The organism is Kitasatospora sp. NPDC053308, from assembly GCF_055585785.1.
In genome coordinates this window covers 512,099-569,416 of the sequence record NZ_JBVJJY010000003.1, presented here as the reverse complement: position 1 = coordinate 569,416, position 57,318 = coordinate 512,099, and the positions used below count along the sequence as shown (strand labels likewise).

The window sequence follows — 57,318 nt, the reverse complement described above, 5'->3', positions numbered from 1 at the left end:
CAGCGGCTGCTGGCCGTCCCCGCCGACCGGAGCCTGCGGCTGGCCGGGCGCGACCCGGTCTGGGAGGCCTCCGCCCGTCAGCTCGCGCCGGTCTTCGGACGGCTGCACACCGTCCTGCGCCCGGTCCTGCTGGACCCGCTCACCCGCACCCTGCTGGCATCCCGCCGCCCCTGCGTGACCGACGGCCTCACCGCACGCCACCGGTGGACGGCCGACGGCGACGGCGGCTGGCGCAAGACCGCCTACGCCGACGGCGCCTTCGGCCACCTCAACCTCGCCAGCTACGACGCCGCCTACGACCTCGCCGGCGCGGCCGTCCCGGGCGACGGACCGGCCCGCCCCGCACCCGACGACGAGACCGAGCTGCTCGCCGCGTACCGCCGGCTCACCGGGGAGGAGGTCTCCGCCGCCCGCTGGTGCCTGCTGCGGCTGGTGCAGGCCCGGCACGCCGCCGTCCGGGACGGCCTGCCGCCCTCCGAGCGGACCCGGGCCGACGCCCGGCGCGCCCAGGCCCGCGCGGTGCAGCGGTTCCTGGCCGGCCTCTACCTCACGGACCTGGACGACCTCGCGGACCCGGACCCCGAGCCGCGCGGCCCGTACTGCGTCCTCGACCTGGACGGCGTCCTGGAGTCGGACGTCCTCGGCTTCCCCGTCTCCTCCCCCGCGGGCATGCTGGCCCTGCGCGCGCTGCGCGTCCACGGCTACCGCACGGTGCTCGCCTCCGGCCGCTCCGCCCCCGAGGTCGCCGACCGCTGCGCCGCCTACCGGCTGCCCGGCGGGGTGGCCGAGTACGGCGCGGTCCTGGTCGACGCGGTGGCCGGCAGCACCGAGGTCCTGCTCGACGACGCGCGCCGCCGGGCCGGTGACGGCGGGCTGCGCGAACGGCTGGGCACCCTGGACCCGCCCGCCGTCACCGACCCGCTCGCCCGCTGGTGCGTGCGCGCCTCCGTCCGGGCGCCCGGGGACGGCCGACGGCGCGCCCTGCCGCCGGACGCCGTCGCCGCCCTCCTCGCCGAGGCGCCGTTCGGCGAGCTCTTCGCGACCGTACCGGGCCGGGCCCAGACCGACTTCGTCCCGCGCGGCGCCGGGAAGCGGGCCGGCACCCGCGCCCTGCTGGCCCGGCTCGGAGCGGACGGCCCGCCCGCGCTGGCGGTCGGGGACGGCGTCGCCGACATCGCCGTGCTCCGCTGGGCCGAGCACGGCGTCGCTCCCGCGAACGCGGAGCCGGCCGTCCGGGCAGCGGGCGTTCCGGTGGCCCGGCGCGCCTACCAGGCCGGACTGGCCGAGGCGGTGGGCGGCCTGATCGGGCACCGGCCCGGTGGCTGCCCGCGCTGCCGGGCACCCCGCCCGCCCGCCGACGCCCACGCACTGCTGGCCCTGCTGGCCGTACCGGAGGCCGGTCGGGCCGGCGCGCCACTGCGCCTCGCCCGCCTCGCGGTCCGGGCCGCGCAGGCCGGCCGCGCCGCAGGGGCCGCGGCGGACACCCGCGCCGCGGCGGCGGCCCGGCCGGGGGGCGCACGGGCCGCCCGGACCACCCCGGCCGCACAGGCCGCGCACGCCACACACGCCGCGGAGTTCAGCCAGGCCGCAAAGGCCACACAGGGCACACCGGGCACACAGGACACGCAGGACGCACAAGCCTCCGACGCCGCAGGGGCCGCGGACGCCGGGGCCGCACCGACCGGCGGGGACCCGCCGAGATGAGCCCCGCGGTGCGGCGGCCGGCCCGCTCCCCCGAGTCGCGCGGCTCGCGACTCCGGTCCCTGCTGGCCACCGCCCGCCGGTACGGCCCGCTGCCGGCCTCCCCCTGGGCCCTGCTGCCGCTGCGCCGTCCCCGGCTGTTCCACCGGCCCGTGGACCTGCTCACGGCCCACCGGATCGCCCGTCGGCTGGGGCTGGACGACAGCCGCGCGCTGCGGCCCGGGGCTCCCGGTCTGGCCGACGTCCTGGTGCTCTCCCTGGACGGCGCCGCAGTGGACCGGTCTGGGATCGGGGCGGGCGGCGTCCGCCCGGGCGGCCCCGGCGCAGCGGACCCCGGCGGCTCACCGGTCCGGGCCCGGCTGGCGGTCAAGCTCGCCCGCAGCGGCCACGCCGTCGCCTCCCTCGACCACGAGTGGCGGGTGCTGGAGACGCTGGCCGCCGACGACCGGCTCGGCGGCTGGCGCACGCTCGTCCCCGTCCCGGTCCGGCGGGAGCTGACCGGACGACTGCCGCTGATCACCGAGAGCTGGCTGCCCGGGACCACCGCCGAGCGGCTGCTGCGGCAGGAGCCGGATGCCGCCGGCCGGGTCACCGAGCGCGCGCTCACCGCCATCGCCGGCCTGCACCGGGCCACCGGACGCACCGAGACCGCCACCGAACGGCTGGCGGCCTGGGTGGACGAGCCGCTGGCCGTGCTGGGCACCGGCATCCCCTGGTGCCGGTCCGGCACCGGGGCCGCCGGACTGGCCGGCCTCCGCACCCGGCTGCGCGCCGGCCTGGCCGGCGCCGAGACCACCGTCGCCTGGACCCACGCCGACTTCCACCCGGGCAACGTCCTGCTGGACGGGCGGGACGGCCGGGTCACCGGGGTGATCGACTGGGGCGGGGCCCGGCCGGACGGGCCCTGCGCCATCGACGCGTACACCTTCGTGATCGCGCTGATCTGCCACCGCGAGGGCCGCCAGCTCGGGAGTGCCGTCCGCGAGGTGGTGCGCCGCGGCGCGCTGCCCGGCCCGGACCTCGCGCTGATCCGCGGCACCCGCGCCGGCCTCGTGGACCTGCGCCGCAATGGCCCCGCCGGGCCGCCGGACGGCGCCGTGCTGCCGCTGCTGACCTGGCTCTGGCACGTCGTGTCGAACCTCACCAAGTCCCCCCGCTACGCGCGCAGCCACTGGTGGGTGACCCGCAACGTGACCCCGCTCCTGGAGGAGGCCGCCCGATGGCCGGCGACCCGGCCGTGACGCCGCTGCCGGCACCGAGGCCGGACCGGCCCACCGGGACGGCACAGGCCCCGCCCGGGTGGTCCGCCCGCCTGCCCACCCTGGCGGCCCGGGCGCTGCTGCCGGTCTCCCTGGTGATCTGGCTGGTGTCGCTGCGCCGCGTCCGCCTGGACCGGATGGGCGACCTCGGCCTGCTGCAGGTGCTGCCCGTCCTCTACTGGGTCGCGGCCGGCCTGCTGACCGCGGGTTTCCTGCTCGCCCTGCGCCACCGCCGCCTCGGCTCCTGGTGGCTCGCCGGGTACACCCTGGCCCTGATCGCGGTCATCCACGCCACGCCCACGCTGCTCTACGCCGACCTGCGCTACCCGTGGGCCTGGAAGCACGTCGCGGTGATCGACGCGATGCTCCGTCACGGCGGCCCCGTCCCGCACGCCGGCCTGCTGGACCCGTACAACCAGTGGCCGGGCTTCTTCGTCCTCAACGGCCTGGTGCTGCGGGCCACCGGCCTGCATTCGGCGCTCGGGTACGCCGGCTGGGGCCCGCCGCTGTTCAACGCGCTGCTGCTGGCCCCGCTGCTGCTGCTGTACCGGGCGATCAGCTCCGACCGGACGCTGGTGTGGGGAGCGGTCTGGGTCTACTACTCCTGCTCCTGGGTCGGCCAGGACTACTTCTCCCCGCAGGCCTTCGCGCTGGTGCTGTACCTCGCGGTGATCGCCTCGGTGGTTCACCGGCTGCCCGACCGGCCCGCACCGCACGCGCCCGACCGGCCCGCCCCGCGCCCGTCCGACGAACCCGTCCCGCCGGGCGGGGCGCACCGGTCCCCCGCGCCCGCGCCGCCCGCGGCGGCGGGAGCCGGTGTCCGGGCCGGCGGCTGGGGGCCGGTCCGGCTGCCGATGGTCCTGGTGCTGGAGGCCGCGATCGTCTGCTCGCACCAGCTCACCCCGCTGATGCTGATCAGCTCGCTGGTCGCGCTGGCGGTGCCGCGCCGCAACCGGCGGGTGGTGCTGCCGCCGCTGCTGGCCGCGGTGGCGATGACGGCGGTGTGGGACGCCACGGTGGCGCGCCCGTACCTGGCGGCCAACCTCGGCCAGTTCACCCGGGCGCTGGTCAGACCGGACTCCAACGTCGGCTCCGGGTTCGCCAACCTCGGGATCGTCTCCCCGGACCAGGTGATGGTCGGCTGGATCGACCGGGGCCTGTCGGCGGCGGTGGTCCTGCTGGCGGTGATCGGCTTCGTCCGCCGCCCCTGGATCCGGCGCACCCCGGTGCCGTACCTCGCGCTGGCCCCGCTGCCGCTGCTGGCGGCCAACAGCTACGGCGGCGAGATGCTCTTCCGCGCCTACCTGTTCGCGCTGCCCGCCACCGCGTTCCTGCTCGCCGCCCTCGTGCTGCGGCCCACGCCGAGGCCGCGACTGCGATCGGCCTGCTCGCTGGTTCTGCTGCTGGCGCTGCTGGGCGGCCTGTTCTTCGGTTACGACAGCAAGGAGCGGATGAACTGGTTCACCGGCCGTGAGGTCGCCGCGACGAAGCAGCTGTTCGCGGCCGCGCCGCCGTACTCGGTGGTGGTCTCGGTGACCGGCGCCGTGCCGGGGATCTACGACCACTACGAGGACCACCCGGAGGTGCGGCTGGTCGAGACGACCGGGCAGACCAGACAGCTGCTGACGGAGGACCCGCTGGGCGGGCTGGAGGCCGCGGTCGGCTTCACCCACCCGGGCGTGCCCGCCTACCTGATCCTGAGCCGGGCCCAGGCCGCCGAGTGCTCGCTGACCGGCCTGCTGCCCGCCGACACGGTGGACCGGCTGGCGGAGGTGCTCTCCCGGACCCCGGGCTTCGACCTCCTCTACCGCAACGCCGACGCCGAGGTCTACCGGTTCGTCCCCAACCCGCTGCAGGACCGGGCACCGGCCGGCCCGGTACTGGGCCAGCCACCCGCCCAGCCGCCCGCCCGGCCGCCGGGGCAGTCCACCGTCCAGCCAGGAGGCGGCCCATGAACGGCAGCCCGTCCGTCCACGACACCCGGATCGGCTGGGCGCTGGCCCTCTCCGGCTGGGTGGCCGTGGCCGTCCACACGCTCGCCGACGCCGACCCGGTACGGGTGGCCGTGAGCACCGCGTTCCTGCTCCTGTGCCCGGGGCTGGCGGCGGTGCGGTCGGCCCGGCCCCGGCTGGCCGCGAGCGGCGTTCCGATGGGCCGACTGGAGGCCTGGGTGCTGACGGTCGCGCTGAGCCTGGCCATCGACACGGTGATCACCATGGCCTTCTACCTGACTGGCGGGTTCATCAGCGGCTGGGCGCTGGCCGCCGCGGCCGCCGTCACCACGCTGCTGGCGCTGCCGCTCTGCCTGCCGCGCCGCGCCCGGCCGCCGGAGGACGGCCCGCCCGCCCGGGACCGCCTCCCGGAGCGCCCCGCCCCGAAGCCCCCCGCGCCGAAGCACCCCGCCCCGAAGCACCGGCGACCGCGACGGCGGTGGTGGGGCACCGGCGGGGCCGGGGTGGCGGCCCTGCTGCTGGTCGCCGCCTGCACCGGGGGCGGCGCCGGGGGCGGCGGCACCGGCGCGGCGGGGCCGAGCCCGGGCAGCGGCGGCGGGTCGAGCGGTCCCGGCGGAGACCCGACCGCCCCGGCGGCGCCCGGCTCCTGGCACCTGGTCTTCGGCGACGCCTTCGACGGCAACCGGCTGAACCCGGCCGACTGGACCACCTGCTACGACTGGAACGACCACGGCTGCACCAACGCCGGCAACCACGAGCAGGAGTGGTACCTGCCGCAGCAGGTGACGGTGGGCGGCGGCAGCCTGGCGCTGACCGCGAACCGGGAGAACACCCAGGGCAGCGACGGCAGGACCTACCCGTGGGCCTCGGGCATGATCTCCACCGGCCGGGACTCCTGGGACGCCCAGCCCCGGCACACCTTCACGTACGGGTACTTCGCGGCCGCGGTGCGCATCCCGCCCGAGGCCGGCATGTTCCCGGCCTTCTGGCTCCTCCCGGCCTCCCGCACCACCCCGCCGGAGCTCGACGTCGCGGAGTTCATCTCCACCACCCGGTACGTCCAGATGACGGTGCACCACACCGGCCCGAACGGCGAGGACGTCGACCAGTGGGAGCGCTACGGCCCGCAGGACTTCCCGGCGGGCTACCACGTGTTCGCGCTCGCCTGGGAGCGCGACTCGCTCACCTGGTACGTCGACGGCGTGGAGCGCTACCGGGTGACGGATCCCGCGAAGGTCCCGGGCGTCCCGATGGAGGTGCTGATCAACCTGGCCGTCGGCTACCCCAGTTCACCGCCGCAGAACGTCGACTCGGCGCGGATGGCGGTGGACTGGGTGCGGGTCTGGCAGCACTGAGCCCCGCCCCCGCGGCGCTCGGCCCGGCAGGCCCCCGCAGCCCTCGCACGCCACGCCCGCCACGCCCGGCACGCCCGCTCAGGCCGGCGGCGGCCCGCCCACCGGCCGGCCGAGCGCGGCCCGGCCCCGGCGGTACGCCCGCCACCCCCGGGTCCGCAGCCGCTCCGGGTACGGCGCCACCGGGGCGCCCACGCCGTCCAGCCAGCCCTGGAAGACCTCGGCCGGGGTGTCCGCGCGGACCGTCAGCCGGGAGATCCGCAGCGGCTCGTCCCCCTCCGAGCTGAAGGCGTCGCCGACCGCGCAGGCGGCGGTCCAGCCGGCTTCCCGGACCGTGCGGCGCACCGCGACGCTCGAATAGCCGTGGGGGTAGGCGAACGCGGTGACCCGGTGGCCCACCGCGTCCTCCAGCTCCCGCTTGCAGCCGCTCACCTCCTCCCGCACCCGCCGGCCGCGCACCGCGTCCAGCTGGGGGTGGGTGCGGGTGTGGCCGCCGATCTCGACACCGAGGGCGTCGAGGGTGGCGACCTGGCGCCAGGTCAGCATCGGGGCCGGCGGCAGCAGGCTGCCGCCCTCGGGCGGGTGTCCGGGGACGTGCACGGACCCGGTGGTGACGAACAGGGTGGCCGGCAGGTCCCGTGCGCCCAGCACCGGGGCGACCGTCCAGTAGAAGTCGGCGAAGCCGTCGTCGAAGGTGAGCACCGCGCAGCGCTCCGGGAGCGGGGACCCGCCGCGCAGGGCCGAGACCAGCCGGCGCAGCGGGACGACGCGGCGTCCCGAGGCCAGCAGCCGGTCGAGCTGCTCGGTGAAGACCCGCGGGGTCACCGTGTGGCGGGCGATCCAGTCGGGCGGGTCGTCCGCGACCGAGTGGTAGAGCAGGACCGGTACGGCGGTCACGGCGCGCCCCCGGCGACCGCCGGGCCCACCGCCGCCTCCGGGCGGGAGGGGGAGCGGCCGGGCCGGCCGGCGGTGATCCGGCCGACGCCGTAGCCGAGCACGGTGAACGCCACTCCCCCGGCCAGGGCGGTCAGTTCGCGCGGCGCGGGGGCGGTCGGCCGCAGGCAGCGGACGAGTGCCGCGGGGACGGTCGAGGTGAGGTAGCGGCGTTCGCTGGAGAGCGCGGCCCGGGCCCCGCCGTGCCGGGCCACCACGGCCTTGGAGAGTCCCTCGGCGTAGCAGCGGGAGCGGAAGTAGGCCCAGCTGGACCGGCCCGCCGGGACGTGGTGGTGGACGACGGCGGCGGGCTCGTGGAGCAGCCGGGCCCGGGGGCACCGTTCGGCCAGCCGCAGGCACAGTTCGGTCTCCTCACAGCCGAGCGGCCGGGTGCCGACGCGGCCGAGGTCGGTGCGGAAGCCGCCGGCGGCGAGCAGCGCGGTGCGCCGGAAGGACATGTTGGCGCCGATGAAGTTCCGTACGGCTGCCCGGTGTTCGGGCAGGCCGCGGTAGGAGCAGCCGACCACCCAGTCGAACTCGGCCGGGAACCACGGCGGGCGGCCGCCGTCCCAGCGCGGCACCACGAGGCCGCCGACCCCGGCCACGTCCGGGTCCCGGTAGGGGGCGAGGAGGTGGGTGGTCCAGTCGGGCTCCGCGGCGGCGTCGTCGTCGAGGAAGGCGACGACGGCGCAGCGGGCCGCGGTGACACCGGTGTTGCGGGCGCCGGAGAGGCCGCGCCGGTGGCGGTTGGGCAGCACGCGGACGCCGGGGAACGCCGCCCCCGCCCGCCGGGCGAGCTCCGGGCAGTGGTCGCAGACCAGCAGGACCTCGTCGGGGGGCCGGTGTTGGGCGTGCAGCGAGCCGATCGCGGCGCGCAGGTCGTCCCAGCGCTCCAGGGTGTAGGCGCAGACCACGACGGACAGTCCCGGGGTGTTCACGGCCGTCTCCGTTCGGGGGTGGGGAGCCGGCGCGGCGGGGTGCGCGGCGGCGGTACGGCGGCGGTGGCCGCGCTCCGCCGGGCCGGGTCGTGCAGCAGCGGCTCTCCGGCGGTGGCGGCCCGCGACCGGGCCCGCAGCGGGGCGGCGTGGCAGCAGGCGCAGGGCGGCGACAGCAGGCGGCCGCAGGGGCGGTCCTGAGCGGGCGCCCAGGCCGTGGATCCGGCCGGCTCGGTGGGGGCGGTGGGAGCGGTAGGAGCGGCGGGGGCGGTGGGAGCGGTAGGAGCGGCGGGGGCGGCGGGCGCGGCGGGGGCGGTGGGGGCGGCGGGCGCGGCGGGCTCGGCGGGCGCGGTAGGAGCGGCGGGCGCGGCGGGTGCGGACACGGGGGTGGGCGCGGCGGGCGCGGACACGGGGGTGGGCGCGGACACGGCGGGCTCACCCCGCCGCCCGCGCGCCGGCCCGGGCGCGGCGGACGCTGCGCGCGTACCCGACCGGGCCGTACAGCAGCCCCTGGAGTTCCCGTCGGGCCAGGTGCCAGGTCGGGGCCTGTCCGGGCGCGCCCGGCGGGTCCGGCCGGGTGCGGGCGCGGTGGACCGCGTAGCGCAGCCCGCCGGGCAGGCGGCGCAACAGGGCGGGCAGCATGGCGGGTTCGTGGTGCAGCGCGGCCGTGAGGTAGGCGCCGAAGCCGACGCCGTAGCCGAAGGCCTGGTCGGCCAGCGCGTCCATGGTGCGCCGGTGGCGGTGCCAGACGATGGCGTCGGGGGCGTAGGCGAGGGCCTGGCCGGCCACCAGGATGCGGAAGAAGGCGAGCAGGTCGTCGCCGCCGCGGGCCGGGGTGCCGGTGCCGGTGGCGGGGTCGAAGCCGCCGAGGGCGCGCAGCCGGGCGGTGCGGAAGGCCATGTTGGCCCCGGAGCCGAACCGGCCGGCGGCGAACGGGAAGAGCGGGTCGGCCTGGCGGTCGTCGAGGGTCCAGGTGCGGGCCGCGAACCCCTTGGCGAAGCCGCCGTGGTGCTCCAGGGCGACCTGGGCGGGGGTGTCCAGCTCCGCGGGCAGGATCAGGCCGGTGACGCAGCCGATCAGCTCGTCCTCGGCGAAGGTCCGGGCCAGGGCCTCGATCCAGCCGGGGTCGGCGAGGGTGTCGTCGTCGGTGAAGGCGGTGATCCCGCCGGTGGCCGCGGCGAGGCCGGTGTTGTGGGCGCGGGCCAGGCCCGCCACCGGCTCGCGCAGGTAGCGGACCCGGCCCCGGTACCGGTCGCGGACCAGTCGTTCGGCGGAGTCGTCGGCGGGGGCGTTGTCCACGACGATGACCTCGACGCGCGGATAGCCGTTCCGCAGCAGGGAGTCGAGGCAGGACCGCAGCAGATCCGCCCGGTCGTGGGTGGCGACGACCACGCTGACCGTGACCGGGTCCGCGGGCACCCGGGCGCGGCCGACCCGACCGGGCCGCGCCGCGGGTGTCGCGGTGGACAGGGCGGGAACGCGCAGTTCCCGGTGGGCGGCGTCGACCAGCGCCCGGCGCAGTGCGGCGCTCTCGCCCGCGGCGCCGGTGGCCGTGACCAAGCCGAGCGGGTGTCCGTGCAGCCGCACCAACGCCAACACGCGGCCGACCGGGTCGACGGCACCGAGACCGCCGGGCGAGCGCAGCCCGCTCGATTCGTCCAGGTCCAGTTCGATGACGCGGGCGGGGGTGTGGAGCGAGTCGCGGGCGGCGGGGCGCGGGCAGGCTGCTGCGGTGCGCCGGTCGGTGCCACTCATCAGCGCTCCCCCGCGGGTGCGGCCGCCGAGGGCCGGGCGCCGGGACGCTCGGCGATCAGGGTCCTCAGCACCCGGCGGCCGTCCGAGACGGCGTGCAGGTGGGACCGACCGCTGCGGCGGGGGAGTTCCAGGCTCGGCACTTCGGCGATCCGCAGCCCGGAGCGCAGCGCGTGCGCGATCATCTCGGCCTCGATCTCGAAGCCGGTGGACCGCAGGTCGAGCGCGTCCAGGAAGGAGCGGCGGAAGGCGCAGTAGCCGTAGCACAGGTCGGTGAGGCGGGCGTCGTAGAGCCGGTTGACGACGGCGAGCAGGGCGCGGTTGCCGAACGCGCGGATCGGGGTGAGGTCCAGCGAACCCCCGCCGGCGATGCAGCGCGAGCCCTTCACGAAGTCGAAGCCGTGGTCGAGGAAGTGCAGGTAGTGGGGGATCTCGCCGGGCCACATGGAGCCGTCGGCGTCCATCATGACGACGTACTCGCCGGTGGCCGCGGCGAACCCGGTGCGCAGGGCGTTGCCCTTGCCGGGGCCGCGCTGCTGGACGCTGCGGACGGTCGGCAGGCACTGCCGGGCCATCGGGACGGTCGCGTCGCTGGACGCGCCGTCGACCAGGATGACCTCGTCGACGCAGCGCGGGATCTGCTCGAAGACCCAGGCGATGTTGCGGGCCTCGTTCTGCGCGGGGACGACCAGGCTGACGGTGTGGGTGGTGGTGACGCCGTCGCCGGCGCGGCGCATCGGACGGCGCTCGGCGACGCGGTCGCCGGCCCGGCGGTGCGGGTGGCGGTCCCCGGCGCGCTCCGGGAGTTCGGGGCGCTCGGCGTGCTCGGGGAGTTCGGGGCGCTCGGCATGTTCGGGGGGCCGTCCGGCGTACGGGTACCGGACGACGTCGGAGGGCAGGGTGCTGCTCATCGGGAAGCGGCCTCTCGGGCGGAGGCGGCGGGCGGGCGCCGGGCACGGCGCGGCCCCTGGGGGTGTGTCGAACGGGCGGCGGGCGCGGACGGATACGCGCGGGCCGAACCCGGGGAAGCCCGTCGAAGGGCTGCCGGAAACGCTGAGAGCGCTGTGGCGGCCGGGTGGGGGTGCGCACCGCCTGGCTCTCCCGGCGCCGCGGGCGCCGGTCGTGCGAACTGGCTTACGGTCTGCCGCACCTGGGGGTGCGAACTCTGCCAGGGCCTCATCGTCCGTCGGTACGGACAGTCACGTCAAGGGGGATTTGTCCGATTTTTACCGTAACTTCGCATGACTCGCGACAACGCGCTGTCACCGCCCTTCGGCACCACCGGTGATCACGACCGAGGCCGGCCCGCCCTTCGCCACGACCGGTGCCGGGCCGCCGTTCGCCGCGACCGGCACCGGCCCGCCCTCCGCCGCGACCGGCACCGGCTCACCCGTCGACGGGACGGCCCCGCGGCTCCTCCGCGATCCGCCGGGCGATCTCGCCCGGCCGCACCGGGCGGCCGAAGTGCCAGCCCTGCGCCCAGTCACAGCCGATGGCCCGCAACCGCTCGGCATCCCTGGCGGTCTCCACACCCTCGGCGGTGACGGTCAGTCCGAGCGCATGCGCCATCGACACCAGGCCGCTGACGATCCGCCACCCGGTGGACTCGTCCTTCCCCGGTTCGTGCAGGTCGCCCACGAAGGACCCGGCGATCTTCAGTCCGGAGACCGGCAGGTCGCGCAGGTAGGCGAGGTTGGACCAGCCGGTGCCGAAGTCGTCCACGGCCAGCGACACCCCGAGGTCGACCAGGCCGTGCAGGGTGCGCAGCGCCTCGTCCTCGGGCCCCACCACCGTCGACTCGGTGATCTCCAGCTGCAGCCGGGCCGGGTCCAGGCCGGTGCCGTCGAGGATCCGGGACAGGTCGGAGACCAGCGCGGCACTGCGGGCCTGACGGACCGCCAGGTTGACGTTCAGCTGCGGCGCGGCGTCGCCGAACCGCTTGATCCAGTCCGCGGCCTGGCCGCAGGCCTGCTCCAGCACCCAGCGGCCGAGCGGCATGATCAGCCCGGTCTCCTCGGCGGTGGTGACGAACTCGTCCGGACCGAGCACCCCGAGCTGCGGGTGGCGCCAGCGCACCAGCGCCTCCACCGCGGCCAGCCGGCCGTCCGCGAGCCGGTACAGCGGCTGGTAGTCGATGAAGAACTCGCCGCGGTCGAGGGCCGCCGGCATCCGCACCGACACCGCGTAGCGGCTGACCGCGCGGGCGTTCTCCTTCGGGTCGAACAGCGTCCAGCGGCCGCGGCCGGCCTCCTTGGCGCGGTACAGCGTGAGGTCGGCGGCCCGGACGGCGGCGCCCGGCGTGGTGGTGGACACCCGGCGCTCCAGCACGCCGACGCTGGCGCCGACGGCGAGCTTGTGGTCGCCGATCAGCACCGGCCCGGCCAGCGCCTTGAGCACCGTCTTGGCGGCGGCCACCGCCTCCTGCTCGCCGCGGCACTTCTCCAGCAGGACGACGAACTCGTCGCCGCCGAGCCGGGCCACCAGGTGCCCGAGCGGGGTGAGCGCGGCCTTCAGCCGGGCCGCGACGGCGCACAGCAGCTGGTCGCCCATGTCGTGGCCGAGGCTGTCGTTGACCACCTTGAAGCCGTCGAGGTCGACGTAGCAGAGGCCGAAGCGCGCGCCCGGCTCCGGGTCCTCGAACAGCTCCTCCAGCCGCTCGAAGAACGCGGCACGGTTGGGCAGGCCGGTCAGCGGGTCGTGGGTGGCCTGGTGACGCAGCCGCTCCTGGAGCCGGTAACGGTCGGTGACGTCCTCCAGCATCGCGACCTGGTACTGCGGGGTGCCGTCGTCGTCCCGGATCAGCGAGACGGTCAGGTGGGTCCAGACCACTTCGCCGTCCTGGCGGTAGTACGGCTTGTCGAACTGGAAGTACTCGCGCTTGCCGCTGATCAGCTCCTCGTACGCCTCCCACACGCCCTGGGTGTCCTCGGGGTGCACCAGGTCGCCGACCCGGCGGCCGATCATGTCCGCGGGGCCCGCGCCGAACAGCTCCTGCAGGGCCTTGTTGACGGCCAGGATGTTGCCGTCGGTGTCACCGATCCCGATGCCGATAGCCGCGCTCTCGAACAGCGCGCGGAACCGGGCCTCGGAGGCGCGCAGCGCCCGCTCGGCCTCCTTGCGGGCCGCGTCGGCGGCGGTGCGGATCGCCTCCTGCTCGCGCAGGGTGCGCTCGCGCAGCGCGGCCGCCCAGCCGGCCGCGAAGGAGCCGGTCAGGGCCGGGCCGCGGCCGTCCGCGAGCGGCTGCGCCTGCAGCAGCTCGACCGCCCGGGCCAGCAGCACCGGGTCGGTGAAGTGCGCGTCGACCAGCTCGGCGCCGGCCTGCGCGGCCAGCCGCGCCTCGAACGGCTCGCCCTCCTGGGCGCGGTGCAGCAGCGCGGCGGTGCGCGAGACCAGCCGGTTGAGCAGGCCGGGGTGGACGACGATGCCGTGGTCGGACGAGAGCAGCCGGGCCCATTCCTCGTGGAACCGCTCGGCGCTGCCGCCGGGTGCCGGGGAGACGGTCATGGGCGCGCCCCGGGTCTGCCGACGCGGGCGGGCGCGGCAGCGGTGGGCGCGGCGGTGCGGCCGGCGCGGGCGGGCGCGGCAGCGGTGGGCGCGGCGGTGCGGCCGGCGCGGGCGGGCGCGGCAGCGGTGGGCGCGGCGGTACGGCCGGTGGGGACTCGCGCGGGGTCGGCGTTGAGGACTCGCGCGGGTTCGGCGGTGGGGACGAGGGCCGTGCGGCCGGTGGCCGTAGCGCGGGCCGGGCTTCCGGCGGCCGTCGCGCGGGCCGGGCGGCCGTCGGTGCCTCGTCCGTCCCGTCCGCTCAAGGGCGGAACCCCACGCCCGCCACCCCGGTCATCCGTTCGGGGTGCTCACCGACCGTCTCCGGCTGGTCCGGGCGCCACTGCGGCAGGTAGACCACGCCGGGCTCGACCAGCTCGAAGCCGTCGAACATCGCGGTGATCTGCTCCCGGGTGCGCATGGTCAGCGGGGTCGGCGTCATCCGGTAGAGCTTCTGGTGGTCCTCCGCCTGGTCGGGGCGGCCCTCCAGGGAGGCGTGCGACAGCACCAGCGCGCTGCCGGCCGGGAGGGCGTCGCGGATCACGGAGATCAGCTTCCACGGGTCCTCGGCGTCGCTGACGAAGTGCGCGACGGCCACCAGCAGCACGCCCACCGGCTCGCCCTCCGCGAGCAGTCCGGCGACCTCGGGCCGGGCCAGCAGGTCGTCGACGTCCCGCAGGTCCGCCTGGACGACGGAGCTGGCGGGGTCGTCCGCCATCAGCAGCCGGCTGTGCGCGACGGCGACCGGGTCGCGGTCCACGTAGACGACCTGCGTCTCGGGACGGATCGCGCGGGCGATCTCGTGCACCGCGCCGAAGGTCGGGATGCCGGAGCCGATGTCCAGGAAGCGGGTGACGCCCCGGTCGGCGAGGAAGGTCACGGCGCGGCGCAGGAAGGCCCGGTTGGCGCGCATGATCTGCGGCAGCTCCGGCCACAGCTCCATGGCCTTGCGGGCCATCTCCCGGTCGACCTCGAAGTTGTGCGAGCCCCCCAGGTAGTAGTCGTAGACCCGCGCGGCGTTCGGTTTGTCCAGGTCCGTACCCTCCGGTACCCAGCTCGGTCGCCGCATGCCTGTGACTCCTTCACTCCGGTTCTGGGGCGGCAGCACCCTGGGATGCCGCTGTGACAGATGAGACTACAAGCACAGAAGATCCTCCCCCGCACCCCGAACGGGTGCAAGCGGAGTGCCCGGCTCCCGGCGGGAGTCGCCGTGCTGCGGCGCGGGCCCGCTCCCAGGCACCGACGCCCTCCCCGGAGCCGCTTTCTGCGGTGCGGGGCCGCGGGGGCGCGGCCGACAATGGGCCTGATGGCCGGACGCATCGAGGACTACGCCCTCATCGGCGACCTGCAGACCGCCGCCCTGGTCGGCCGGGACGGATCGGTCGACTGGCTCTGCCTGCCCCGCTTCGACTCGCCCAGCTGCTTCGCCGGACTCCTCGGCGACCAGCGCCACGGCGCCTGGCGGATCGCCCCGGCCGGCGCCGCCGAGTGCCACGCCCGCCGGTACCGCGGCGACAGCCTGGTCCTGGAGAGCGAGTGGTGCACCGCCGCCGGACGGGTGCGGGTCACCGACTTCATGCCGCAGCGAGGACAGGGCGGGCGGCGCGAACCGCAGCTGGTCCGGATCATCGAGGGCCTGGAGGGCACGGTGGCGATGCGCGGGACGCTGCGGCTGCGCTTCAACCACGGCCGGATCGACCCGTGGGTGCGGCGCACCGGGCACCACCGGGTCGCCGTCGCCGGGCCGGACTCCGCCTGGCTCCGGGTACCGGCCGGCGTCCACACCTACGGCCTGGACGGCGTCACCACCTCGGAGTTCACCGTCACCAGCGGACTCCGGGTGCCCTTCGTGCTCACCTGGCAGCCCTCCCACCTGCCCTCCGCCCCGCGCACCGACCCCGAACGGGCGCTGCTCGCCACCGTCGCCCAGTGGCAGCACTGGGCGTCCGGCTGCCGGTACCGGGGCGAGTGGCGCGCCGCCGTGCTGCGCTCGCTGCTCACCCTCAAGGCACTCGCCTACGCCCCCACCGGCGGGATCGTCGCGGCGGCCACCTCCTCCCTGCCGGAGCTGATCGGCGGCGCCCGCAACTGGGACTACCGCTTCTGCTGGCTGCGCGACTCCTCGATGACGCTCTCCGCCCTGCTGCGCGGCGGGTTCCGCGAGGAGGCCGCCGCCTGGCGCCGGTGGCTGCTGCGCGCCATCGCCGGAGGCCCGCGACACGTCCAGGCCGTGTACGGGGTCGCCGGGGAGCGGGTGCTCGGCGAGACCGTCGCCGACTGGCTGCCCGGGTACGAGGGCTCGCGGCCGGTCCGGTTCGGCAACGCCGCCGTGGACCAGCTCCAACTCGACGTCTACGGCGAGGTGGTGGACACCCTCGACCTCGCGCTGCGGGCCGGACTGCCGATGGAACGGCACGTCTGGACACTGCTGCGCTCGCTGATGGACCACCTGGAGCGGCACTGGCGCGAACCCGACGACGGGCTGTGGGAGGGGCGCGGCGGACGGAGGCACTTCGTGCACTCCAAGGTCATGTGCTGGGTGGCCGCCGACCGCGCCGTCCGGCTCGCCGGGGCCACCGGGCTGCCCGCCCCGGTCGACCGCTGGCGGGCGCTGCGCGACGACATCCACGCCGACGTGTGCGAGCACGGCTACGACCGCCGACGCGGCGTGTTCGTCCAGCACTACGGCGGACGGGGACTGGACGCGGCGACCCTGTTCGTCCTCAAGAGCGGCTTCCTGCCGCCGGACGACCCCGGGCGGTGCGCACCGTGGACGCCGTCCGGGACGGGCTCCAGCACGGCGGACTGGTGCGCCGCTACCGGGCGGGGCAGCACGGCGACGGGCTGCCGGGCGGCGAAGGCGCCTTCCTGGCCTGCTCGTTCTGGCTCGCCGACGCGCTCGCCGCGACCGGGCGCCGCAGCGAGGCACGCGCCCTGTTCGTACGGACGGTCGGGCTCGCCAATGACGTGGGGTTGCTCTCCGAGGAGTGGGACCCGCGCTCCGGCCGCCAACTCGGCAACACCCCGCAGGCGTTCAGCCACGTGGCGCTGGTCAACACGGCCTTCGCGCTGGCCGAACCGGGGTGAGCCGGCCGACTGCTCCGGTCAGATCCGACGTGGTCCGGCGTGGTCCGGCCTGGTCCGACCCTGATCCGGCCTGATCCGGCCTGCGCGGGCCGGAGTTCATCGGAATTCGGACTTCGGAATTCGTCGCAGTCGTGGGCGCGGGGGTGGTGCGGGGCTAGGGTGGGCGCGTGGATCCCAACCACTACCGCTTCCGGGGCGTGTGGCGGCTCGCGGCACCGGCGGACGCCGTGTACGCGGCGCTGGAGGACGTCCGGAGCTACCCGGTGTGGTGGCCGGAGATCCGGGAGGTCCGGCCGACCGGTGAGGACACCGGCGAGGTGGTGGTGCGCGCACTCCTGCCGTACCGGCTGGTGATCGCCTTGGCACCGAGCCGACGGGACCCGGCGGCCGGCGTGCTGGAGGCGGTCATGCGCGGCGACCTCGACGGGTGGTCACGGTTCACGGTGCGGCCGGACGACGCGGGCAGCGCGGGCAGCGCGGGCAGCCGGGTGCTGTTCGAGGAGGAGACCCGGCCCGGCAAACCCCTGCTCCGCCGCCTCGCGCTGCCGCTGCACCCGGTGTTCCGGGCCAACCACGCGGTGATGATGCGCCGGGGACGGCGCGGGCTCGCGGCACACCTGGCGGCGGGCGGGCGCGGTGGCCGGTGACGGCGCGCCGGGTGACGGGTGACGGTGCGCCGGGTGACGGGTGACAGCTGACAACTTTCAGCGAACAGATAACAGATGACAGATAACAGATGTTGAAATCTGTCACCTGTCGGCTTTCACCTGTCGGCTGTCATCAGTCCGTCCCGGGGAAGAGCCACCGCCGCAGCGCCCGCGTCACCACCGGCAGTGCCGCGTACGTCATCAGCGCGCTGATCAGCGGCGCGGTGACCAGCGGTCGCACGGCCACCGGCAGGCCGGTCAGGTACGGCCCGAAGGTGATCGTGGAGGCCACGACCAAGGGCGCGATGGCGATCGTCGAGGCCACCGCCATCCGCCAGCGCACCGGCGGTCGGCGCTGCGCGGCGCCCGGGGTGGTGGCGAACCAGCCCTCCATGCCGTGGATCTCGTGCCGGTGGACCTCGTGGTGGTGGCCGTCCGCCTTGGCGAAGCAGGCCGCCCGCGCCGGGGAGTCCTGCCAGGCGCGGAACGCCCCGGCATCCCGGAAGTGCAGCAGCAGGTGCCAGGGTTCGTCGGGCCCGGACGGCCGCAGCAGCCCGGTGCCGAGATTCCCCGCATGCTCCGTCGCCGCGGCGAGGATGTTCTCCGCCCACCGTTCGAAGGCCTGCTCGTAGCCCGGCTCCACCCTCCGCGCCACGAACAGCGCGACCTCCTCACCGTGCTCGGTCGTCCCCTCGACCGTCCCCCGTACCGTCGCCGCCATTCCCCGGTTCCCCTCTCCCGGGCGCCCGCGCCCGGGCGTCCTCGCCCGTCCGCCCCGCCGTCCACGGCCGCGGGCCGCCGCGCAGCCTACGGGCCGCCCGGCGATCCGCCCACCCGTGCCCGAAGCGTGGGACGCGACGGCCCCGCCGGGCCTACCGTGGCCGGAGCGTCCCCTGCACCGGAGGCCCCGCCCATGCCCACCGCTCCCACCGCTCCCACCGCCCCCGCCGACGGCTTCGACTTCACCTCCCCCTTCGACCGCTCCGGCACCGGCAGCAGCAAGTGGGCCCGGGCGGACGCCCCCGGGGTGATCCCGATGGGCCTCGCCGACATGGACCTCCCCGGCCCGCCCGCCGTCGCCGAGGCGCTGCGCCGGCGCGCCGGCCACCGGGCGTACGGCTACACGGTGTGCGACCCGGCCGGCCGCACGCTGGTGGCGGACTGGTACCGCGCCCGGCACGGCGTCGAGGTGGATCCGGACTGGGTCCTGCTGCTGCCCTGCGGCCCGCGCACCGCCCTGCGCCTGCTGCTGGAGACGGTACGGCCGCAGGCGCCCGCGCTGCTCATGACCCCGGACTGGGCCGGCTTCGCCCAGATCTGCCGCGCCGCCGGCGTCCCGTACCGGGAGCTGCCGCTGCGGCTCGGCCCGACCGGCTACCGCATGCCGTTCGGCCCGCTGCCCCGCCCCGCCTCCGCCGTGCTGCTGAGCAGCCCGCACAACCCGTCCGGCCGGGTGTGGCCGACCGGCTCGGTCGGCGGCCTCGCCGGGTGGGCGGCGGAGTCGGACGCGCTGCTGGTCTCGGACGAGGTGCACGGCGACCTCACCCACCCGGGTCTGCCCCACGCGGTGGCCGTGACCACCGCCGATCCGGCGCACCGGCGGCACGTCGTCACCCTCAACTCCGTCGGGAAGACCTTCAACTGTTCGGGCATCCCCAGCAGTTGGGCGCTCGTCCCGGATCCGGAGCTGCGTGCGCGGCTCACCGGCACCATGGCCGGGTACGGCCTCTGGGAGGGCGGCCTGCTGGAGCAGACCGTGCAGCGGGCGGCGCTGCGCGAGGGCGGTCCGTGGCTGGACGCGCTGCTCGCCCACCTCGCGGCCGCCCGCACCCGGCTGACCGACCTGCTCGGCGCCGCCGTCCGCTCGGCCCCGCAGGCCTCGTACCTGCTCTGGCTGGACGCCGCCGCCCTCGGCCTGCCGCCGGAGGACGCCCGGCGGGCGCTGCTGGAGCGGTGCGGCCTGGAGGCCTCCGACGGCGCCGAGTTCGGCCCCGGCGGCCACGGTTCGCTGCGGTTGAACTACGCCCTGCCCGGCTCGGTGCTGGACACCGTGCTGGCGCGCCTGCAACGGCTCGACCTGCCGCGCCCCCTCCCGTGACTCCGGCATGTGCCGGTCCACGCACGCCGTGTGCGCGCCCGCGCACCGGCCGTCCCGGATCTCGACCTCACCCGTTCGCCACCCCTCTGACCTGCAGAAACGAACGTTCACGCGATTTTTGCAGGGCGTCTCCGCATGCTCCGTAGCAGACTGGGCAAGGTAGACCGGGCCGCAATCGTGATCCCGAGGATGGTGAGTCCGGCGATGCCGACATCCCGCACCACTCCGCCCGACCGGCAGAGCGCACCACCGCCCCTGCCGGGGGTGACCCCGCTGACCGAATCGGGGGCGCGCAGCCATGTGTCGGGCGTCTGCTTCAAGATCGGACCGCCCCGGCTGGTGGGGGTCGAGGTCGAGTGGTTCGTCCATGACGATCGATGTCCCACCCGGCCCGTACGGCCGGAACTGCTCCACGCCGCACTGGAGTCGCTGCCCCTCGGCGGCGCCGACGGCACCTCGCTCCCCTCCGGTTCGCGCCTCACGCTCGAACCCGGCGGACAGGTCGAGCTCAGCTCCCCGCCCGCCACCGGCCTCCTGGCCTGCGTCGATGACACCCGACGCGATCTGACCGCCCTGCGGGCCGCGTTCGCGGCACAGGGCCTGCGACTCACCGGCACCGGGACGGACCCGCTGGCCCGCCCCCGGCGGATGGTGCTGGACCACCCCCGCTACCTCGCGATGGAGCGGTTCTTCGACTCCGCCGGGCCCTGGGGCCGGATCATGATGACCGGCACCGCGTCGGTGCAGGTGTGCCTGGACGCCGGCGAGGCGCAGGGCCCGCACGCGGTGGAGCGCCGCTGGCGGCTGGTCCACCGGCTGGGCCCGGTGCTGGTCGCCGCCTTCGCCAACTCCCCGCTCCTGGACGGCCGGCCGACCGGCCACCGGTCGACCCGGCAGACCGTCTGGTCCCGGATGGACCCGACCCGCACGCTGGCCCCGGAACCGGACCACGGCGATCCGCGCGAGGCCTGGGCCCGGTACGTACTGGACGCCGAAGTGCTGTGCGTCCAGCGGCCGGAGGGCCTGCCGTGGACCGCCCCGCCCGGGCTGACCTTCCGTGACTGGATCCGCGGCGGCGGCGAACGCCCGCCCACGCTCGCCGACTTGGACTACCACCGCACCACCCTGTTCCCCCCGGTGCGCCCTCGCGGGCACCTGGAGCTGCGGATGATCGACGCCCAGCCCGGGGACGGCTGGATGGTGGTCGCCGCGCTGGTCACCGCACTGCTGGACGACCCGGTGGCCGCCGACCTCGCCCTGGCCGCGCTGGAGCCGCTGGACGCCCTCGACCGCTCCCCGGGCACGGACGGTCCGCGACCGCCGCGCAGCGAGGCCTGGCGCCGCGCCGCCACCCTGGCGGTCGCCGATCCCGACCTGCGCCGCGCCGCCCTCACCTGCTTCGCCGCCGCCGACGCCGCGTTGGGCCGCCTGCCCGGCGCGGGGTGGCTGCGCACCGCCGTCGCCCAGTACGCCGAGCGCTACCCCGCGCGCGGCCGCTGCCCGGCCGACGACCAGCTGGACGCCCTGCGTTCCGGCACCCTACGCACTCCTCCGGAGGAGGCCGCACCATGACCGACGTCCGACCGAACGGCCCGACCGCAGCCCCCGCCCCGGAGGCCGGACCGGGTCGCGGCCCCGCATCAGCGGGCGGCCTCGACGCAGCCGGCGGCGGCGCGGCGGCGGCCCGCGGCCACCGGGCCGACCGCGGCGACGACGAGGTGGCCCGCGGCACCCGGACGGCCCACGGCATCGAGGCGGCCCGCGGCATCGAGGACCTCCGCGAGGCCATCGCCGTCGAACTGCTGGCCGCCCGCGTCCGGACCGCCGCGCTGACCGACTGCGTCGAGGACGCCGACCTCACCGCCCAGCACTCCCCCCTGATGTCCCCCTTGGTCTGGGACCTCGCGCACATCGGCAACCAGGAGGAGCTCTGGCTGCTGCGCAACGTCGGCGGCCACGACCCGATGCACCCGGAGATCGACGGGCTGTACGACGCCTTCCAGCACCCCAGGGCCGAGCGCCCGAGCCTGCCGCTGCTGCCGCCCGCCGAGGCCCGCGCCTACGCGCACGAGGTGCGCGGCCGGGTGCTGGACCTGCTCGCCGCCAGTCCGCTGGAGGGCGCGCCGCTGCTGGAGGCCGGGTTCGCGTTCGGGATGATCGCGCAGCACGAACAGCAGCACGACGAGACGATGCTGATCACCCACCAACTGCGCAAGGGCGAGCCGGCGCTGGCCGCTCCCCCGCCGCCGCCCGCACCCGCCGACGCGGCCGCCCTGCCCGCCGAAGTCCTCGTCCCCGCGGGCCCGTTCACCATGGGCACGGACACCGAGCTCTGGGCGCTGGACAACGAACGCCCGGCGCACACCGTCGACCTGCCCGCCTTCCTGCTGGACACCACGCCGGTCACCAACGCCGCCTACCAGCGCTTCATCGCGGACGGCGGCTACGACGACCCGCGCTGGTGGTCCCCGGAGGGCTGGGAGCACCGGCAGCGGGCCGGCCTGAGCGCCCCGCTGTTCTGGCAGCACCAGGACGGCGAGTGGCTGCGCCGCCGCTTCGGCACCGTCGAGCCCGTCCCCGGGGACGAGCCGGTGCTGCACGTCAGCTGGTACGAGGCGGACGCGTACGCCCGGTGGGCCGGGCGCCGGCTGCCGACCGAGGCGGAGTGGGAGAAGGCGGCCCGGCACGACCCGGCCACCGGCCGCTCCCGCCGCTACCCCTGGGGGGACGGCGCCCCCGGCCCCGAGCACGCCAACCTCGGCCAGCGCCATCTGCGCCCGGCCCCGGCGGGCAGCTACCCGCAGGGCGAGTCCCCGTACGGAGTCCGGCAGTTGATCGGCGACGTGTGGGAGTGGACGGCCAGCGACTTCCGTTCGTACCCCGGCTTCCGGGCCTGGCCCTACAAGGAGTACTCGGAGGTCTTCTTCGGTCCGGAGTACAAGGTGCTGCGCGGCGGCTGCTTCGCGGTGGCGCCGGTGGCCTGCCGCGGCACCTTCCGCAACTGGGACTACCCCGTGCGGCGGCAGATCTTCGCCGGGTTCCGCACCGCCCGCGACCTGGCGGACGCCTGATGTGCCGCCACCTGGCCTACCTGGGCGAACCGCTGGCACCCGGGGAGTTGCTGGTGCGCCCGCCGTACGGGCTGTACCGGCAGTCCTGGGCACCCCGGACCCAGCAGTACGGCACCGTCAACGTGGACGGTTTCGGCCTCGGCTGGTACGCGGACGGCGACGAAGTGCCGGCCCGCCACCGCGGGACCGGGCCGATCTGGGCGGACGAGACCTTCGCGGACCTCGCCCGGGTGGTCCGCACCCGGGCCCTGCTGGCGGCCGTGCGCTCGGCCACCGAGGGCTGCGCGGCGGGCGCGGGCGCGGCCGCCCCGTTCGCCGCCGAGCGCTGGCTGTTCAGCCACAACGGCGCGGTGGCCGGCTGGCCGGGCAAGCTGGACGCGCTGGCCGCGCTGCTCCCGCCCGCCGAGCTGCTGGACCTGGAGGCGCGCACCGACTCGGCCCTGCTGTGGGCGCTCACCCTGCACCGGCTGCGGTCGGGCGCCGGGCTCGGCGAGGCCCTGGCGGGCACCGTCGCGGACGTCGCCGCGCACACCACCGGACGGCTCAACCTGCTGCTCACCGACGGCGTCACGATCGCCGCGACCACCTGGGGCGACACCCTGCACCACCGCACCCTGCCGGGCCTCGGGACGGTGGTGGCCTCCGAGCCGTACGACGACGACCCGGGCTGGACGCCCGTCCCGGACGGCTCGCTGCTGCTGGCCGACGGCCGGGACGTCGGCGTCCACCCGCTCCCCAGCCACCCCTGACCAGCTCTCCCTTCATCTTCTGAACAGAGGAACCACCCTGTCATGGACACCTTCGATCTCACCCGACTGCTGCCCGCCGACCACTTCAGCACCACGCTTCGCCAGGACGTGCAGCACGGCCTGACCGCCGAACCCAAGTGGCTGCCGCCGAAGTGGTTCTACGACGCGCGGGGCAGCGAGCTGTTCGAGGAGATCACCCGGCTGCCCGAGTACTACCCGACCCGCGCCGAGCGGGCCATCCTGACCGCCCGGGCCGGCGAGATCGCCGCCGCCACCCGGGCCCGCACCCTCGTCGAGCTGGGCTCCGGCTCCTCCGAGAAGACCCGGCTGCTGCTCGACGCGCTGCGCGCGCTCGACACCCTGGAGACCTACGTCCCGGTGGACGTCAGCGAGAGCGCCCTGACCGCGGCCGGCACCGCGCTCGCCGCCGAGTACCCCGGGCTGGCGGTGCACGGCGTGCTGGCCGACTTCACCGACCGGCTCGGACTGCCCCCGGCGGGCGGCCCGCGCCTGGTCGCCTTCCTCGGCGGCACCCTCGGCAACCTGCTGCCCAAGGAGCGCGCGGCCTTCCTGCGCGGGCTGCGTGCCGCCCTCGACCCGGGCGACTTCCTGCTGCTCGGCACCGACCTGGTGAAGGACCCGGAGGTGCTGGTCGCCGCGTACGACGACTCCGCCGGGGTCACCGCCGAGTTCAACCGGAACGTGCTCAACGTGCTCAACCGCGAACTGGGCGCCGACTTCGACCCGGACGCCTTCGAGCACGTCGCGCTCTGGGACGCCGAGCAGGAGTGGATCGAGATGCGGCTGCGCTCGCTGCGCTCGCAGACCGTGAAGATCCCGGCGCTGGACCTGCCTGTGCACTTCGCCCGCGGCGAGGAGCTGCGCACCGAGGTCTCGGCCAAGTTCCGCCGCGAGCGGGTGGCCGAGGAGCTGGCGGCGGCCGGGCTGCGGCTCACCCACTGGTGGACGGATCCGGAGGGCCGCTTCGGGCTCTCGCTCTCCGCACCGGTCTGACGGGCGCCGGCTCGGCGGCACGCCCCGGAGTGCGCGCCCGCTCCGGGGGGGGGCGCCATCCGGGGGCGCGCATCCGGGGTGCGCATCCGGGGTGCGTACCCATCCGGGCCCGTCCCGGGTGCGCACTCCGGAGCGCGCGCCCACGCCTGGGCGGGCCCGGGACGGCCCAATTTGGTTGTTCACCTTACGAATTCTGCATGTCCGTATTGACCATCCCGATGTACAGGAGTTGAACGAATGGGGTTACGATCGCGGCTACCGAGCTCAATGTTGAGTACCAGGAGTCAGATCGTGAGCGTCACCCAGAAGCCCTCCGGGGCAGTCGAGGCCCCCGCGCCCGGCCGCCTCGGCTTCGTCGTCTTCATCACCGCCGCCGCGGCCCTCGGCGGCTTCCTGTTCGGCTACGACAGCTCCGTGATCAACGGCGCCGTCTCGGGCATCCAGGAGAAGTTCGGCGTCGGCGACGGCGTGACCGGTCTGATCGTCTCCTCGGCCCTGCTGGGCTCGGCGGTCGGTGCCGCGCTGGCCGGCCGGTTCGCCGACCGGTACGGCCGCATCAAGGTCATGAAGGCGGGCGCGCTGCTGTTCGCGGTCAGCGCCGTCGGCTCGATGCTGCCCTTCTCCGCCTGGGACCTCGCCCTGTGGCGCGTCCTCGGCGGCGCGGCCATCGGCATCGCCTCGGTGATCGCCCCGACCTACATCGCCGAGGTCGCGCCGACCAAGTACCGCGGCCGGCTCGCCTCCTTCCAGCAGGCCGCGATCGTGCTCGGCATCGCGATTTCCCAGCTGGTCAACTGGGTGCTGGCGAACGCCGCCGGCGGCGACACCCGCGGCGCGCTGCTCGGCCTGGAGGCCTGGCAGTGGATGCTCGGCATCTGTGTCGTCCCGGCCGCGGTCTACTTCGTGCTCGCCTCGGTCATCCCGGAGTCCCCGCGCTACCTGATCCAGGCCGAGCGCCTGGCGGACGCCCGCGCGGTGCTCGCCGAGGTCGAGGGCGAGGGCGTGGACACCGACGCCCGGATCGCCGAGATCCAGGCGCTGATCGCCTCCGACCACCGCCCGCGCTTCCGCGACCTGCTCGGCGGCCGCTTCGGCCTGCTGCCGATCGTCTGGGTCGGCATCGGCCTGTCGGTCTTCCAGCAGCTGGTCGGCATCAACGTGATCTTCTACTACTCGTCGATCCTGTGGCAGTCGGTCGGCATCGACCAGAGCAACTCGCTGCTGATCAGCTTCATCGGCTCGGTCATCAACATCCTCGGCACCGTGATCGCGATCGTGCTGGTCGACCGGATCGGCCGCAAGCCGCTCGCGCTGATCGGCTCGGTGGGCATGGCCGTCGCGCTCGGCACGGCCGGCTGGGCGTTCTCCTCGGCCACCGGCAGCGGCGACAACCTCAGCCTTCCGGACCTCCAGGGCACCGTGGCGCTGATCGCCGCCAACGCCTTCGTGCTGTTCTTCGCGATGTCCTGGGGCGTGGTCGTCTGGGTGATGCTCGGCGAGATGTTCCCCAACCGGATCCGCGCCGCCGCGCTCTCCGTCGCCGCCTCCGCGCAGTGGATCGCCAACTGGGTGATCACCGTGTCGTTCCCGTCGATGTCGCGCTGGAACCTGTCCGCGACGTACCTGATCTACGCGGCCTTCGCGGCGCTGTCCGCGCTGTTCGTCGCGAAGTACCTGAAGGAGACCAAGGGCGTCCGACTGGAGGACATGGGCTGACAGGCAGCCGTGATCGGCTGATCCGACAGTCGGACCTTCGGCCCCCGCACCCTAGCGCGATCAGCGCGGGTACGGGGGCCGAATCGTTCACTCCCTGCGGCGGGCCGGGCACCTCCGGTACTCCTGGGCGGCAGGAGGGATGAGTCCTTGATCTTCAACCGGCTTCGCACCCGCAGACCCGCGCCCGCCGCCCCGAGCGGCGGCTGCCCGTACGCCCACACCCACGCACACCCGCAGAACCACGGCCGCCCGGACTCCCCGACCACGGCCGTGCCCGCGCCGGCCGCGGCGGCACCCGCCCCGGACCGGCCGCCGGCGCCGTCCCGCGAGGAGCGGCCCCCGGCGCCGTCCCCCGAGGAGCGACTGCCGGAACCGTCCCCCGAGGAGCGGCGACTGCCGCCCGCGCCGCCGCCGTTCACCGACCCGGAACAGGCCGCCGACTTCATCCGGCGGTACCACCACGAGCAGCCCGGCGCCGGGAGCCCCGCGCCGCGGCTGCGCGCCGTCCTCGATGAGATCGAGCGCACCGGCACCTACCACCACACTCCCGCCGAGCTCACCTACGGCGCCAAGCTCGCCTGGCGCAACGCCGCCCGCTGCATCGGCCGGCTGTACTGGCGCAGCCTGGTGGTCCGCGACCTGCGCCACCTCTCCTCGGCCGACGACATCGCCGCCGAGTGCTTCGAGCACCTGCGACTGGCCGGCAACGGCGGGCGGATCCGCCCGGTGATCTCGGTGTTCGCCCCCGACCGCCCGGACCGCCCGGCCCCGCGCATCGTCAACCAGCAGCTGGTCCGCTACGCCGGCCACCGGGTCGACGGTGAGGTGATCGGCGACCCGGCCGGGGCCGCCCTCGCCGCCCGCGCCCGCGAGCTGGGCTGGAAGTGCGCCGAGGACCGCTTCGAGGCACTGCCGCTGCTGATCCAGGAGCAGCCCGGCGAGCCCCCCGCGTGGTACGAACTGCCGGACGACACCACGCTGGAGGTGCCGCTCAGCCACCCCGAGCACGACTGGTTCGCCGAGCTCGGCCTGCGCTGGTACGCGGTCCCGGCGATCAGCGACCTGACGCTGGAGATCGGCGGCGTCCGCTACCCCGCCGCGCCCTTCAACGGCTGGTACATGGGCACCGAGATCGGCGCCCGCAACCTCGCCGACGCCGACCGCTACGACATGCTCGGCACCGTCGCCGAGCGGCTGGGCCTGGACACCTCCAGCGACCGCACGCTCTGGCGCGACCGCGCGCTGGTCGAGCTCAACGTGGCGGTGCTGCACTCCTTCCAGGAGGCCGGGGTGACGATCGCCGACCACCACACCGAGTCGGAGCGCTTCCTCAAGCACGTCGCCCAGGAGAAGCGGCTGGGCCGGCCGACCCCGGCGGACTGGAGCTGGATCGTGCCCCCGGTCTCGGGCGGGCTGACGCCGGTCTACCACCGGTACTACGACCCGGTGGACCCGGAGCTGCGGCCGGCCTTCGTCGCGCGCGAGGCGTGGTAGGGCCGCGGCCGGACTGCGGACCGGACTGCGGAGCGGGTGCTCCGCCGGACGCCGGACCGGACGCTGCGTCGGACGCCGGACCGGACGCTGGGTCGCGGGCCGGACCGGACGCTGGGTCGGAGGCTGGGTCGCGGGCCGGGCCGGTGCTCCCGCCGGGCTCGGGGGCGACCCGGCTTTCAGCAGCGGGCCGGGCCAGGAACGCGCCGGCTCAGGAGCGGGCGGCGAGGCGCTCGAAGCGCAGGACGAGTCCGTCCAGCAGCGCCTCCAGGCCGGTCTCAAAGGCGCCCTCGTCCACCGTCCCCCGGTGCCCGGCCAGTCGGTGCGCCTCGCCGAGGTGCGGGTAGTCGGCCGCGTCGTAGACCTCGGCGTCCGCCGGGAAGCCGGCCGCGAAGGAGGCCAGCGCCGAGCCGGTGACGAAGTACCGCATCAGCGCGCCGATCCGGGTCGCCTGGCCGCGCGGCCACCCGGCGTCGACCAGGTGGCCGAAGACCGCGTCGGCCAGGCGCAGCGCGTTCGGCCGCCGACCGGGGCCCTGGGCGAGGACCGGGACGATGTTGGGGTGGGCGGCCAGCGCGGCGCGGTAGGACCGGGCCCAGTCCCGCAGCGCCGTCGGCCAGGGGGTGCTCGGAGTGCTGAACATCGACAGGTCGACTTCGCCGATGACGCTGTCCACCACCGCGTCCAGGAGTTCGTCCTTGGTCGCGAAGTGGTTGTAGAGCGACGGCCCGCTGACCGAGAGCTCGGCGGCGAGGCGACGGGTGGAGAGGGCCTCCAGCCCCTCGTCGTCGGTCAGCCGCAGGGCAGCGGCGACGATGCGGTCGCGGCTGAGCAGCGGGGTGCGCGGGCGGGCCATCGGGTCGCTACCTCCGGTCGGGTGGGTTCGGGTGGGGTGGGGACCGATTCTGACAGGAGCCCCTTCCCAGCGCGGCAGGTCAGAGCTACAGTCCCCTCATAAAACTTGCAGCGCTAGTTTAACGAGGTGCGCACCGTGAATCTGGAGTTGTCCGAGGAACAGGCCGCCGTACGGGACCTCGCCGCCTCCTTCACCGACCGCGAGATCGTGCCGTACGCCGCCGAGTGGGACCGCGCCGAATCCGTCGACCGCGCGATCATCGGCAAACTGGCGAAGGTCGGCTTCCTCGGCCTGACCATCCCCGAGGAGTACGGCGGCAGCGGCGGCGACCACCTCGCGTACTGCCTCGTCCTGGAGGAGCTGGGGCGCGGCGACTCGGCCGTGCGCGGGATCGTCTCGGTCTCGCTCGGCCTGGTCGGCAAGTCGATCAACGCCTTCGGCACCGAGGAGCAGAAGCGGCACTGGCTGCCCCGGCTCACCTCCGGCGAGTCGCTCGGCTGCTTCGCGCTCACCGAGCCCGGCACCGGGTCCGACGCCGCCAACCTCACCACCCGCGCGGTGCGGGACGGTTCGGACTGGCTGATCAGCGGCGCCAAGATGTTCATCACCAACGGCACCTGGGCGGACGTCGCACTGGTCTTCGCCCGCACCGGCGGCAGCGAGCCCGAGCAGCAGGGCCACCGGGGCATCACCGCCTTCCTGGTCCCCACCGACCTGCCCGGCTTCACCCGGACCGAGGTCCACGGCAAGCTCGGCCTGCGCGGCCAGGCCACCGCCGAACTCTCCTTCGAGGACGTCCGGGTGCCGGACAGCGCCCGGCTCGGCGAGGTCGGCAAGGGCTTCACGGTGGCGATGGCCGCGCTGGCCAAGGGCCGGATGTCGGTCGCGGCCGGCTGCGTCGGCATCGCCCGGGCCTGCCTGGAGGCCGCCGTCCGCTACGCGGGCGAGCGGGAGCAGTTCGGCCGACCGATCGCCTCGCACCAGCTCGTCCAGGAACTGCTGGCCGGCATCGCCGTGGACGTCGAGGCGGCCCGGCTGCTCACCTGGAAGGTCGCCGACCACATCGAGCGCGGCCTGCCGTTCGCCACCGAGTCCTCCGTCGCCAAACTCCACGCGAGCGAGGCCGCCGTCCGCGCGGCCAACAACGCGCTCCAGGTGTTCGGCGGGTACGGGTTCATCGACGAGTACCCGGTCGGCAAGTACCTGCGCGACGCGCGCGTCATGACCCTCTACGAGGGCACCAGCCAGATCCACCAGCTGCTCATCGGACGTGCCCTCACCGGCGTCAACGCCTTCTGATCCACCCCGGCCGTCCCTCGCGTCCCGTCCGCCTTCCCGTCCGCCCCTTTCGTCTCTTCCTCCGCTTCCGCCGCTTCCGCCCTCGACAAGGAGCCTGACGACGTGCGTCCCGTCTACTTCGCCGCAGCCCGCCGCACACCCATCGGCCGGCTGCGCGGTGCGCTCTCCACCGTCCGCCCGGACGACCTCTCGGCCACGGTGCTGCGCGCCCTGCTCGCCGACGTACCGGCCCTCGACCCGGCCCGGATCGACGACGTCTACTGGGGCGCCGCCAACCAGGCCGGCGAGGACAACCGCAACGCCGCCCGGATGGCCGTCCTGCTGGCCGGCCTGCCGGAGACCGTCCCCGGGGCGACCGTCAACCGGCTCTGCGCTTCCGGGCTGGAGGCCGTCACCCTCGCCGCACGGGCCATCGGCGCCGGCGAGGCCGACGTGGTCCTGGCCGGCGGCTGCGAGTCGATGACCCGCGCCCCGTTCGTCCTCCCCCGTCCCGACGAGGCGCTGCCGCACCGGATGGAGACCTTCGACACCCGGCTCGGCTGGCGGCTCACCAACCCCCGGATGGCCGAGCTGCACGGGGTGCTCAGCATGGGCGAGACCGCCGAGGAGGTGGCGAGCCGGTACGGCATCACCCGGGAACGCCAGGACGCCTTCGCCCTGCGCAGCCACCAGCGGGCCGCCGCCGCCCGCAAGGACGGGCACTTCGACGCCGAGCTGATCCCGGTCGAGCGGCCGGACGGGGTGACGGTGAGCCAGGACGAGGGCATCCGCGAGGACACCAGCCTGGCGAAGCTCTCCGGGCTCAAGCCGGTGTTCCGGCCCGGGGGCACCGTCACGGCCGGGAACGCCTCGCCGATGAACGACGGCGCCGCCGGCCTCGTCCTGGTCAGCGAGGAGGCCCTGCGCGACCTCGGGCTGGAGCCGCTCGGCCGGTACGTGGCGGGCGCCTCGGCCGGGGTGCACCCGGACGTCATGGGCATCGGCCCGGTGCCGGCCACGGCCAAGGTGCTCGGACGGGCCGGCTGGTCGCTCACCGACCTGGACACCGCCGAGCTCAACGAGGCCTTCGCCGCCCAGGCCCTGGCCTCCGCCGACGGGATCGGGTTCGACCCGGAGCGGGCCGACGAACTGGTCAACCCCAGCGGTGGGGCCATCGCCCTCGGCCACCCGCTGGGCGGCTCCGGCGCCCGCATCCTCACCACCCTGCTGCACCGGATGCGTCGTACCGGCGCCCGGCGCGGCCTGGCCACGATGTGCGTGGGCGTGGGACAGGGTACGGCCGTGCTGGTCGAGCACGGCTGACGACGACGGACAGATGACAGACGACGGATGACAGATAACAGACGACGGATAACAGATGACAGATTTCATCATCTGTCACCTGTCATCTGTTACCGGCCATCCCACACTCTTCGAAGGAGCTGACGTGACACGTTTCGCAGGGAAGGTCGCCGTAGTGACCGGCGCGGCCCAGGGCATCGGCGCGGCCACCGCCCGTCTGCTGGCGGAGGAGGGCGCGGCGGTCGCCGTGGTCGACCTCAGTGCCGAGCGGGCGGCCGGGACGGTCGCGGAGATCACCGCCAAGGGCGGCACCGCCCGCGGGTACGGCTGCGACGTGGCCGACTACGACGCGGTCGAGGCGGTGTTCGCACAGATCGCGGCGGACCTCGGCGGGCTGCACATCCTCGTCAACAACGCCGGGATCACCCGCGACAACCTGTTCTTCAAGATGCCCAAGTCCGACTGGGACGCGGTGCTGACGGTCAACCTCACCAGCGCGTACAACTGCAGCCACGTCGCGCAGAAGTACATGGTGGCGCAGAAGTACGGGAAGATCGTCTCGCTCAGCTCCCGCTCCGCCCTCGGCAACCGGGGCCAGGCCAACTACGCGGCCGCCAAGGCCGGCATCCAGGGCCTCACCGCGACCCTGGCGATCGAGCTCGGCCCGTTCAACGTCAACGTCAACGCCGTCGCCCCCGGCTACATCGCCACCGCGATGACCGCGGCAACCGCCGAGCGGGTCGGCAGCTCGGCCGAGGAGCACCAGGCCGAGGTCGCCGCCCGCACGCCGCTGCGCCGGGTCGGGCAGCCGGAGGAGGTCGCGTCGGTGGTGGCCTTCCTGGCGAGCGAGGACGCCTCCTACGTCAGCGGGCAGACCCTCTACGTCAACGGCGGGGCGCGCTAGCCCGTAAATCACCCGGCGACCCGGGTTCACCCGACTGTCCGGGTCACCTGGCGGTCCGGGTCACCCGGTGTCCGGGTTCACCTGGTGGCACGGGGGTTGAACCAGGCTTGAGCAGTGGATACGCTTGATATTCATTGAATATGACTGACGTGTCATCATATGGCCGTCTCAGGTGCGCGGTTACCTTCACCTGAGACGGCCTTTACCTTTTCTCGTGGCCGAGCATGACCATGGTGCCAGTCAGGTGACCCCACCAAATGACTATGGCATGATCATGTGGCTCTCGATGGGATGGCCCAACCGACCCGACCGGACCTGGTCGGGCCCTGCGTCCCAAGGAGTTCCATGGGCAGCCCCGCTTCCCTCCGCCGCGCCCTGGCTCTGCTCGCCGTCGGAGCGACCGCTCTGACCGCGGGCACCGTCGCCGTACCGGCCGTCGGCGCCGCGACCGCCGCCCCGTCGCACGACCTGGCGGGCGTCCACGTCCGCCCCGCCTCCTTCGGGCACCACAACATCCAGGCGCGGCCGGCCCCGCTGACCACCTCCCAGTGCGTCAGCCAGATCGGCATCCACTGCTACTCGCCGCTGCAGTACCGCGAGGCGTACAACCTCAACCCGCTGTACGACCAGGGCGTCACCGGCAAGGGCCGCACGATCGTCATCGTCGACTCCTTCGGCTCCCCGACCATCCAGCACGACCTGGAGGTCTTCGACAAGCAGTGGGGCATCCCGGACACCCAGGTCGAGGTGGTCAAGTGGGGCAACGTCCCCGTCTTCGACCCGAAGAATCCCGACCACACCGGCTGGGCCGGCGAGACCACCCTGGACGTCGAGTACGCCCACGCCGTCGCCCCCGACGCGCACATCATCCTGGTCGAGACCGGCGTCGCGGAGACCGAGGGCACCACCGGTCTGCCCGAGATGATGGACGCCGAGAAGAGCCTCATCAAGCAGGGCCGCGGCGACGTCATCTCGCAGAGCTTCGGCGCCACCGAGAACACCTTCCCGGGCTTCGACAAGGGCGACTTCAAGTCGATCACCGACCTGCGCTACGCCTTCAAGGCCGCCGCCGACCGCAACGTCACCGTGCTCGCCGCCTCCGGCGACAACGGCGCGACCGACGCCAAGGAGAACGGCACCGACCTGTACCCGTTCAAGGTCAACTCCTGGCCGTCCTCGGACCCGCTGGTCACCTCCGTCGGCGGCACCCAGCTCACCCTGGACGACTCCGGCAAGCGCACCGCGGACGACAAGGTGTGGCACGACAACTACGGCGCGGGCGGCGGCGGCGTCTCCGGCGTCTTCGAGCGCCCGCTGTACCAGACCGGCGTCGCCAACGTCACCGGCAACCACCGCGGCACGCCCGACATCAGCATGAGCGCGGCCGTCGACGGCGGGGCCTGGACCTACGAGTCCTACGACCCGACCGCGGTCGGCTGGCACCTCACCGGCGGCACCAGCGAGGCCACGCCGATCTTCTCCGGCGTCGTCGCACTCGCCGACCAGCTCGCCGGCTACCGCCTCGGCCAGATCAACTGGCGCATGTACGGCCTGAGCCTGCTCCCGAGCCAGTGGAGCGGCATCAAGGACGTCAAGGAGGGCGACAACGGCTGGAACGGCGTCACCGGCTACAACGCCACCCCCGGCTACGACCTGGCCAGCGGCCTGGGCACCATCGACGCCACCCAGTTCGTCCACGCGATCGCCGGTCGGTGATCGGGCTCAGCCGACAGCCGACAGCTGAGGGCTGACGGCTGACACATGACAGCGGACAGATAACAGATTTCGAAATCTGTTATCTGTCCGCTGTTTTCTGTTTTCCGTCGGCGGTCGGCGGTTGGCGGTCGGCGGCCAGGTGCCGGCCGTCGGCGCTCGGTTGCCGCCTGCCGGGCGTCAGCCGGTGGCGGCCAGCTGGGCGAGGTAGCGCTCCGCGGCGCGGAGCTTGCGGCCGTCGGGGCCCGGGAGGTAGGCGCGCAACTCGATGATCTCCGGGGCGATCCGGATGGCCTCCGCGCGGTCGGCGATCGAGCGCCAGCATGCCTCGGCGTTGGTGGCCGCCTGCTGGGTCTCCGGATGGTCGGGGCCCTGCGAACGCAGCAGCGTGAGGGCCACCTCGCGGTAGATGTCCGCGGCCTCGGCCGCCCGCCCGGCCAGTCGGCACACGTGTGCCCGGACCTGACGCACCTGCAGGACGGGCTCGGACACGGCGCCGTGCTCGGCGATCGCCTCCAGCTCCAGGGCGAAGGCGAGATCGGTCGCGGCGGCGTGGTCCCCGGCATCGGCGCTGCGGACGATCCGTCCGATGACCTCGCGGTAGTCCGCGCGGGGCGGACCGGCCGGCGCGGCGGCGGGCTCGGCCGGGGCCCGGACGGGAGCGTCCGCCGCGGTCTCGGCGGGAGTCTCGGCCGCAGCGGCGGCGGTCGCTTCGGAGGGGACCTCGTCCGCCGGTGCCTCGTTCGTCGGGGCCGACTCCGCCGGTGCCTCGTTCGTCGGGGCCGACTCGGCCGGGACGGCGTCCTGCGGCTCCTCCGTGACCTCGGCCACCTCCTCGACGGCCTCCGTAAAGTCCGTGACAACCTCCGGGGCCTCCGGGGTCGACGGGGCTGCTGTGGCCTCGGCGGTCTCCACCAACGGCGCGTCCTCCACCACGTCCGCCCCCCGCGGGAGTTCGGGCTCGGCGACAGCCACCGCGGTCTCGACCTCGGCCTGGGCCTCGACTTCGGCCTCGGACCGGCCCTTGAGGAGCGTGACGCCCGCCGGGGGTGCGGTCTCCCCAGCCGGGGCGTCGGCCGGGGCGGGCTTGCGCAGGGTCACGCCCGGAGCCGCCGCGGCGTCACCCACGGCCGCGGCGGACTCGCCCCACTTGAGCAGGCTGACGGGGCGGGCCGGCCGGGGCGGCGTGGGCGGTACGCCCGGCTTGACCAGGCTCACCGGGCCGCCGCCGGCCGCCGGAGCGGCGGACACGCCCGCCGCCGGCCACCCGGCAGAGTCGTCCAGCGGCTGCCCGGGGCGCGGCGGCATCGGCGCCGGGGGCGGTGGGAACTCCGCGGGACCGGTGTCCGCGACCGGCACCGCGTCGGTGCCCGGCAGGGCGTCCCCGAAGGGCACGGCGTCCGGGAACGGCGGCGCGTCGGCCACCGGCGGCAGGTCGGCCACCGGGCCGTCGCCGCGCCGCGCGGTGTTGCGGAAGAACGGGCGGCCCGGGGCGTGCGTGGCCAGGATGACCACGTCCGGACGCAGCACCGAGTACACCTGCTGCCGCAGCTGCTCGGGCGCGAGCACCTCGCCCGCGCCGGGGCGACCGCCGTGCAGCGCCTCGATCAGGGCACGGGTGAAGGTGCCGATCTGCTCCGGGTCCGGGCTGACCACCGCCCACAGCGGGATGCCCTCGCTGAGCGGCGAGACGGTGCCCTGGAGGTACGGCCAGGCGTTCTGGTCGGCGCTCAGGTCGGCGATGACGAGGGTCTGCCAGTCCGCCGGACGGTGGCTCAGCTCGGCGGCGAGGGCCTGCCAGGACAGGCCGTCCTGCTTGGCGTCGCGCAGGGTCAGCTGGAGCTGGCCGCCGCGCTTGTCGGCGGACACGTGCCCGCCCACGTGGACCAGCAGCGGCCCCGGGTGGCGGGAGGCGGCGCGCAGATGGGCGAGGACGGTGTGCGGGTCACTGGCGCCGGGGAGGTGGACGGCGTCCACCGCGTCGGCGGCGAGCAGGACCTGCGGCGAGACGGCGGCGAGCATCGCCGAGAGCACCGGCGCCTGGGTCGGACCGCCCCGGCCCCAGGTGCGGCGGCCGGAGTTGCCGTAGCCGCCCTCGATCACCAGGATCCGCCCGCGCGGCGCGGCTCCGAGCCCGCCCGGACCGGCCGCAGCGGCTCCCGGTGCGCCGGGCACCGGCACCCCGCCCGTGGCCGGGAACGGTGGCGGGGTCGAGGCGGCCGCCCCCGCGGCGGGCAGGCCGGTGAGCGTCCACCCGGTCGGCGGGACGGGCGGCGCACTCGGCGGCGCGGCGGGCGGCGCGGTGGTCGGCGCGACGGCCGGCGGGGCCGGGGGCACGGGCGGCGGCTCGTAGAGCGCGGCCGGCCCGGGCGGGTGCTCCTCGGACGGGACGCGCGGGGGCGGCGGTACGGCGTCCCAGGGGCCCGATTCCGCAGTCGGGTCGGTACCTCCGGAAACCGCTGTCGTCTCCGCCATCTCCTGGTCACCGCCCCGCCCCGCCGCTCCCGCGGCGTCTGATGCCCTTGACTGCATGGTGCTTGCCACCACACTCCGTGCGCGCCACCCTACGAGATCCCGCCGCACCCGATCCAGGCCGGGTCGCCGATCGGCGCACCAAGCCGCCCGCAGTGCCGCTGTCGTCCCGTCATGACCAACCCCGACCGTCGCTTTCTCCTCCCCGACGTCGACGGCCCCCTCATCCCGTCCGGGGGCCCTCCCCCGGGCGGCCACGTCACAAGGTGCGGACCCGGACGGTGGCGGCACGGTCTTCGCCGGAAGCCCCGGCGTCGGCGTCGGCGTCGACAGAGCAGCCGACCTGCGGCGCCGACTCGATCACGGACTGGACCCCCGACCCCCTGTCCGCCGACAACACCAACTCCACCAGCGAGGGTTGTCCTCCCCGCCCCCGCAGGCATCAGCCGTGGTCTATCTGGCCAGATAACCCGCGGGCCCCGTCCTCCCCGCACCCGCAGGCGTCAGCCGGGGAGGGGCTGCTTGCCAGAGCCGGACCCGCGAGGGTCAGCCGCACACACGTCGGCAACGCGACCACCCAGGACCGACTTGCCCTCTTGGTGCAGCGCGGAGACCAGACGGACCGGCGCCCCGACGATCACGAGACGCGCATCGATCAGCCGGGCCGTCGTCATTGCCCGGTCGGCCACGAGCGCGCCAGTGTGCAGGGGCACTGGGTCGGGCGGGAGTTCGATGTCGGCCGTGCGGCCGTCGTACGACCGGCATCGGACGGCGTAGGTCAGCGCACCACTGGGATCGCGCCGGACCGCCAGTCGGCCAGGCGCTTGCGGATGCTCGACACCATCGGCAGCTCGTCCGTCTCGGCCGGGGTGAACCATGCGACTTCGGATGACTCGTCCGACGTCTGCAGCCGGCCGCCGATCGGTCGGCCGAGCAGGCAGATGCTGAACTCCTGGCGGACCTCGCCATCGTCATAGGCGAACACATGGCCGGGGTTGGTGTACGTGCCGACGATCCCGATGATCTCGATGTCGAAGCCGGTCTCCTCGCGGGTCTCGCGGATGCCACACCCGGCGAGGGACTCACCGAGGTCCATCTTCCCGCCAGGAAGGGCCCACATGCCGTTGTCGCTGCGGCGCTGAAGCAGAACGCGACCACCATCGTCGACCACGACCACGCTTGCGGCCGGAACCAGGCTGTTCGCCTTCGGGGCGTTCGGGTCGTCCTCGTAGTCACGCCTGGGCATCGGCGGCCACCTCTGCTGTCGGAATCGTCCACACGTCGCGCCGCCCACAACTCCTCGATGTGGCCGACGAACCGATCGAACACGCCGTCGTCTTGGGCTCGCCTGAAGTGCATCATCGGGGCGTCGTGGCCGATCCTACCGGGCAGCAGCGGGGTGACGATCATGTCGTTGTCGAAGCGGCATGCAGACAACGACACATGGCTGGTCTCGTACCGGGCCTCGATCGAGGTGTCGCGGACTTGGCCAGCTCGGACACCCGGCAGCCGAACGCCGCCTTCCTGCGCAGGAGAGCACCGAAGTTCGCGTGCTCCAACCACGGGAAGTAGTCGGTGTATCCGGCGAACATGAGCTCTCGCTCGGCACCGGTCGCGAGCTGGCGCCACAGCGTTGCGGGCGCCGCCGAGGCCCGGACCTCGACGCGCCTCCCTCAGCGCACCGGCAGGGAGCAGCGGCGGCTACGCGCTCGGCCGCCGGGTGGGCCTCCGAGCGGGGGGTTGGTTCTTGACGGCGCTGCAGGCCAGCAGTTCGGTGCCGGTGGCGTCGAAGTAGAGGGTGAAGAACCAGGAGCGGTCCGGTGCGTCGAGGAGGCCGATACGGAACGACACGTCGCGGTGCCGGGAGAGGATCTCGACCGACTCGTCGAGGCCGAGGGTGACCAGGCCGACCTTGCGTGCCCAGCCCAGCCGGGTGGCGGCGATGCCGCGCACCATCCAGTCGGGCGCGACCCCGTCAGACAGCCGCAGCGTGCCGCCGGCCAGGAGGGCCTCGCGCGCCGGGGCGCAGGCAGCGGTCTGGCCGGTGAGCACGGCAGCGAGATCACGCCGGGTTGGGTGCTCGCTCTGGCCGGTCATGCCGAGACCGTAGTCACCGGCAGCTGGGCCGTGCCACCGGATTCGGGCAGCGGAGTCCCCGTGGTCGGAGCAACGTGCTGGGACATCAGGGCCGGCTCGGGTGCCTGGCGGGCGACGGTGCTCGCTCCCGCCGCCCACCAGCGGCCGGCACCGGTCGGCGTGGTCACTTGCGGTGGACTCGCCGGATTCGCCTCGGGGGCGGATGCTTCGGCACCCCAGGGGTCCGGCTACTTGAACGAGACGTAGACGACGAGGAGGAACACGAACAGCAGCAGCCAGGTCTTCCCCAACCCCAGGCGCAGCGGCTCGCGCGGATCGGGGTCCTGCGGTACCGGGACCTGCGGGACGGGGCCCTGCGGAGCCGGGGGCTGCGGCGGGTGGGGCTGGGGAGGACGCGGCGGCCGGGCGCGGGCGGGTATCGACGGCCGGGACGTGGTCGGGAGGGCGTCGAAGGGCTGGACGACCGGCGGGGCGGGCAGCGGCGGCCGGGGAGGCCGGGCGTCCGGCACCGGCGCCCGTGGAGGGACCGGGACCGCACGTTCGGTGGGGACGTAGGTGGGCGCGTGCGTCACCGCGGGATCCGCGGACGTCGCCGCAGGACCCGGGTCCGGCGCGTCGTCGCCCAGGGCCTGGCGGACGGTCGTCTCACGCCGGGCGAGTTCCTGGGCCAGGGGTGAGGGCAACCAGCCCTGGAAGGCGCGCAGCGGGCGGGACAGGGCCCGGTCGCACAGGGCGATGACTTCCTCGGGGGTGGCCCGGTCAGCCGGATCGGCGACGAGGCAGCGGGTGAGCAGCGGGCGGATCTCGGGCGGGTAGCCGGACAGGTCCGGCGGGCGGAACTCGGTGTTGGCGATGCGGGTCGCGACAGTGATCGCGCTGCCGTCCCCGTACGGGTGCAGTCCGGTGGCCGTGACGGCGGCGATCAGGCCGAGGGCGAAGAGGTCGCTCGCGGGGGTGACGGGCTCGCCGAGTGCGTGCTCGGGCGACATGTACTGGGCCGTGCCGATCGGGTTACCGCTGGCGGTGAGCTGGGTTCCGTCCCCGGCGCGGGCGATGCCGAAGTCGATGACCCACGGGCCGTCGGTGGCCAGCAGGACGTTGGCCGGTTTCAGGTCCCGGTGGACGATGTCGGACGCGTGCACCGCGCGCAGTGCCTCGGCGACACAGCCCACCACCTGGAGCGTGGTGAGCGGCGGCAGCACGCCGAACCGCCCCCTCACCTGGTCCAGCGTCAGGCCGGAGACGTAGCGGCAGGCCAGCCAGGGGGTGGTCCCGCTGGTGTCGTGGTCGACCACGGGTACCACGTGGTAGCCCTGCACGGTACGGGCCGCACGGACCTCCTGCTGGAACCGGCGCCGGAACCCCGCGTCCCGGGCGTACTCCTGGCGGATCACCTTCAACGCGACCGGCTGGCCGCCGCGGGTCCGGGACAGGAAGACGGTGCCCATGCCGCCCTCGCCGATCCGCCGCAGCAGCGGGTAGCCCGCGATGTCGCGGGGGTCCCCCGGCCTCAGCGGCGCCATGTCCGCGCTGTCCTGACTTGCCGTCACTGCACCCGTCCCCCGCATCGGATCCCCGTCAGTAGGCGCACGATGCTACCCAGTCTTTTCCGGCGCCCAGGTTGCCGGGGAACCGGGAGGCGACCCGGGATGCTCGCGATGAGGAGCGGCGCGGTCGTACTGGCCACGCACCCGTCGACGTCGGCGATCAGCGCGACGGTGGCCGATCTTCGGCGTGCCGGGTCGGGCCGGCCATGACGGGGCCACCCGTCCGGCTCCGCGCCCGAGTGGAGGCGGCGCGTTCCGCGGACTGGACCGTGGCACCGAACTGCCGCCCGCAGTCGCGCCACGGCCGGGATCGCCCCCACCGCACTACCGCATCCTCGGGCTGCGGCAGGATACAACGCGCTAATCCTTCACCGCAGTTGACCATCCGTATGCCGTCAGATAGCTTCCCGAGGACGTGACGAAGCGTCAAAGCGGATTGCCGCAAGGGGAGAGAGCATGTCCATAGCCAGTTTCACGAAGCCCGTCACCACCGGCTTCCCCATCAAGCTCCTGGTCGTCCGCGAAGGGGTCATGGCCAACGCCGTCATCGACGGCGAGAACCTGCTCCACCTCGTCAACGACCCGGCGAAGGTCGAGGAGGACGCCAAGCGCGCCGCGAAGGCCGGCTACGAGGTCGACCCTTACGCCCGTCTGCGCGCCGAGGTGCAGCGGCCCATCGGCACTGCGGCCAGCAAGAAGGCGAAGAACGTCGGCGAGTACGCGGACTACATCGCGGCCGGCTTGCGCGGGGACTTCGACAGCGCCTGGTCGGTTCCGCAGATCACCCTCTGGTCGCCGCGTCCGCTGGCGCCGGACGAGAACGGCGTGTGGCACCTTCCGATCCGTGACGGTCTGATCGCCCTCGACGCCGAGACCCAGGTCACGGCGCTGCACCGGATCAGGAAGAACCAGGCTGCCTACGGCTTGGAGGACTTCGACTTCGGCGAGATGAAGCTCTCCGTCGAGATCTTCCACGGGATCAGCGTCATGGCCGCCCGGCAGATCTTCCACGACCGCAACCTCAAGGGCGTTCCGGTCGACAAGTCCCTGGCCATGTCGATGGACGGCCGCGACTTCGGCACCACGGTGACGCGCAAGCTGATGGAGTCGCTGAAGGTGCCGGCCGGCGAGGGCACGGTCCCGCTGTCCGGCCTGATCCTCACCGGCAAGCGCCAGGTGTCGGACAAGGCTCCCGAGTGGATGACGATGTCGGTCCTGCGGACTCTCATCTCCACCGCCATGCTCGGCAAGGCCGGCATCCACGCCGCCTCGACGGGCATCGAGTACGAGGACATCCCCGTCGACGAGAACAACGACCGCCCCGACCAGGCCGTCGTCCAGCGCGAGATCATGGAGACGGTCGGCACCTTCCTGGTGGAGAACGCCCAGCTCTTCCACGCCAAGTCCGCCATCACCGCCCCCGCGGTCGTGGCGGGCCTCGGTGCGACCATGAACCGCACCATGTCCTGGTCGGCGGACCCGATGCCCGAAGGCGTCACGCTCGGCGCCCTCCTGGCGGACGTCCAGTGGGACCGGGAGGCGAAGTACTGGAGCGGTGTCGCGGCCAAGGTCACCGACAAGGGTGCGGTCAGCTGGGCCGGTGGGGCCCGCGACTCCGGCCACAAGGTCTACGACGCGCTGAACAACCCGGAGTCCGAAACCGGCATGCAGATCCGCGGCCGCTTCTAGGGCGCGAGTGCCGACGGTTCCTCCCCGATCGCAGCGGGGAGGAACCGATCGGTGTGGCCCCGGCCGGCACGGACCGCCACCGGAGAGCCCGACCGTCGCCCGGTCCGCGGCACGGGAAGGCGCGCCAACGGCACCTCCGGGCAGCGTCGCGTCCGGAGGTGCTGCGGCAAGTGGATCTCCGCACCGACCTCGCCTACGTGCACTCCGTGCTCAAGTCGCGCTGGAAGAAGGCATCGCAGGCCGTCGAGGTCCCGTGCGGTCTTCAGGCCGGGAATCGGAGCACGGTCGAAGGGCGCATCGAGGACCTGCCCGCTATCGTTCCGCCATGACCGCCGCCGACCGTCCCCTTCTCTTCCTCGACGTCGACGGCCCGCTCATCCCGTTCGGTGCCCCTCCGCCGGGTGGCTACCCGACCTACCGCAGCCCGTACGCGCCGGGCGCGGTGCCGGGTGGGAACCCCTTGGTGACGCGCGTCGACCCGGCGCTGGGGCCGCGTCTGCTGGGTCTGCCGTGCGAGCCGGTGTGGGCGACCACCTGGCTGGAGGACGCCAACGAGTGCCTCGCGCCCTGGCTCGGACTGCCGCAACTGCCCCTCGTGGAATGGCCCTTGGACGAGGACGAGGACGAGGACGAACCCGGCGGGGTGCACTGGAAGACCCGTGCGCTGGTCGCCCGGGCCGGCGGTCGCCCGTTCGTCTGGGTGGACGACGAGATCACCGCGGCGGACCACCGCTGGGTCGCGACGCACTCCCCCGCCCGGGCGCTCCTCCACCGGGTCGATCCGCAACGCGGGCTCACCGAGGAGGACTTCACCGCCCTCGACGCCTGGCTGCGGACCGCCTGAGCACGGACCGGCCGACAGGCCACGACCGGCCCCGGCGACCGCCCCGGCCGGTCCGCCCCGCCGTGCGGCATCGACGGATGCCGTACGCCCCGGCGCCGTCCCGGGGCGGGGCGCGGCGGGCGGTCAGGAGCCGGCCAGGAGGTCCCGCAGCAGGGCGACGGTGTCGGCGTCGAGGTCGCGGCCGGTGCGGCGGCTGAGCGCGTCCAGCCGGTTGACCGCGCGCAGGAGCTGGTCGCGGGCGCCGGCCGAGGCGTAGGCGTAGAACAGGTCCCGGTGCAGGAGTTCGACGTCCGGGGCGACGGCGAGGCCGCGGAAGACGGCGGCCTCGGCGCAGCGGTGGTCGCCGTACTGCAGACGGCGGGCGGCCAGTTCGTGCGCGGTGTCGACGATCGCCGCGATCATGTCCTGGCGCTCCGCCTCGGCCCAGCCGTACGAGGCGGGCGGGGCCTCGGCGAAGGGGGCGCCGCGGACCAGGGCCAGCGCGTGGGCCAGCGCGGCGTCGGCGGTGGCACTGGTGCTGCGCATGCCGCGCCGGTAGAGGCTGCGGAACTCGTCCCAGTCGCAGGTCACCGTCGGGGCGAAGGAGTAGCCGTCGGCGCCTTCGGTGGACAGGAAGGCGCGGCCCTCGGCCGAGCTGCCGAACCAGGCGGCCAGATCGGCGAGTTTGGCCGGCAGCGGGCTCTTGGCGTCCGTCCCGGGGTGCGGGTCGAGGTGCGCCGCGCCGGGGTGCAGGTCGTGGTCGAGGGCGTGGTGGTCCGAGCCGGGGCGCAGCGCCAGGTAGACGGCGAGTTCGGTGAGCCGGGGCAGTGCGGCGGGCTCGGCGGTGCCGAGGGCACCGGCGACGTCGACCGGGCCGAGCAGGCGGATCCGGGGAGCGTTGCGCGGGGCGTGCGCCTCCGGGGAGCGGAGGATGGCGAGCAGGTCCTCGCAGTCGGTGCGGCCGGACGTGGTCCGGGCCGCGGGGGCGACCGGTGCCACGGCGGCGGGGCCGGGCTCGACGGCGGAGGACGCGAACGGACCGGCGGCGGGCGCGGACGGACCGGCGGCGGTCCGGGTGTCCACGGCCTCGGGAGCGGCCTCCGGGGCCGTCTCGGGGGCGCCCTCCGGGGCGGTCTCGGCTTCGGCGCCGGGAGTCGGCTCCACCGCCGGAACGACGGGAGCGACGGGGGCGACGGGAACGGCCGGGGCGACGGGGGCGACGGGAACGGCCGGGGCGACCGGGATGACGGGCTGGACGGCGAGGACGGCCGTCGGAGCGCCCTCCGTCGGCGCGTCCGCGGTCCCGGACGCCTCGGGTGCCTCGGACGGCTCCGCCGTGACGGCCTGGTCCCCGGCCCCTGCGGTCGACTCCTCGGGCGCGCCCGGCCGGCGCAGGTCGCGGGTGGTCTCGTCGCCCGCCGCGTGCCGCCCCTGCCCGTTGACGGCGTACCGCGCCGGACCGGGCGGGACCGGCGTGGAGCCGCCCGGCAGGGCTGCCGGACCGGTGGGCGCCGAAGTCGGGGCGGACGCCGGGGCGGGCGTCGCCGGGTCGGTACCCGCGAACGGGCTGGCTCCGGTGCCGATCACCCGGGCGAGCAGGCGTGGTCCGGCGGCGTCCGCTCCCCCCTCGCCCGCGGCAGCCGGGGACGACGCCGAGCCGACGGACGACGCCGAGCCGGCGGACGAGGCCGGGACCGGCGCCGGAACGGGACCCGAGGCCGAGACCGCGGCGCCGACGCCCGCCAACACCGGCACGGCGGCGGGAAGTTCGGCGGTGTCGGGATCCTCCTCGGGCCCGTCCAGGGTCCAGGCCGGGGCGGGGTGCTGAGTGGTGTCGTCGGCGGCCCGGAGCAGCTCGGCGACCTGGTCGTACTGCTGTCCGCTGAGCCGTTGCAGCTCGACGGTCAGGTGCAGGCCCGGGATGGCGGCCTGGCCGGTGGTCGGGAGGGTCCACCGGGCGACCGGGCCGGTGCCGCGCTCGGGGGCGCGGGTGATGACGGCGACGCAGGTGCGCGGGCGCCCGTCGAGCAGCCGGCCGAGTTCGGCCGGGATGCCGCCGCCGGGCTGGTGGGCGCAGAGCACGATCTCGGGGATCCACGACTCGTCGGCCCGGCCCCGGCTGCGGGCGTCGCGCGGGCTGGCGGCCTCGGCGGCGACCAGGGTGGCCCGGGCCTTGGCGGTGCGCGGGCCGAGGGCGGCGAGCGCGGCCTCCAGGGTGGCGTGGCGGTGCACGCGTTCGGCGGCCGGGCCGCTGATCGGCACTTCCTCGGCGAGGTCCACGAGGTGCAGGTGGAGCCGGTCGGCGAGCGGGCTGTGGGCGAGCTCGATGGCGAGGGTGCGCAGCACGTCGCGGGCGTCGTCCGGGTGGCCGGAGAGGTGGAGCAGTCGGACGGCCTCCAGGTCGGCGAGGACCACCGATCCGTCGGGCGAGGTGCCCAGGGTGACCAGCGCGGGGTACGGCGCGGCGGTCTTGCGGGCCTGCGCGGCGCTGAGCATGTCGCCGGAGTCGGGGCCGCACCACCAGACGTTGGCGGCGTGCGCGGCCTTAAACGGCGCGATCGGGGTGGCCGGGCCGGACAGGTGCAGCTCGATGGTGTGCCCGGGGGTGATCCGGGCGGCGACGATGGCGGGCAGGCGCTTGCCGCCGCGCACGGTGTTGCGGGCCAGCGTGCGCAGGGCGCGGTCCAACAGCTCCAGCCCGGCCTGGTCCTGCCGGGCCAGCAGCTCGTTCTCGAAGGCGGCGGCCTCGGCGGCGGGCATCGCGATGCGGTGCCGGGGGCGGCGGGCCCGCTGCTGGGTGCCGCGCTTGTGGGCGACGGCGCCGACCATGATGGCGGCGAGCAGGACGCCGACGGTGGAGGCCGAGAGGGCGACGGTGTAGTCGTCGCTGGGGGCCGGATCGGCGTGCGCGGCGGGGGCCGGGGCGTGGGTCGGCGCGTGCGTCGGCGCCGGGGCCGACTGCGGCGCTCCTTGCGAGGGCGCGGGAGCGGGGGCCTGGGGAGCCGTGGCCTGAGGCGTCGGGGCCTGGTCGGCAGGCGCGGGCGCAGGGGCGGGAGCAGGCGCAGGGACAGGGGCAGGCGCCGGGGCAGGAGCGGGCGCCGGGGCGGGGGTGGCCGCCGCCCCCGGCACGGTGAGCACCATCCCCGGTACCACCACGTCCGGGTTCGTCAGCCGCTCCCCGTCCGGGGCCTGCACCCCCTTGTTCGCCTCGAAGAGCTTCGGCCACTCCTCCCCGTCCCCCAACTCCCGCTGGGCGATGGCCGAGAGGCTGTCGCCGGCCTGCACGGTGACGGTCCGCTGCCCGCCCGCGCTCGCTCCCGGTTCCGTCCCGGCCTGCGGCGAGGTGCCCTGCGGAGTCCCCGCCGTACCCTGCGGGGCCCCCGGCGCCGCGTCGCCCGAGGGCGCGGGCGCCGCCGGGGCGGGAGCCGGGGCCTTCACCTCGTCCGGCTTGGCGTCGGCCGGCATCACCAGGGTCCACCCGGGCTGGATCGGCCGGTCCGCGTCGAAGCGGATGCCCGAATCGTCCATCACCCGGCCGTCGTTGAGCTTGGCGATCTCCACCCACCGTTCGCCCGAGCCCAGTTGGCGCTCGGCGATGGACCACAGGCTGTCGGCGGGCCGGCTGTCCCGCACGGTGTAGCTGGGCTGCTGCTCGGCGGCGGGCGCCAGGGCCGGCGCGGACTGCGCGGCGGGTAGCGCGGCGCGCTGCACGCCCGGGGTCAACTGGGCCTGTGCGGCGGGGGTGTGGGCGAGCTCCGGGACGGCCGCGAAGGCCGAGCCGGCCACCGGCAGCAGGGCGAGCACCGAGCCCACCAGCCCGGCCGCGAGCCGCTGGCTCCAGCCGAAGGCCGGGATCCGGCGGGCGATCCGGCCGCGCAGCTGGGCCGGGACCTCCAGCAGGACGGAGAGCGCGAAGCAGGCCCAGGCGAGCCAGCCGACGACCACCAGCGCCCACAGGAACAGCCGCCCGTCGTCCGGGCTGGTGAGCGCCTCGCCCACGCCGCCCGGCGCGACCTCGCCCATCCCGGCGACCGCCTGGGTGCCGTACAGCAGCAGCGCGGGGACGCCGAACAGCAGGGCGAGCAGGGTGACCAGCGCGGCGACCGCGGTGATCAGGGCGCCGGCCCGGCCGCCACCCCTCCCGCCTCCCCGGCCACCGCGCGGCGGTCGAGGTGCCGGGGCGGCGGGCCGTCGCCCGCCCCCGTCGGCGCGATGCGCGGCCCCGGCCCGGCCGTTGCGGGCCTGGGCGGTTCGGGCCTGGTCCTTGGCACGTGGCGCGGCCATCAGTCGGTCTCCGCTTTCTCGACTCCGTGGACGAGGGTCGCACTGCCCTTGCCCGTTACCTTCCGTTCCCCGAGGGCGCCCAGCAGGACCGGCCGGTAGTCGGCCTGCACGGTGACGGTGACGACCTTGCCGTCACCGGAGAACGCGATGTCGCCCGCCCGCAGGCCGTAGAGGCCGAGGTAGGCGTCGGCGGCGTCCCGGACGTACTTCTCGTCGACCTTGAAGCCCGCCCCCTGCAGGACGGCGGCCTGGTCCAGTTGCTGTCCGCCGACCCGCGCGGCCTCCTGGGCGTAGGCGTCGGTGCGCTCGGCGACCCGCAGTCGGCCGCCCGCGTCGATCACCAGGGCGATGACGAGCACGACGTACGCCGCGCAGATCGCGACGAAGAGGGCCACCGCGCCCCGGTCCGACCGCCGCGCGCCGACCGGCAGCCGGGCGCCCGCCGGACGGCGAGCGCGGACGGACCGGCGAACCCCGGCCGGCCGGCGGACCCCGGCCCACCGGCGCACCCAGGCAGACCGGCGCACCCAGGCAGACCGGCCCGTCCGCGGCCTCACCCGTCGCCGAAGACGGCTCACCACGCGCATCCCCTCCCCCCGATCCGCACGCTGTTCTCCCCACCGGCCCCCACCGGGCGCCGCTCGGTACCGTTGTGTCATCCCCCGAGCGCTCTCCGCTTGCGTCTCCCCCGCGCGGGCCGCGTCCAATCCCCCGTTCTCCGCCCGCCGGTGACACGCGCCGTCCCGCGCCCCGCGCGCCGTCATGTGCCCCGGTAGCGGTCCACCACCGAGGTGAACTCGCCGACGAGGTGCTTCGTCACGGGCACGCCGGACGGCCCGCCGAGCAGGTCGGCCAGCTCGACGTCGCAGACCACCGTGACCGTGACGGTCGTGACCGGACCGCCCGGCAGGCTCAACTCCCCCTTGGCCACCCGGACGTCGCCGTTGCGGCAGGACACCCCCTGCTGGCGCAGTGAGGCGAGGGCGGAGTCCTTGGCCGGCTGGTCCATCCCGTCCACGCTGCGCTGCAGCGAGGCGGTCCGGGCGCCGGCCCGGGCGGCGGCCTCGACGCTGCCGGCCGTGGTCTGCACCCGCCCGGCGGCGATCGCCAGCAGGACCAGCCCGACCACCGGCGGCACGACGATCGCCGCCTCGATCGCGATCCCGCCCCCGTCCCGGCGCCGCGGTCGCCACCGGCGGTGCGGGCCGGGGCGCGCACCGGGCCGCCCCGGGCTCACGGCTTCACCACCGGAGGGACGAAGCGCTCGCGCGGCGCCTCGGCGAACTGGGTGATGGTGGGCGCGGAGAGCCCGGGTATCAGCAGCGGCGGCGTCAACTCCACGGTGACCCGGATGGTCTGGGCCGTGCTGCCGTCGGTGCGCACCGTGTAGCCGTGCGCGCCCTGCCGGTCGAGGAAGTCCCGGGCCTGGCGACGCGCCGCCTCGTTCTTCGCCTCGTCCGCCACGTTCCCCTGCACCCGCCCGGCGTCCACGCCCTCGCGGGCGGCGCTGAGCGCGACCTGCCGGTCGTACCACCACAGCGAGGCCTGGACGACGAGCAGCAGGAGCAGCAGGACGACCGGGAAGACGATGGCGAGGCTGATGCTCATCGACCCCCGGTCGTCCCTGCGGCGGAGAGGACGGCGCATCACTTGGTGGCGCCGCCGGCACCGCCGCCCGGCATGTTCGGGTCCTGCTGCACCTTCTGGACGACCTTGTCCTTCAGCAGGTACAGCGCCGTCGCCACGGCGCCCGCGACGAAAACCAACGCGATGATGGCGAGCGCGAGTTCGATGCTGATGGCGCCGCGGTCGCCGCGCGCGCGGGCGGCCCGCAGCCGCCCGATCCGCAGCGTGAACAGCATCAGGGCGAACTGCACCGGCAGCAGGACGGGCCTCAGAGCCCGGCCGGCCAGGTGGGCGAGTCGTACGGTCATCGGGTTCTCCCGGGGGGCGTGCGGTGTGGTGTGGAGTGGTGTGGTGCTGGCTGCTCTTCAACGGGTAGGGACGGAAGGTCAGTTGAGCATCTGGTGGAGCGCGGGGAAGACGATCAGGACGGTCATCAGCAGGGTCAGGGCCGCCCCCGGCGCGACCATCCGCTCGCTGTCGGCGTTGGCGCGGGCGAGGTCCTCGGCGAGCAGTTCGCCGCGCAGACCCTTGGCGCGGGCCCGCAGGGTGTCGTAGACGGCGGCGCCGTCGGTGCCGGACAGCCGCATGATGTCGGCCACGTCCTGCAGCGGGCTGAGGCCCAACTCCTCGGCCAGCGCGTCCAGTCCGGCCCACGGCGGGAGCCGGTCGGTGGCCGCGCGCTCCAGCGCGTCGCGGATCCGCCGGAACACCGCGCCCTGCCCGACCGAGGCGGCCCGGCGCAGTGCCTCGGCCGGCCCGCAGTCGGCGGCCCGTTCCAGCGCGACGAGTTCCAGGTAGGCGGCGATGCCGTGCAGGTACTCGGTGCGCGCCTCCTTGGCCTCGCCGCGCACGACGGCGTCCGGGACGAACCAGAGCAGACCGGCCAGCAGCGGCCCGGCGACCAGCGGCAGGGCGAACGGCAGGCCGATGTCCATCAGCACCGCCATCGCGCCCAGGTAGGCGGGCAGCACCAGGCCGAGCGCGGCGAACAGCAGCTTGTGCACCATGAACCGGGCCGGGCTGCGCCCGATCAGCGCGAGTTCGCGGCGCGGGACGGAGACCCCGCGCAGGTGGACGGAGCGCTCACCGATCCGGTCGTACCACCGCGGCCGCTCGTCCGGATCCTGTTCGCGGTCGGCCGGGACGGCGTGCAGCCGGTCCAGCGCCTGGCGCAGGTCCGGGGGCGCGGGCCGCAGTTCGGCCACCAGCAGGGCGAGGCCGCCGGCCGCGACGGCGCCGGCCAGCACCGACCAGGGGGAGATCACCGGACCTCCCCGAGCCGCTCGGCGGGCCGCGCCGCATGCGTCCGCGCGCCCGCCCGCCGCCCGCTCCTGCTGCGCCGGTCCGGGGTGAGCAGCCGGGGCACCGGCGGGTGCGAGGCCAGGGCCCGCATCCAGGCGATGATCGCCACGAACAGGGCGGCGACCACGGCGAGGACGAGCTGGCCCAGGAAGGTCCCGTACGGCCGGGTGTACTCGGTGTTGAACGAGCCGACCGTAACGACCAGCACGATGATGCCGACCAGCCAGCGGATGGTGGTCCGGTGCTTGGCCCGGTCCGCCTCGATGGCGCGGCGCTGGCGGACCTCCTCGCGCACCGAGTCGGCCATGTCGGACAGCGTGCGGGCCAGGCCGGGCCCGCTGTCCCCGGCCCGCAGCACGAGCGCGGCGAGCACCTTGTCGGCGGTGGCGTCGGCCAGGCTGTCGGCGAAGGCGTGCAGCGCCTCCTCGGGCCGCCAGCGGGCCTGCAGTCGGGCGGCGAGCTCGCCGATCTCGTCCTCCAGGGCGGCGGGGGCGGTGCGGCGGCTGGTGACGATGGCCTGGTTGAGGCCGACGCCGAGCAGCAGCACGTCGGCGATCCGCTGGGTCCACTCGGACAGCGCCTCCAGCCGCTCGATCCGGTGGGTGTCCGGGCGGGTGGTGTCGAACAGCCAGGGCAGGCCGAAGACGGCCAGCGGCACCAGCAGCGCGGTCAGCGGGATGCCGGTGAACAGCCAGGCCAGCGGCCCGCCGACGAGCGCGAGCGGCAGCTGGATCCGGCGCAGCCGGACCATCCGCGGCGCGGCCGCCCCGGGGGCGCCGTACCAGAACACGTGGGCGCGTCCGGCCAGCGGGTTGGGCCGCGCCTCGGCGTCCTCGTCGACGGGCTCGCTGCCGCGGGCCCAGGCCACCAGGGCGACCAGGCCCCCGGCGACCGCCAGCCCGCACAGGGCGAACAGCAGCATCACCGCGCACCACCGCCGATCCGCAGCTGCAGCGGGGCGGCCCAACTCCCGTACCGGGAGCCGAGCAGGCCGGCGTCGAAGCCGGCCCGGCGCAGGTCGTCCAGGCACTGCGGCGGGGTGTGCGGGACGGCCCGCGGCTCACCGAGGTCCGGCCGCGGGCCGAAGACGGTGTTCAGCGCGGGCCGGCCGCTCTCGCCGAGGCCGGTGACCTCCAGCACGTGGGAGACGAAACGGTGCCGGCGGCCGCCGACGGCGGTCTCGTCGACCATGGCGACGTGCACGATGAGGTCCAGGGCGTTGGCGGTGAGCCGGTAGGCCAGCGCGTCGGTCATGTGCGAGCCGTACTCCAGGCAGAGTTCGGCGATGCGGTCGACCACCATGTGCGGGCCGCGGGCGTGCAGGGTGCACATCGACCCGCCCTCGCCGTTGGTCATCACCCGCAGCATCGGGACGACCTCGCCGGAGCGGACCTCGCCGACGATGATCCGGGACAGCGTCATGCGCAGTGCGGCCGGGATGAGGTCGCCGATGCTCAACTCCCCGGCGAGCCGCCCCTCGACGCGTTCGCCGTTGCCCTCGCGGGCCTCCATCGGGACGACCTGGCGCAGGTGGCCGAGGGTGTGCAGCCAGAGTTCGAACTCCGACTCCAGGGTGCCGATCCGCTCGTCCGGCGGGATCTCGGCGGCCATCGCGCGCAGCAGGCTGGTCTTGCCGACGCCCTGGGTGCCGGTGATCATCACGTTCTTCCGGGCCCGGATCGCGGCGGCCAGGAAGGCGGCCAAAGTACTGTCCAGAGTGCCGAGTTCGACCATCTCGGGCAGCGTCGCCGAGGCCACCCGGTGGCGCCGGATGGCGACGTACGGCCGGGGCGTGACCTCGGTGAGCGCCTGCAGACGCATGCCGCCCTCCAGCCGCAGCGCCAGGGTCGGGCTGGCGGTGGACAGGCTGCGCTCGCCGCCGCCGTGCTGGCGGGCCAGGTCCTGCAGCAGTTCGACGAGTTCGGCGTCGCTGTCGGCCACCGGCGGCACCTGGCGCAGGGGTTGGTGCACCTTGGAGACCCAGACGTCGTCGCAGCCGTTGATCAGGATGTTCTCGATCTCCGGGTCGTCCAGGTAGGGCTGGAGCCGCCCGGCCCGGAACAGCAGGTCGAACACGGCCTCGGCGAGGGCGCGGTCCTGCTCCCGGGTGGGCGGGATGCCGTGGGTCTGCGCGTAGGCGTCGGACCAGCGGGCGACGGACTCCTCGATCAGCGCCCGGCCGCGCTGGCGGCGGGTCGCGCGGTCCGGCTCGGTCCCGGAGGCGGCGGTCAACCGGCTGATCTGCTGGTGCAGTTCGGCGGCGACCTGGCGCTTGAGCTCACGGGCGACCTGCGGGTCGACGGCCGGCCGGGTGGCGGCGCCGCGCACGTCCAGCGAGGGCAGCTGGGACGGCACCGCGGTGGGCGCGACCGGTCCGGGCCCGAGGGGGCCGGGCGCGACCGGGCCCCCGGCGGGTGCGACCACCGGCGGCGGCGCCGAGGTCGGCGCGGCCGGTGCGGTCGGCGTGGCCCAGGGCAGTGCGGCCGGGTCGGCCGCGGGTCGCTGGTGCAGGGGGCTACCGCGCACGGAGCACCTCCCCGGGGTTGTGCGGATGCTGCCCGCTCACCGCTGACCGACCGTCCGTCACTTCCGGTTCCTGCAGCGGGTACTGGTCGCCCTGTTCGCCTCCGAAGGGCTGCTGCGGCGACTGCACGTGCGCCGGGAAGGGCGCCGGGAAGGGCGCCGGCGCGGCCGGCTGCGGGGCCAGCCCGGCCAGCGGCGCCACCGGACCGGTGGTGATCACCGGTGGGACGGGCTGCGGCGGGGTGTACGACGGCGGCTCGGCCTCCACCGGGCCGAACGGCGAGCGCGGGTATCCGGCCTGACCGGCGGCGCCCGGGCCGAACGGCGGCTGCCCGTGGGACGGCTGGCCCTGCCCGGCCTGCCCGTACGACGGCCGGTCCTGCGCCGTCTGCCCGTACGACGGCTGCTCGGACGGGGGCCGCCCGTGCGGGGGCCGCCCGTGCGGGGGCTGGGTGTGCGACACCCGCCCGTACGCGGTCTGCCCGTACGGCTCCTGCCCGGCCCCGGTCTGCCCGTACGGCTCCTGCGCGTACGCGGTCTGCCCGTACGGCTCCTGCGCGTACGCGGTCGGCGCGGGCGCCGGCATCGGCTGGGTCGGCACCACCGGCGTCGGCACCACCGGCGTCGCCGCGGCGCCCGCCGCGGGACCGCCCGCCGACGCCGCTGGTGCCGCCGGTGCCGCCGGCAGGCCCGCCGCCTGCCGAGCCGCCGGGTCCGCTCCCGGCGCGAGCCGCTGCCGCCGTCGGCGGACCAGCAGCTGCACCTCGTCCGCCGCCGACCGCGCCGTGCGCAGCAGCTCGGAGCGGATGAACCGGCGGTCGGCGGTGTCGCCACCGTCGGAGAGCACCTTCGCCGTCCGGGGCGCGTGCGGCAGCACCCCGAGCACCGGCAGTCCGAGTTCGCGGGCCACCTCCGCCCGGCTGTACGGCCCTTCGGCGACCAGCAGCAGCCCGAGCGCGTCGGCGCCGGTGCCGGCGGAGGCCAGGTCCTCGGTGAGGGCGGCGAGCCGGGGCCGGATCGAGCTCAGGCCGCGCAGAGTGGTCCGGACGGTCACCGCCACCACGTCGGCCCGGCGGGCCAGGGCCGCGCTCGCGCCGGTGGCGCCGGAGCGGCCGAGGTCCACGATGACGTCGTAGCCCTGCTGTTCGATGCCGTGCAGCAGTTCGGCCAGCGGCTCCCAGGTGTAGGCGAGGCCAGGGGCCTGGGTGGGGTCGGTGAGCCCGGGCAGCAGCAGTCGGTCGGCCTCGCCGTCCGGGGAGAGGTCGATCAGCTGCTCCCAGATGGTCTGCGCGAGCAGTCCGCGCCGGTCGGCGACGGCCAGGTTGCGCAGCCCGTACACGGCCTCGACGCGGCCCTCCAGGGCGCCGGCGAGCACCGCGCCGCCGTCCGGGTCGGCCTCGACCAGCAGGATCCGGCGGCCCGGTTGGAGCGGCCAGGCCAGCAGCAGGGCCAGCGCGGTCGTGGTCGCGCCGGGCGCGCCCGGGCCGCCGACCACCGCGATCACCGCCATCAGGCGCCCCCCGTCGCACTCGGGGCGCCGGACGCGCCGGTCGGGGGCGCGCCCGCCGAGGGCGTGGCCGGCGGCGTGGCGGCCGACGGCGTGGCGGGCGAGGGGGCGGCGCCGCCCGCCCCGCCGCCGGAGGCGCCGCGCGGCGCCAGCAGCACCTGGATCCGCCCGCTCGCCACCCACTGCGCCAGCCGGGGGCCGTCCGCGGTGCCGACCGCGACGTCGATCACCTGGCTGCCGTCGGTGTCCACCCGGCCGACGGTGATCACCGTCGCGGGCAGTGAGTCGGCCCGCCCGTTGTCCGGGGTGTAGACCACGACCAGCTGCACGCCGGGCTGCAGCCGGCTGGCCGGCAGCTGGCTGCGCTTGGCCGACACGCCGACCACGATCTGCCCCGGCTGCACGGTCAGGCCCTGGGCGAGGTCGCCGCCGGTGAGCATGGCGCCGCGCTTGAGGTCGGTGGCGGCCCGCATGCCGACCGCCTTCGCCCGGTCCTGGGCGGACACCGGGTGGAGCGCCGGGTCCCCCGCGATCCGGGCCACCACCAGGTCGTCCTCGGTGATCACCTGACCCCACGGCACGTCCCGGGCGAGGGCCAGCACCGCGACCCGCTGGCCGGTGCTGTTGTAGAGGACGGCCCCGCCCAGCCCGCCGGCCGCGATCAGCGCGACCGCCATCGCCAGCACCGCCGGGCGCCGCCGCCGCGCGCCCATGGTCCGCCCGGGCGCGTGCGGCACCGCCCGGCCGCGGCCCCGGCCCCCGCCCGGGCCGCCGGACCGGTCCTGCTGCTCCGGGACGGCCACGGAGGCCCCGGCGCCCGCGGCCGTGCCGGATCCCGGCGTCGCGGATGTACGGTTCTCCACCGGGTTCCGCCCTTCCCTCGTATCGCTCGTACGTTGCCGGCTGGTCAGTGGTCGGATCGCTCGTTCGGCGCGGTCAGTTGAGGACCTGTACCTCGGCGACCCTGAGCGCGAAGACCGCGCTGGTCTGGGACATCGGGATGGTGAAGGTCCGCGGGTTCGGGCCGCCGACGACGACCGCCGTGACCTGCCACTTCATCGTCACCGTGGCGGCGTACGCCCCGTCCTTCTGCCGACCGGACGCGGCCTTGAACACGAAGCCGCAGTCCGGGGACGCGGCGGCGCCGTACCTGGCGTCGTACGGCGTCCCGGCCGTCGCGCAGGTGGTCGACAGGCCGTTGCCGAAGCTCCAGTCCGCCTCGACCAGCTTGGGGGTGACGGTGACGGAGATGCCGTGCACCGCCGCCGTCTTCGGCCCCGGCGTGGCGGCGTTCTCCGCCCAGAGCCAGACCGGCGAGTTGACCACGGCGGTGCCGCCGGGAGCCACCCGGGCCACCGGCTTCCCGAAGACGAGCATCTCCTTCGCCCGCTCGACGGCCCTGGCGTCGTCCAGCATGGTCGCCGCGCCGTCGGGCGGGTTGGCCAGGAAGACGACCTGGGCGCCGTCCTGACCGCCGCCGGTCTGCGGGCAGACCTTCGAGTAGAGCGCGCCGTCCTTCGGGTCGTGGTTCTCCCACGCCGGGTCGCCCGCGGCCGGCGGGTTGTCCAGCTCGCGGAAGTAGCAGCCGACGCCGCTGTCGAACCAGCCCCACTGCGGGTCGTAGCAGGCCCACGGGACACCGTGGTAGCTGCACAGTTGCGGGCCGCTGTCCGAGCCGCCGCCGCCCCCACCGCCCGGCTTCGTCGAGCCGCCCCCGGGGGTCTTTCCGCCGGAATTGGCGTCCGTGCAGATCACGTTCGGGAAACACTGCTCGGCGCCGCCGCTCGGCGGTTCGTCCGCCGTCGCCGTCACGGCCGAGGACAGCAGCACACCGGCCGACAGCGACGCGACGACCGCGAACCGCCGGGCCGGTTTCCGCGCGTTCAGCATGTCCGGTCCACCTCCCGCTTGAACTCGTAGATCAGCCAATGTGCTTGGAACATTCGCAGCGACGAGGTCGCGACATACCTGTTCAGGCGCTGGGCCGGATCCTTTGCCGCCCCGGTGACGGCGTCGACGCGGTGCCAGCCGGTCAGATCGACGCAGTCCTCGATCACCGCGGTTTGCGGATCGGCTTTCACGTCGACGGAGGTGACCACCGGAGAATTGCGCGGCGTTCCGGTCATCACCACTTTGGCGTCGTGGAGTTGGCGGAGATCGGAGAGGGCGTCGGACAGGGCCCGCCCGGAGGAGTACTGCTCCAGCGCGTACCCGTCCGAATCCGATCGCCCGAAGAGCTCGGCCTGGACCTGCCACCAGTCCTGATACGCCTTCAGCGCCACCCGGCCGAGCGCGCCCTCCGGGCCCTCCGTCGGCGCGATCGAGGCGTTTGACGAACCACTCGAAGGAGTTACCGGAGCCACTCCCGCCACCGTGGGCGCAGCCGTCCCGAGATGATCGACGGAACCGTCGGCACCACCGCTCGCACAAGCACCGAGGAGCAACACCAGAACCGCCCCACCGACCCCAACCGCCCCAGGGCGCAACACATTTCCGCGCTGCCGCATGGCCCCACCTCGTCGCGACCGACCCGATCCCTGATCCACGGCCGCCAGAAGAATTCCGCCGTCCCGCCGGTCTTTCCGCTGGGGATCGATTCTTCGCCAACCCACCCCATCACGGCAACACCTCAGGCCCCCTGACCTTACGCGGAAGGCGGTTCCGTCGGGGCACTTTCCCGCCACAGAACGGCCAACAGTTCTTCGGAAAGCGACAATCCGGCCAATGCGCCCCGAACCGCGGCTCGATTGCGCATCAACAGGCGCCCGCCCTGCGGCGGAACGAGCAGGCGCGCGCCCGGCGCACCCGAACTACCGGCCGACTCGCCACCGTCCGTCAGCGCCGCCACGGCGGGCTGCAGGTCCAGCGGGGCGACGGCCGCGGGGGCACCCGGGACGCCCTGCCGCAGGACGGTGGTCAGGGCCCGGCTGAACGAGCCCTCGCCACCCGGCAGTACGGCGTCCCGGCCACGTCTGCCCGGGGCGTACCGGCCGATCCGGCCCCACAGCGGGACGCGCGAGTAGCTCAGCAGTTCGCCGGCGCTGTCCTCGCCGTCGCGCTCCAGCGCGGCCCAGGTGTCCCGGTCGGCCACCGCGTCGACCAGCAGCAGCGCCTCCTCCTGGTCCCCGTGCACCATCGCGCTGACCACCCAGTCCCAGGCCAGGCCCCGGCGGTAGGCGTTGTCGGGGGTGCTGCCGCCGGTGACCAGCGCGAGCCGGCGCCCGCGGGGATCGGCCACCACCTGGCCGACCAGGCACACCACCAGCCACCGCCCGTGGTGCTGGGCCGCGTCCCGCACCGCCGTCAGCATCGCGTTGGCGTCCGCGTCCGGCGCCACCGCGGTGACCCGGCAGCCGGCCGCGCCGGTGTCGAAGCACATCCCGGGCAGCACCTCGGCGAGCAGCCGGGCACCGTCCGGCGCGAACGCCGCACCGCCGAAGGCGCGGTCCGGCCCGCCGTCCGCCCCGACCACCACCAGATCGACCCCGCCCGCCATCGCTCCCCCCTCCTGGCCGGCCCCGGCGCACCCGGGGCCGCCGCCCGCCGCTGTGATCCGCCCGCCGGGTGGTGCGCGGACGGCCCACCGCCCGCGGCGCCGCCCCGGCCCGCGTCGCCGTTCCGCCGCCGGGCAGGCTATCGCCCCGGGCGGACGCCGACGGGGCTCCCGACCCCTGCGCTCAGGGACCATGGGCCCTATCGACGCGCGCGCCGACCGGAGGACGATCGGACGCATGGAGCGTGAGGACCGTGTGGAGACCCTGAGCGAGGCCGAGTGCCTGCGGCTGCTCAGCACCGTGCCCGTCGGGCGCGTGGTGTACACCGAGCACGCGCTGCCGGCCGTCCTGCCGGTCTCCTTCGAGGTCCTGGACGGGCGGTTGGTGCTCGCCGTGCGCCGGGGAAGTACCACCGCGCGCGGGCTTGACGGCACGGTGGTGGCCTTCCAGGCCGATCTGCTGGACCCGGTCACCCGGACCGGGTGGAGCGTGCTGGTGCACGGGCGGGCCGACCTGGTCCGCGACTCCGAGCAGGTGCGGCGGGTGCTGCGCTCCGGGCTGCGGCCGTGGGTGGGCGACCCGGAGCCGCTGTTCGTCGCCCTGG

At 75.2% G+C, this 57,318-nt stretch carries 46 protein-coding genes and 1 pseudogene (2 of these 47 only partly in view); 21 read left to right on the top strand and 26 right to left on the bottom strand.

What is annotated here, in order from left to right:
* The 4 genes in view from ACZ6Y7_RS10435 to ACZ6Y7_RS10420 are tightly spaced (each overlapping or abutting the next) and all read left to right on the top strand, a layout consistent with a single transcriptional unit that may run on beyond the window.
* Positions 1-1,704, top strand: partial view of an HAD hydrolase family protein gene (locus ACZ6Y7_RS10435; RefSeq protein ID WP_465757444.1) — the 3' portion only. It extends 1,323 nt beyond the left edge of the window; 1,704 of the gene's 3,027 nt are visible here — the last part of the coding sequence; its start codon lies beyond the left edge, outside the window; the stop codon is at positions 1,702-1,704.
* Positions 1,701-2,942, top strand: a complete 1,242-nt coding sequence (locus ACZ6Y7_RS10430; RefSeq protein ID WP_465757443.1) for a phosphotransferase family protein — start codon at positions 1,701-1,703, stop codon at positions 2,940-2,942. Before ACZ6Y7_RS10435 ends, ACZ6Y7_RS10430 begins: the two co-directional genes overlap by 4 nt.
* Entirely contained in the window at positions 2,921-4,915 is a 1,995-nt protein-coding gene (locus ACZ6Y7_RS10425; RefSeq protein ID WP_465757442.1) for a glycosyltransferase, read from the top strand. Before ACZ6Y7_RS10430 ends, ACZ6Y7_RS10425 begins: the two co-directional genes overlap by 22 nt.
* Positions 4,912-6,267: a glycoside hydrolase family 16 protein gene (locus ACZ6Y7_RS10420; protein ID WP_465757441.1), complete on the top strand. Its 1,356-nt coding sequence runs from the start codon at positions 4,912-4,914 to the stop codon at positions 6,265-6,267. Before ACZ6Y7_RS10425 ends, ACZ6Y7_RS10420 begins: the two co-directional genes overlap by 4 nt.
* A gap of 78 nt (positions 6,268-6,345) precedes the next feature.
* Here the strand turns inward: ACZ6Y7_RS10420 and ACZ6Y7_RS10415 are convergent, their stop codons facing one another.
* From ACZ6Y7_RS10415 to ACZ6Y7_RS10385, 7 genes are all read right to left on the bottom strand, one after another.
* Positions 6,346-7,161: a polysaccharide deacetylase family protein gene (locus ACZ6Y7_RS10415; RefSeq protein WP_465757440.1), complete on the bottom strand. Its 816-nt coding sequence runs from the start codon at positions 7,159-7,161 to the stop codon at positions 6,346-6,348.
* Entirely contained in the window at positions 7,158-8,135 is a 978-nt protein-coding gene (locus ACZ6Y7_RS10410; RefSeq protein ID WP_465757439.1) for a glycosyltransferase family 2 protein, read from the bottom strand. The genes ACZ6Y7_RS10415 and ACZ6Y7_RS10410 overlap by 4 nt, the downstream gene beginning before the upstream one ends.
* Positions 8,132-8,560 (bottom strand): hypothetical protein, encoded by a 429-nt coding sequence (locus tag ACZ6Y7_RS10405; RefSeq protein WP_465757438.1) that lies wholly within the window; start codon positions 8,558-8,560, stop codon positions 8,132-8,134. The genes ACZ6Y7_RS10410 and ACZ6Y7_RS10405 overlap by 4 nt, the downstream gene beginning before the upstream one ends.
* Positions 8,561-8,567: 7 nt before the next feature.
* Entirely contained in the window at positions 8,568-9,887 is a 1,320-nt protein-coding gene (locus ACZ6Y7_RS10400) for a glycosyltransferase family 2 protein (protein ID WP_465757437.1), read from the bottom strand.
* Complete coding sequence (locus ACZ6Y7_RS10395) at positions 9,887-10,795, bottom strand: glycosyltransferase family 2 protein (RefSeq protein ID WP_465757436.1); 909 nt, start codon at positions 10,793-10,795, stop codon at positions 9,887-9,889. The genes ACZ6Y7_RS10400 and ACZ6Y7_RS10395 overlap by 1 nt, the downstream gene beginning before the upstream one ends.
* 475 nt (positions 10,796-11,270) lie before the next feature.
* Positions 11,271-13,388, bottom strand: coding sequence for a putative bifunctional diguanylate cyclase/phosphodiesterase (locus ACZ6Y7_RS10390; protein WP_465757435.1), 2,118 nt, complete (start codon positions 13,386-13,388; stop codon positions 11,271-11,273).
* A gap of 298 nt (positions 13,389-13,686) precedes the next feature.
* The gene (locus tag ACZ6Y7_RS10385; protein ID WP_465757434.1) at positions 13,687-14,493 is read right to left on the bottom strand and encodes an SAM-dependent methyltransferase; all 807 of its coding nucleotides are present in this window, start codon (positions 14,491-14,493) and stop codon (positions 13,687-13,689) included.
* Positions 14,494-14,730: 237 nt separating this feature from the next.
* On the opposite strand from ACZ6Y7_RS10385, the pseudogene ACZ6Y7_RS10380 reads away from it, so the two are divergent.
* Positions 14,731-16,511: pseudogene (locus ACZ6Y7_RS10380) on the top strand (glycoside hydrolase family 15 protein).
* 167 nt (positions 16,512-16,678) lie between these two features.
* On the top strand, positions 16,679-17,158 hold the full coding sequence (locus ACZ6Y7_RS10375) for an SRPBCC family protein (protein ID WP_465757433.1): 480 nt from the start codon (positions 16,679-16,681) through the stop codon (positions 17,156-17,158).
* 133 nt (positions 17,159-17,291) lie between these two features.
* On the opposite strand, the gene ACZ6Y7_RS10370 is transcribed toward ACZ6Y7_RS10375, so the two are convergent.
* Entirely contained in the window at positions 17,292-17,879 is a 588-nt protein-coding gene (locus ACZ6Y7_RS10370; RefSeq protein WP_465757432.1) for an antibiotic biosynthesis monooxygenase, read from the bottom strand.
* Between the two features lie 192 nt (positions 17,880-18,071).
* Between ACZ6Y7_RS10370 and ACZ6Y7_RS10365 the strand changes: the two genes are divergently transcribed.
* The 7 genes from ACZ6Y7_RS10365 (at position 18,072) to ACZ6Y7_RS10335 (ending at position 27,300) form a co-directional block, all read left to right on the top strand.
* On the top strand, positions 18,072-19,256 hold the full coding sequence (locus ACZ6Y7_RS10365; protein WP_465757431.1) for an aminotransferase class I/II-fold pyridoxal phosphate-dependent enzyme: 1,185 nt from the start codon (positions 18,072-18,074) through the stop codon (positions 19,254-19,256).
* 204 nt (positions 19,257-19,460) lie between these two features.
* Positions 19,461-20,828, top strand: a complete 1,368-nt coding sequence (gene egtA, locus ACZ6Y7_RS10360) for an ergothioneine biosynthesis glutamate--cysteine ligase EgtA (protein WP_465757430.1) — start codon at positions 19,461-19,463, stop codon at positions 20,826-20,828.
* The gene (gene egtB / locus ACZ6Y7_RS10355; RefSeq protein WP_465757429.1) at positions 20,825-22,327 is read left to right on the top strand and encodes an ergothioneine biosynthesis protein EgtB; all 1,503 of its coding nucleotides are present in this window, start codon (positions 20,825-20,827) and stop codon (positions 22,325-22,327) included. The genes egtA and egtB overlap by 4 nt, the downstream gene beginning before the upstream one ends.
* Positions 22,327-23,076, top strand: coding sequence for an ergothioneine biosynthesis protein EgtC (gene egtC / locus ACZ6Y7_RS10350; protein ID WP_465757428.1), 750 nt, complete (start codon positions 22,327-22,329; stop codon positions 23,074-23,076). The genes egtB and egtC overlap by 1 nt, the downstream gene beginning before the upstream one ends.
* A 42-nt stretch (positions 23,077-23,118) precedes the next feature.
* Positions 23,119-24,090, top strand: a complete 972-nt coding sequence (gene egtD / locus ACZ6Y7_RS10345) for an L-histidine N(alpha)-methyltransferase (RefSeq protein ID WP_465757427.1) — start codon at positions 23,119-23,121, stop codon at positions 24,088-24,090.
* A gap of 267 nt (positions 24,091-24,357) precedes the next feature.
* Positions 24,358-25,806 (top strand): sugar porter family MFS transporter, encoded by a 1,449-nt coding sequence (locus ACZ6Y7_RS10340; protein WP_465757426.1) that lies wholly within the window; start codon positions 24,358-24,360, stop codon positions 25,804-25,806.
* A gap of 393 nt (positions 25,807-26,199) precedes the next feature.
* Positions 26,200-27,300: a nitric oxide synthase oxygenase gene (locus ACZ6Y7_RS10335; protein WP_465757513.1), complete on the top strand. Its 1,101-nt coding sequence runs from the start codon at positions 26,200-26,202 to the stop codon at positions 27,298-27,300.
* A 208-nt stretch (positions 27,301-27,508) separates the two neighbouring features.
* Here ACZ6Y7_RS10335 and ACZ6Y7_RS10330 read toward each other — a convergent pair whose 3' ends face one another.
* On the bottom strand, positions 27,509-28,153 hold the full coding sequence (locus tag ACZ6Y7_RS10330; protein WP_465757425.1) for a TetR/AcrR family transcriptional regulator: 645 nt from the start codon (positions 28,151-28,153) through the stop codon (positions 27,509-27,511).
* Between the two features lie 135 nt (positions 28,154-28,288).
* On the opposite strand from ACZ6Y7_RS10330, the gene ACZ6Y7_RS10325 reads away from it, so the two are divergent.
* From ACZ6Y7_RS10325 to ACZ6Y7_RS10310, 4 genes are all read left to right on the top strand, one after another.
* Positions 28,289-29,452, top strand: coding sequence for an acyl-CoA dehydrogenase family protein (locus ACZ6Y7_RS10325; RefSeq protein ID WP_465757512.1), 1,164 nt, complete (start codon positions 28,289-28,291; stop codon positions 29,450-29,452).
* A gap of 102 nt (positions 29,453-29,554) precedes the next feature.
* Entirely contained in the window at positions 29,555-30,754 is a 1,200-nt protein-coding gene (locus tag ACZ6Y7_RS10320; protein ID WP_465757424.1) for a thiolase family protein, read from the top strand.
* 124 nt (positions 30,755-30,878) lie between these two features.
* A complete protein-coding gene (fabG, locus tag ACZ6Y7_RS10315; protein ID WP_465757423.1) occupies positions 30,879-31,637 on the top strand; it encodes a 3-oxoacyl-ACP reductase FabG in 759 nt (252 codons plus the stop codon).
* A 345-nt stretch (positions 31,638-31,982) separates the two neighbouring features.
* A complete protein-coding gene (locus ACZ6Y7_RS10310; RefSeq protein ID WP_465757422.1) occupies positions 31,983-33,353 on the top strand; it encodes a S53 family peptidase in 1,371 nt (456 codons plus the stop codon).
* A 177-nt stretch (positions 33,354-33,530) separates the two neighbouring features.
* Here ACZ6Y7_RS10310 and ACZ6Y7_RS10305 read toward each other — a convergent pair whose 3' ends face one another.
* The 4 genes from ACZ6Y7_RS10305 to ACZ6Y7_RS10290 all read right to left on the bottom strand — a co-directional run bounded on the left by ACZ6Y7_RS10305 (position 33,531) and on the right by ACZ6Y7_RS10290 (position 39,442).
* A complete protein-coding gene (locus ACZ6Y7_RS10305) occupies positions 33,531-35,825 on the bottom strand; it encodes a hypothetical protein (protein ID WP_465757421.1) in 2,295 nt (764 codons plus the stop codon).
* Between the two features lie 775 nt (positions 35,826-36,600).
* Complete coding sequence (locus ACZ6Y7_RS10300) at positions 36,601-37,068, bottom strand: NUDIX hydrolase (protein ID WP_465757420.1); 468 nt, start codon at positions 37,066-37,068, stop codon at positions 36,601-36,603.
* A 455-nt stretch (positions 37,069-37,523) separates the two neighbouring features.
* The gene (locus ACZ6Y7_RS10295; protein WP_465757419.1) at positions 37,524-37,919 is read right to left on the bottom strand and encodes a hypothetical protein; all 396 of its coding nucleotides are present in this window, start codon (positions 37,917-37,919) and stop codon (positions 37,524-37,526) included.
* Positions 37,920-38,146: 227 nt separating this feature from the next.
* Entirely contained in the window at positions 38,147-39,442 is a 1,296-nt protein-coding gene (locus ACZ6Y7_RS10290; protein ID WP_465757418.1) for a serine/threonine-protein kinase, read from the bottom strand.
* A gap of 480 nt (positions 39,443-39,922) precedes the next feature.
* Here ACZ6Y7_RS10290 and ACZ6Y7_RS10285 point away from each other — a divergent pair, with 480 nt between their 5' ends.
* The 3 genes from ACZ6Y7_RS10285 (at position 39,923) to ACZ6Y7_RS10275 (ending at position 41,999) form a co-directional block, all read left to right on the top strand.
* Positions 39,923-41,155, top strand: coding sequence for a DNA sulfur modification protein DndB (locus ACZ6Y7_RS10285; protein ID WP_465757417.1), 1,233 nt, complete (start codon positions 39,923-39,925; stop codon positions 41,153-41,155).
* Between the two features lie 170 nt (positions 41,156-41,325).
* Positions 41,326-41,484, top strand: coding sequence for a hypothetical protein (locus ACZ6Y7_RS10280; protein ID WP_465757416.1), 159 nt, complete (start codon positions 41,326-41,328; stop codon positions 41,482-41,484).
* Positions 41,481-41,999, top strand: a complete 519-nt coding sequence (locus ACZ6Y7_RS10275) for an HAD domain-containing protein (protein WP_465757415.1) — start codon at positions 41,481-41,483, stop codon at positions 41,997-41,999. The genes ACZ6Y7_RS10280 and ACZ6Y7_RS10275 overlap by 4 nt, the downstream gene beginning before the upstream one ends.
* A gap of 123 nt (positions 42,000-42,122) precedes the next feature.
* Here the strand turns inward: ACZ6Y7_RS10275 and ACZ6Y7_RS10270 are convergent, their stop codons facing one another.
* From ACZ6Y7_RS10270 to ACZ6Y7_RS10210, 13 genes are all read right to left on the bottom strand, one after another.
* Positions 42,123-46,262, bottom strand: a complete 4,140-nt coding sequence (locus ACZ6Y7_RS10270; protein WP_465757414.1) for a LysM peptidoglycan-binding domain-containing protein — start codon at positions 46,260-46,262, stop codon at positions 42,123-42,125.
* Entirely contained in the window at positions 46,262-46,657 is a 396-nt protein-coding gene (locus ACZ6Y7_RS10265; protein ID WP_465757413.1) for a hypothetical protein, read from the bottom strand. Before ACZ6Y7_RS10265 ends, ACZ6Y7_RS10270 begins: the two co-directional genes overlap by 1 nt.
* 365 nt (positions 46,658-47,022) lie before the next feature.
* Complete coding sequence (locus ACZ6Y7_RS10260; RefSeq protein ID WP_465757412.1) at positions 47,023-47,499, bottom strand: TadE/TadG family type IV pilus assembly protein; 477 nt, start codon at positions 47,497-47,499, stop codon at positions 47,023-47,025.
* Positions 47,496-47,870 (bottom strand): TadE/TadG family type IV pilus assembly protein, encoded by a 375-nt coding sequence (locus tag ACZ6Y7_RS10255; protein ID WP_465757411.1) that lies wholly within the window; start codon positions 47,868-47,870, stop codon positions 47,496-47,498. The genes ACZ6Y7_RS10260 and ACZ6Y7_RS10255 overlap by 4 nt, the downstream gene beginning before the upstream one ends.
* Positions 47,871-47,908: 38 nt before the next feature.
* Entirely contained in the window at positions 47,909-48,196 is a 288-nt protein-coding gene (locus tag ACZ6Y7_RS10250; protein ID WP_465757410.1) for a hypothetical protein, read from the bottom strand.
* A 78-nt stretch (positions 48,197-48,274) separates the two neighbouring features.
* The gene (locus ACZ6Y7_RS10245; RefSeq protein WP_465757409.1) at positions 48,275-49,153 is read right to left on the bottom strand and encodes a hypothetical protein; all 879 of its coding nucleotides are present in this window, start codon (positions 49,151-49,153) and stop codon (positions 48,275-48,277) included.
* The gene (locus ACZ6Y7_RS10240) at positions 49,150-50,112 is read right to left on the bottom strand and encodes a type II secretion system F family protein (protein ID WP_465757408.1); all 963 of its coding nucleotides are present in this window, start codon (positions 50,110-50,112) and stop codon (positions 49,150-49,152) included. Before ACZ6Y7_RS10240 ends, ACZ6Y7_RS10245 begins: the two co-directional genes overlap by 4 nt.
* Positions 50,112-51,716, bottom strand: a complete 1,605-nt coding sequence (locus ACZ6Y7_RS10235) for a CpaF family protein (RefSeq protein WP_465757407.1) — start codon at positions 51,714-51,716, stop codon at positions 50,112-50,114. The genes ACZ6Y7_RS10240 and ACZ6Y7_RS10235 overlap by 1 nt, the downstream gene beginning before the upstream one ends.
* Positions 51,706-53,223: a CpaE-like family protein gene (locus tag ACZ6Y7_RS10230; RefSeq protein WP_465757406.1), complete on the bottom strand. Its 1,518-nt coding sequence runs from the start codon at positions 53,221-53,223 to the stop codon at positions 51,706-51,708. The genes ACZ6Y7_RS10235 and ACZ6Y7_RS10230 overlap by 11 nt, the downstream gene beginning before the upstream one ends.
* Positions 53,223-54,083: an SAF domain-containing protein gene (locus ACZ6Y7_RS10225; protein WP_465757405.1), complete on the bottom strand. Its 861-nt coding sequence runs from the start codon at positions 54,081-54,083 to the stop codon at positions 53,223-53,225. Before ACZ6Y7_RS10225 ends, ACZ6Y7_RS10230 begins: the two co-directional genes overlap by 1 nt.
* Before the next feature lie 73 nt (positions 54,084-54,156).
* Positions 54,157-55,110 carry a hypothetical protein gene (locus tag ACZ6Y7_RS10220; RefSeq protein WP_465757404.1) on the bottom strand — a complete coding sequence of 318 codons (954 nt, stop codon included), beginning with the start codon at positions 55,108-55,110 and terminating at the stop codon, positions 54,157-54,159.
* Positions 55,104-55,727 (bottom strand): hypothetical protein, encoded by a 624-nt coding sequence (locus ACZ6Y7_RS10215; RefSeq protein WP_465757403.1) that lies wholly within the window; start codon positions 55,725-55,727, stop codon positions 55,104-55,106. Before ACZ6Y7_RS10215 ends, ACZ6Y7_RS10220 begins: the two co-directional genes overlap by 7 nt.
* A 137-nt stretch (positions 55,728-55,864) precedes the next feature.
* On the bottom strand, positions 55,865-56,716 hold the full coding sequence (locus ACZ6Y7_RS10210) for a hypothetical protein (RefSeq protein WP_465757402.1): 852 nt from the start codon (positions 56,714-56,716) through the stop codon (positions 55,865-55,867).
* 235 nt (positions 56,717-56,951) lie between these two features.
* On the opposite strand from ACZ6Y7_RS10210, the gene ACZ6Y7_RS10205 reads away from it, so the two are divergent.
* Positions 56,952-57,318 carry the 5' portion of a pyridoxamine 5'-phosphate oxidase family protein gene (locus ACZ6Y7_RS10205; protein ID WP_465757401.1) on the top strand. Its footprint extends 101 nt past the window's final position, so 367 of the gene's 468 nt are visible here — the first part of the coding sequence; the start codon lies at positions 56,952-56,954; the stop codon falls past the right edge of the window.

Bases quoted from the DNA above. Each gene is read 5' to 3' on its own strand.
- ACZ6Y7_RS10330 (WP_465757425.1), bottom strand. From the start codon at position 28,153: ATGGCCCGCCCGCGCACCCCGCTGCTCAGCCGCGACCGCATCGTCGCC.
- ACZ6Y7_RS10240 (WP_465757408.1), bottom strand. From the start codon at position 50,112: ATGCTGCTGTTCGCCCTGTGCGGGCTGGCGGTCGCCGGGGGCCTGGTC.
- ACZ6Y7_RS10220 (WP_465757404.1), bottom strand. From the start codon at position 55,110: ATGCTGAACGCGCGGAAACCGGCCCGGCGGTTCGCGGTCGTCGCGTCG.
- ACZ6Y7_RS10425 (WP_465757442.1), top strand. From the start codon at position 2,921: ATGGCCGGCGACCCGGCCGTGACGCCGCTGCCGGCACCGAGGCCGGAC.
- egtC (WP_465757428.1), top strand. From the start codon at position 22,327: ATGTGCCGCCACCTGGCCTACCTGGGCGAACCGCTGGCACCCGGGGAG.
- ACZ6Y7_RS10250 (WP_465757410.1), bottom strand. From the start codon at position 48,196: ATGACCGTACGACTCGCCCACCTGGCCGGCCGGGCTCTGAGGCCCGTC.
- ACZ6Y7_RS10370 (WP_465757432.1), bottom strand. From the start codon at position 17,879: ATGGCGGCGACGGTACGGGGGACGGTCGAGGGGACGACCGAGCACGGT.
- ACZ6Y7_RS10390 (WP_465757435.1), bottom strand. From the start codon at position 13,388: ATGACCGTCTCCCCGGCACCCGGCGGCAGCGCCGAGCGGTTCCACGAG.
- ACZ6Y7_RS10365 (WP_465757431.1), top strand. From the start codon at position 18,072: ATGCCCACCGCTCCCACCGCTCCCACCGCCCCCGCCGACGGCTTCGAC.
- ACZ6Y7_RS10400 (WP_465757437.1), bottom strand. From the start codon at position 9,887: ATGAGTGGCACCGACCGGCGCACCGCAGCAGCCTGCCCGCGCCCCGCC.
- ACZ6Y7_RS10255 (WP_465757411.1), bottom strand. From the start codon at position 47,870: ATGAGCATCAGCCTCGCCATCGTCTTCCCGGTCGTCCTGCTGCTCCTG.
- ACZ6Y7_RS10215 (WP_465757403.1), bottom strand. From the start codon at position 55,727: ATGCGGCAGCGCGGAAATGTGTTGCGCCCTGGGGCGGTTGGGGTCGGT.
- egtD (WP_465757427.1), top strand. From the start codon at position 23,119: ATGGACACCTTCGATCTCACCCGACTGCTGCCCGCCGACCACTTCAGC.
- ACZ6Y7_RS10275 (WP_465757415.1), top strand. From the start codon at position 41,481: ATGACCGCCGCCGACCGTCCCCTTCTCTTCCTCGACGTCGACGGCCCG.
- ACZ6Y7_RS10300 (WP_465757420.1), bottom strand. From the start codon at position 37,068: ATGCCCAGGCGTGACTACGAGGACGACCCGAACGCCCCGAAGGCGAAC.
- ACZ6Y7_RS10210 (WP_465757402.1), bottom strand. From the start codon at position 56,716: ATGGCGGGCGGGGTCGATCTGGTGGTGGTCGGGGCGGACGGCGGGCCG.
- ACZ6Y7_RS10385 (WP_465757434.1), bottom strand. From the start codon at position 14,493: ATGCGGCGACCGAGCTGGGTACCGGAGGGTACGGACCTGGACAAACCG.
- ACZ6Y7_RS10310 (WP_465757422.1), top strand. From the start codon at position 31,983: ATGGGCAGCCCCGCTTCCCTCCGCCGCGCCCTGGCTCTGCTCGCCGTC.
- ACZ6Y7_RS10395 (WP_465757436.1), bottom strand. From the start codon at position 10,795: ATGAGCAGCACCCTGCCCTCCGACGTCGTCCGGTACCCGTACGCCGGA.
- ACZ6Y7_RS10340 (WP_465757426.1), top strand. From the start codon at position 24,358: ATGTTGAGTACCAGGAGTCAGATCGTGAGCGTCACCCAGAAGCCCTCC.
- ACZ6Y7_RS10420 (WP_465757441.1), top strand. From the start codon at position 4,912: ATGAACGGCAGCCCGTCCGTCCACGACACCCGGATCGGCTGGGCGCTG.
- ACZ6Y7_RS10295 (WP_465757419.1), bottom strand. From the start codon at position 37,919: ATGACCGGCCAGAGCGAGCACCCAACCCGGCGTGATCTCGCTGCCGTG.
- ACZ6Y7_RS10285 (WP_465757417.1), top strand. From the start codon at position 39,923: ATGTCCATAGCCAGTTTCACGAAGCCCGTCACCACCGGCTTCCCCATC.
- ACZ6Y7_RS10270 (WP_465757414.1), bottom strand. From the start codon at position 46,262: ATGGCCGCGCCACGTGCCAAGGACCAGGCCCGAACCGCCCAGGCCCGC.
- ACZ6Y7_RS10305 (WP_465757421.1), bottom strand. From the start codon at position 35,825: ATGGCGGAGACGACAGCGGTTTCCGGAGGTACCGACCCGACTGCGGAA.
- ACZ6Y7_RS10290 (WP_465757418.1), bottom strand. From the start codon at position 39,442: ATGGCGCCGCTGAGGCCGGGGGACCCCCGCGACATCGCGGGCTACCCG.
- ACZ6Y7_RS10430 (WP_465757443.1), top strand. From the start codon at position 1,701: ATGAGCCCCGCGGTGCGGCGGCCGGCCCGCTCCCCCGAGTCGCGCGGC.
- egtA (WP_465757430.1), top strand. From the start codon at position 19,461: ATGCCGACATCCCGCACCACTCCGCCCGACCGGCAGAGCGCACCACCG.
- ACZ6Y7_RS10230 (WP_465757406.1), bottom strand. From the start codon at position 53,223: ATGGCGGTGATCGCGGTGGTCGGCGGCCCGGGCGCGCCCGGCGCGACC.
- egtB (WP_465757429.1), top strand. From the start codon at position 20,825: ATGACCGACGTCCGACCGAACGGCCCGACCGCAGCCCCCGCCCCGGAG.